Consider the following 56361-nt stretch of genomic DNA (forward strand, 5'->3'; position numbering starts at 1 on the left):
TCCATCTTGCTGAAGCCAATAATAGCGGCTCGATTGTTTGATTCCCTGATCAAGTAAAATCTGATAGTTTTTAAACGGATCCCTGTTCTTATATTCTTTATTGAATTGCAGTTGAAGCTTCTGCAGCCATTCGCGTTGAGCTTCTTCTGCATAGCGCTGCATCCTGGAATCAATCGTTGTATATATTTTCAAGCCGTCCCGATCGAGGTCATAAGGTGTGCCATCGGCTTTGGTTCTTGAATTATCTGCAAATATCTTTTTTAATTCCTCTTTTAGAGTTGCACGGAAATAAGGAGCTAATCCTTCACCGTAACTTACCGGATTAAAAGATAGAACTAAAGGCTTCTGTTTGGTTTCTTCCGCTTCTTGTTCACTTAAGAAGCCTGCTTTTCTCATATTTTCAAGAACGGTATTCCTTCTGTTAAATGAGTTTTTTGGATTGCTTATTGGAGAATAAAGCCATGTACCCTTGAGCATACCTACCAAAACGGCTGCTTGCTCTGGCGTAAGCTCTGCAGGAGTAGTACTGAAATAAGTTTTAGCAGCAGATTTTATACCGTATGTATTATAAGCACCAAAATCAACGGTGTTAAAATACATGGTAATAATTTCCTCTTTTGTATAGTTCCTTTCTAATCTGACAGCAGTAATCAATTCCTGGAACTTTTGGATAATTCGCTTTACGGTGTTGCGCGCCCTTCCTTCTGAGAATAGATTTAAGGCCAATTGCTGAGTAATTGTACTTGCACCTTGTTTCTTTCCTACAAGGTTGTACAGAATAATGGAAAATGTCCTTTTAAAATCTATACCTGAATGCGAATAAAATCGGATGTCTTCAGTAGAAATAAGTGCGTTAATTAAAGCAGGAGATAATTCTTCATAGGTAACATTGGATCTGTTTTGGGAGAAATAGGTCCCCAAAACCTTTCCGTCTGCTGAAATTACCTCACTAGCCAAGTTGTTCTTTGGATTTTCAAGATCCTTAAAAGAAGGCAAAGGGCCAAATAGACCCAATCTGATAGAAAGAATAAACAGGAATCCTAATACCAGAAGTCCGATAAGAACTTTCCAGAAATTACGAGTATACCTATTAATGTCTTCGGTGGTTAATTGATTTTTCTTAGTTTGTCGCTGCATTTAAATATTAGCGTTTATATCTTGTTAATCTTTATAGCGATTTTCGTGCCTGATTTTTTCGCCTGATTTTCGTGCCAAAGATACGGTCTTTTATTTTTCTTTGAAACTTATATAACAATAGCCCCTTTTTACATCAAACTTCAATGGACCAGATACGGCCCTTGTATAGACCTTGTAATAGATACTAGAAACATTACTGAAAGATTTATGTGGTATAACTACGGTAATTTGACCCTTTAAGCGTAGACATAGCGCTATGATTTTGCAGTAACACTGCTGAAATGTATTACATGGTATTAACTAGTCCCGATTATGCTCTATATTTGCAGTAATAGTGAAATGTTTGAAATTTAGACTATTTTAAGAAATATGGCATTGTTTAGAAAAGGTCCCGGTCGTAATGAAGATGAGAATAGCTTAAGTAAATATGCTTATTATTCTGGTTTAGGTTTTCAGATGATCGCTATTATTGGAGTGTTTACGTTTATTGGATATAAGGTTGATCAGAATTCGGATAATGAGAAGCCTGTCTTTACTGCTATATTAAGTCTGGTAGGGGTTTGTATCAGTTTGTATTCTGTCATCAAGTCTGTTAGAAAGCAATAATTTAATATCCATCGATGACTATCTTAAAGTTTCTTCTTTTATTTTCAGCCTTTGCAGTAATCGTGATTATACTGCCATATGGAGTTGAAAATTATTTTTCAGTTTCTCTTTTAAGTAAACAGTTTTTACTCATCGGTTTTTTTCTTTTTTTTCTTACAATTATCGTCTATATAGTTTCATATTTGGGGATAGAAAAAGGAGGGCAAAATTCTGTTTTGAGTGTGCTGGGAGGGTTAACAGTTAAGATGATATTCAGCTTAGCAATGATCTTGTTATTATTTCTTAAAACTGCTGAAAATCAAAAGGTTTTAGCGGGAAACTTTTTTTACGTATATTTCTTATTTACTCTCTTTGAAGTTATCTGTTTGTTGCGTAACTTGCGCGACCAAAATAAAATGTAAAAAACACGGAATAGATGGAATTCAGCCATATTTTTAATTCAAGGGGAGCCAAAATTGTTGCGTTTTTCGCGCTTCTTTTCACTTTTTCTACTTCTATTGCACAAAATGACATTGCTTCAACAAGCTCTGCCGAAGCCGAATCTTTTGAAGAATTAGAGAAAGAAACCGACCTTGATATCAATACTTTTATTCTTCATCACATTGCTGATGCGCATGAATTTCATTTTTTTGGTGAAGGTGCTGATTGGAAAGGTATTTATTTGCCGATTATTCTGTTTACTGATCATGGCTTGGTAGCATTCTCATCCAAGGAGTTTCAACTGGATAATGATGGGGCTGTTGTGGTTGAAAAGAAGGGTCAGCAATTTGTAAGATATCATAATAAAATCTATTATGCTTCTGCAGAAGCTGAGCATGGTTCTTTCTTAAGTATGACTACTAACGAGAAGGGCGAACATGTGGTATCAAATGCAAAACCATGGGATTTCTCTATCACTAAGATTTCATTTACCATTCTATTCTCGGTTGCTGTATTGTGTCTTATATTTATAAGCGTTGCTAATGCTTATAAAAAACGTCAGGGTAAAGCTCCTAAAGGTTTGCAATCTTTCATTGAGCCCATCATTATTTTTGTTCGCGATGATATTGCAAAACCTAACCTAGGTTATAAATATGAAAGATATATGCCTTATTTATTAACGGTATTCTTCTTTATCTGGTTTAATAATATGTTTGGACTGGTTCCATTCTTTCCGGGAGGAGCTAACGTTACAGGGAATATCGCGGTGACCATGGTATTGGCAATGATTACCCTATTAATTACACTGTTTAGTGGTAATAAGGCTTACTGGGGGCATATCTTCAGACCTAACGTGCCTTGGTGGTTATATCCATTAATGATTCCTGTTGAAATAATAGGAGTTTTTACAAAACCGATTGCCTTGATGATTCGTTTGTTTGCAAACATTACGGCGGGTCATATTTTAGTACTTGCCCTTATATCGTTGATATTTGTTTTTGAATCAGTAGCTGTTGCCCCTGCATCTGTATTATTCGTTTTGTTTATAAGTCTAATAGAGTTGCTGGTAGCATTTATTCAAGCTTTTATCTTCACAATACTTTCTGCTTTATTCATTGGAATGGCCATTGAAGAGCATCATTAATCGAACATTATTGTTAAACTAAATATATAAATTAAATTAAAATGACTGGAACATTAGCTGCAATTGGAGCCGGATTAGCCGCAATCGGCGCCGGAATTGGTATCGGTAGAATTGGTGGTTCTGCAATGGAAAGTATTGCCCGCCAGCCCGAAGCTGCTTCAAAAATTCAAACTGCAATGCTTATTGCTGCTGCCCTAATTGAGGCTGTTGCACTATTCGCAGTAGTTGTTGCCTTCTTAGGTAACTAAGAAATAAAGCACTTGTTGATGGGATTGCCATCAACAAGTCTTTTTATATTTAGTAATAATAAAGATATAATTAAAAGATAATGGAATTAGTTACCCCAGCGATTGGCTTAATATTTTGGCAAACCATCGGTTTTGTGATTTTGTTGTTTGTTCTGACAAAGTTTGCATGGAAACCTGTAATGAAGTCGATCAGTGAACGTGAGCGCTCAATTGAGGAAGCTTTAGAATCTGCTGAAAAGGCAAAACAAGAAATGGCTCGTTTGACAAATGAAAATGAGCATTTATTGATTCAGGCACGTGCTGAACGCGATGCGATCTTGAAAGAAGCGAAACAATTGAAAGATCAGATTGTGTCGAGCGCAAAAACTTCTGCTGAAGCAGAAGGTGCAAAAATGATTGAAAAAGCTCGTCTTGAAATAGAACATCAAAAAACATTGGCATTGGCTGAAGTTAAGAATGAGGTATCTACATTGGCATTGGATATTGCACGTAAAGTTTTACATAAGAACTTTCAAGAGCAGAGCAACCAGGATCAATTGGTTAATGAATTATTGAAAGACATTAAGTTAAATTAAATCCTATGTCGGAATTTAGAGTAGCTTCAAGATATGCTAAGTCGCTTATTGATTTAGCGCGTGAGCAAAATGCCTTAGATGCTATATATGCAGATATGCTTCAAGTAATTGAAGTTATAAAGTCGAATTCACAACTTCAGGCTGTTCTTAAAAATCCAATCATTAAGTTGGATAAGAAGGAGAGTATACTTAGTAATATTTTTGGAAAGAGCGCACATCCGGTGTTGTTATCATTTTTCAAATTATTGGTAGAAAAGGGAAGAGCTGGAGTATTGTTTGCTACCGCAAAGGAATTTATAGTTGAATTTAATCAAGAAAGAGGCATTGTAGAAGCCTCTGTACTTTCGGCAGTACCTTTATCTTCAGAACAGAAGGAGCAAATTATTTCCATAGTTAAAGAGGAATACGGTAGTGAGGTTATTCTTGTAAATGAAATTGATGCTGAATTAATTGGCGGTTTTATTCTAACAGTTGGAGACAGACAGGTTGATGCGAGTATTGCCGGTAAATTAAACAGACTGGAACAACATTTTTTAAAATAGTAATATAAACAGATAGCATTAAGCTAGAAAGAGTTTAAAAATATACATCAAAATAAAGTTATGGTAAATGTAAGACCAGATGAAGTATCTGCAATCCTCAGAGAGCAATTGTCAAACTTCAAATCAGAGGCCGAACTAGAAGAGGTTGGTACCGTATTGCAAATAGGTGATGGTATCGCCCGTATTTACGGATTAACAAAAGTTCAATCAGGTGAGCTTGTTGAATTTGAGAACGGACTTAAGGGTATCGTATTAAATTTAGAAGAAGATAATGTTGGGGTTGTGTTGTTAGGTGCTTCTGATGAAATTAAAGAGGGTGATACAATCAAACGTACTAATAGAATTGCTTCCATAGCAGTTGGTGAAGGTATGTTGGGCCGCGTGGTGAATACATTAGGCCAGCCAGTTGATGGTAAAGGTCCTATAACCGGTAAAACATATGAAATGCCTATTGAGCGTAAAGCTCCGGGTGTTATATTCCGTGAACCGGTAACTGAGCCTTTACAAACAGGAGTTAAAGCAATTGATGCGATGATTCCGGTAGGTAGAGGACAGCGTGAGTTGGTTATTGGTGACCGTCAGACTGGAAAGACTGCTGTTTGTATTGATACAATTATTAATCAAAAAGAATTTTACGAAGCTGGCGAGCCTGTTTTCTGTATTTACGTAGCCATCGGTCAGAAAAATTCTACCGTAGCTAATATAGTTCGTACACTAGAAGAGAATGGTGCTTTACCTTATACAGTTGTTGTAGTTGCTTCTGCAGCAGAACCTGCACCTATGCAGTTTTATGCTCCAATGGCAGGTGCTGCAATTGGTGAGTTCTTTAGAGATTCTGGACGTCCGGCATTGATCGTTTACGATGATTTATCGAAACAAGCTGTTGCTTACCGTGAAGTTTCTCTATTACTTCGTCGTCCACCGGGCCGTGAAGCCTATCCTGGAGACGTTTTCTATCTTCACAGTCGTCTATTAGAACGTGCTGCGAAGATTACATCGGATGATGCTATTGCAAAAACGATGAATGATCTTCCTGAATCGATGAGAGAGATTGTAAAAGGAGGAGGTTCTTTAACAGCACTTCCAATTATTGAAACTCAGGCTGGAGACGTATCGGCTTATATTCCGACAAACGTGATATCGATCACTGATGGTCAGATATTCTTAGAATCTAATTTATTTAATGCAGGTGTTCGTCCGGCTATTAACGTAGGTATTTCTGTATCTCGTGTAGGTGGTAACGCTCAGATTAAATCCATGAAAAAGGTTGCAGGAACTCTTAAGCTTGATCAGGCTCAATATCGTGAACTTGAGGCTTTCTCTAAATTCGGATCTGATTTAGATGCTGCAACCAGAGCGGTATTAGATAAAGGTGTTCGTAACGTTGAAATTCTTAAACAAGCGCAATTCTCTCCTGTTTCTGTTGAAAAACAAGTAGCAATTGTATATGCCGGAGTAAAAGGATTATTTAGAACGGTACCTGTTGATAAGGTTAGAGATTTTGAAAAGGAATACCTTCAACAGCTTGAAATACGTTACCCTGAAGTGTTAAAAGAACTGAAAGCAGGTAAATTCACTACTGAATTAACTGATGTTCTAGATAAGGTTGCTAAAGAATTAGCATCAAAATATTAAAAGATAAAAGCTTTTATTCAATACAAAAATGGCTAATTTAAAAGAAGTAAGAAATCGAATTACATCGGTATCATCAACTCAGCAGATTACTAATGCTATGAAAATGGTATCGGCTGCTAAGTTGAAACGTGCTACCAATGCTATCGTTGACTTACGACCTTATGCTAGTAAGCTAAAAGATATATTATCCAATCTTTCAGCGAGTATGGAAGAAAATGCATCCCCATATTTGGAAGCACGCAGTCCTGAAAAAGTATTATTGGTAGTTGTTACTTCTAATAGAGGATTGGCCGGTGCTTTTAATGCAAACGTGATAAAGGCAACTAACTTGCTTATTTCGCAGAAGTATGCTGCTCAACATTCTAAAGGAAATGTTAGTATTCTGGCAATCGGTAAGCGTGGTCATGATTATTTTTTTAGACAGAACTATAATTTAATCGGAAACCATACTGAATTGTTCTCTCACTTGAACTTTGAAAATACATCTGTAATAACAGATGTGATTATGAAAGGCTTTGTGAATGGTGATTACGATCGGGTTGAAATTGTTTACAATCAGTTTAAAAATGCGGCTATTCAACTTATTTCTACTGAGCAACTATTGCCGATAGAGCCAGCAGAGAAAGATAATAATCAGGATTCTGCAACAGAAGTTGATTATATACTTGAACCTTCAAAGGAAAAAATAACTGAAGAATTAATTCCAAAGTCTATTAAGATACAGCTTTACAAAGCAGTATTAGACTCTCATGCTTCAGAGCATGGCGCACGTATGACTGCTATGGATAAAGCTACAGAGAATGCTGGCGATTTATTGAAGGCTCTAAAACTATCGTATAATCAAGCTCGACAAGCGGCAATTACTACCGAACTTACAGAAATTGTAAGTGGTGCAGCTGCATTATCCAATGGTTAATAATAAATAGATTTTCAATCATTCAAATATTTTGTATTTTTGCCTCAAACCAAATACTATGAACTCATCAGAATTAGAAAGAAAACCACATGTACATGTGAAGACTGATAATAATGCTAATCAGACTCATTATTATATATCTTTAGTAATTGCTATTGTGGTTGGTTTAACCGGAGTATTTGTGAGGTTTATTGACTATAATTCTTTTTGGCTTAACACCGTCGCAGATATTTTATTGGTTATTGCTGTTATTTATGCAGTTAAAACTGTTTTGCAGATAATGAAATAGATTTTTACTATAGCTGTTAATCAGCATTTGTACCCGTCATTGAATTAAATGACGGGTATTTTTGTTTATAGACGTCTTGGGTGAAATTAAAGTCTTTAACATGCGAGATTAGGCTTGGAATAATCTCTTCAAATGTTTACTTTAGAATTAAGATATAACTCATGAATCAAAATAAAGGAACTTACTCAAGAAGAACTGCACTTAAGATGGCTGCAGCAACTTCAATAGCAACGGTTGGTAGTAGTTTGTTTAATCGTGTCTCTGCTTCAGAAGCACTGCTAGAAGACCATTTGAAAGGAAAGGTGAATCATTCGGTATGCCGATGGTGCTTTAATTCCATAGCACTCGATGATTTGTGCATCGCAGCGAAAAATATTGGAATTTCTGGAATTGACTTGGTTGGGCCAGAAGAATGGCCGACGCTACAGAAACACGGATTAACAGCATCTCTTACACAAGGGGCTGGTAAAGGAATCAGCGAAGGATTCAATAACTTAAGTCTCCACGATGAGCTTGTTGCGAGCTACGAAGAAATAATTCCTAAAGTTGCCGCAGCTGGATACAGCCAAATCATCTGCTTCTCGGGAAATCGAAACGGTTTAGACGATGAACAAGGAATCAAAAATTGTGCTATTGGAATACGACGACTGATGGATATAGCCGAGAAAAACAAGGTTACTATGGTCATGGAGCTTCTAAATAGCAAAGTTGATCATCATGATTACCAATGTGATCATACTGAATGGGGCGTCGCGTTATGTAAGGAAGTAGGGTCGGACTATTTTAAATTACTTTATGATATCTACCATATGCAAATTATGGAAGGAGATGTGATCGCTACCATTAAAAAACACCACAAATATATTTCTCATTATCATACTGCTGGTGTACCAGGCAGGAATGAAATTGATGAAACTCAGGAATTAAACTATCCGGCAATTATAAAAGCTATTCTTGAAACGGGCTTCACAGGTTATCTTGCCCAAGAATTTATTCCTAAAAAATCTGATAAGCTGGGATCTTTAAAAGAAGCTGTTCAAATTTGTGATGTTGGATAATTAAACCTTTTTTATTTTGAATTGTTAAAAGTGCATGAGGTACTTAGTAATTTTCTTCTTATGCGCTTTTATGGCAGGAACTGCTTCCGCTCAAACTGATTCTGTTCAGCATATTCAGCGTTTGGAGATAAAAAAGAAAAAGCGGATTACAATTTCAAAGGGTGATTCAAGTATAAAAGTAATTATTGATACGCTGATTATGCATGATCGTGCGTATCTGGAATTCTTTGGTAAGAAGGATGTTGACTTACAGATCAAAAATGCTTTCATTCCTAAGCGGGCATATATCGCCGGGACGGATGGCAAGAATAATGCATCTGATATGACGATTACCGCGCGTTTTAAAGAACTTGGATCCTTATATGTATATGCTTCAGGACGAGATGCTTTTAATGGAACTAAAACATTTCCAAATGGTAATGGGGGTACAGTTGTGTTTAATTATTTAAATGATGGCATTGCTCCCCAACAAGAAAGCAGTAAAGAAGACCACTACTTAGAGATTGCCACAAAAGGAGGAGGCTTAGTGGGCAATGCCAAAGCTGATATCGATAATATTTTTAGTAGAATTGGTAGTGGAGGTCGTCCGCTAGGTCAATTGCCACAAGGCCAGATATATTCAGGCTCTCCGGGTAAGAATGGTAAGAGCGAGATAAAAGAAGTTAATGGATTTTAAGAAATTAAGTCTAAAAGAGGTAAATTAGCCAAGTAATATTTGATTACTCAATGCTTAATCCATTTTTGAGATGATGAATCCCAACCAAGTCAGAACAAAGTTTCTATTGATTCTTTTAATATCTTTTTTTTCTGTTGGCTTATTAAAAGCACAGGATTATTATGAATCAAAATATTCTCAAAAACCTGTAAGTTTAGGCATAACATTTTCTCCAAACCTTAGCTGGTTGCGCTATGGCAATCGGGCTGATGTTGAACGAAAGCCTAAAGTTGGTTATGGCTATGGCTTATTGGCTGATTTTGCTCTCTCTGAAAACTATTATTTCTCTTCAGGATTTATTATCAATAATTTAAAATCTGAAGCCACTGTTGGTGCAGAGCAGATTCCGACTACATATGATTTGCAATATATGGAAATACCTTTTGGCTTGAAACTGAAAAGTACTCAACGGTATTATCGTAGCTATTATGGGCAATTTGGTTTCACTGGAGGAATAAAATTAAGTGGTGATAAAACCGAAGGACAGGAAGAAAAGGAAGACCTGGGATCTGCTGCTGATATTTTTAGATTGGGGCTCCAGGTAGGGGGGGGAGTAGAGTGGCAATTGGACCATAATTTAAAAATGATGACAGGCTTGTCTTTTAACAATGGTTTTATGAAAGTATTAGATGAAGGGAAACCTAAAAGTACTTATGTTGCTTTTAACTTTGCAATCTTCTTTTAAGGTTGATAAATCATCTTCCAACATAGTATAACTTGTTCGTTTACACTAATGCTTTATCGTTTTTTTAATTTAAAAAGAATGATACCTAAAAAGATAATGCTGGCTATGGATCCTAAATAAGCCAGGTAATCTCCTTTATTTGTATAGAAGGTAATTTCCTCGTTAAGGTTAATTTCCTGTTTTAAAGCAGTAGGTTCCCACCATTTAGTTTGTTGTACAATGTCTCCACGTTGATTAATAAAAGCAGATATACCTGTGTTTGCAGAGCGAACAACCCATCTCCTTGTTTCTATAGCTCTTAATTTTGCATAATCCAAATGCTGATCTTTTCCTGATGTATTTCCCCACCATCCGTCATTGGTGATGACGGCAATAAACTGTGCACCTTCTTTTACGTATTTACTTACATAATCTCCCCAAATGGATTCATAGCAGATTACCGGCGCAGCGCCAATTCCACTTTGACTGTAGAAAACAGATGGTTCTTTTTGTCTTCCATATCCACCGGTTGTACCGCCAAAGGCAGCAAAAAGAGGTTTCATAAAAGCTAGAGAGCTAGCAAAGGGTAATTGCTCTACACCGGGTACAAGTTTTGATTTGTGATAGAATTGTACTTTTCCAGCATTTTCAAACATGACAGCAGCATTAAAGTAGTCGACAAACTCGCCACTTTCGAGGGGTCTTGCAGTTGTAGTTTTAGCAGAGTCATACAAAAAATAGCTTTCTATTCCGGATAGAAGGTTGCCATTTTTATATTTATTTAGAAAATCTTGTAAGCGGTAATAAATAGGTGAGCTGTAAATATCCTCTTCATTGGTCATTTCTGGAATAGCAGTTTCGGGCCAGATAAAGAATTCGGTATTAGGCGCTGCAACTGAGTCAGATAGCCGTATCAGATTCTCGATTTGGGTCTCAACCGGCATACTTCCATACTTAGCATATGGATCAACATTGGGTTGTACAACCACTATCTCACTGGGATTTAAGTGTTCTTCGTATTGGTTGTAGATTGTTAATGATAGGGAAATGGGAATTATTATGAATGCTCCCCAGCCTATAACAGGAACTAATATTTTTGTTGGTTTGTTAAATCGGTAATTGTATATAATTTGAAATAGGAAAAGGTTGCTTAGCCATACCCAAAGCGTTCCTCCATATACTCCGGTATATTCATACCATTGTATGATTTGATGCATACTTGCAAAACCATTGCCTAAAGTCATCCAAGGGAAGGACAGATCCCAACTTTGATGTAAAAACTCGTAGCTTATCCAAAAGGAAATAAGGCCGCCTGCGGAAATGATAAAGTTATTTCTCTTTCGGAGTTGATAGTATAAACGAAAAGCTAATGTCATTAACAGGGCGCCTAAGCCGAAAGGGATAAGAGAAATTAGCATCGCAATCACAGTTGGCATTACTGCATTCATTGCATTAAATACCCAATAGATGCTGGCAGTGTTCCATGCCAGACAAGTCAGCCCGGCTGTAAGAAAAATCTTCTGTCCCTTTTTTGAATAATTGTTGCGCATGATATCTTCGAGCGCAAAAAGTAAAGGGATAAATGCAATAAAGAGGAGTGGGGCAGTAAAAGAGAAAGGTGGCCATGCAAGCCAGAGAAGAAATGCACTTAAAAGTGCTAATAAATAATTCTTTTTCACGGTTAAAGCTGACTTAATAGTTCAAGTTTTTTGCTTTCATATTCATCTTTAGTAATGAGCTGTTTGTCAAAAAGAGTCTTAAGCTTTTTAAGTTTCATGGTCAGCTCATCCTCTTCTTCTACTTTGATTGGTTCCTCTTTTATAACAGGTTCTTCTTCGGGTTGTAATTTAAAGCTTTGATAGTCGTTAGACTCTCGATCTTCACTAAGCGACGATGTTTTGTCATTTATTTGACTTTGTTGCTTTTCCATAGCCTCTTTTGCCAGCTGATATAGTTTTCTAGCTTGAACTTTTGGGATATAATCAACTGTTAAATTTTCATTATCTGTAGGTACAATGGTGAATTTAGCACCAAAGAATTCCTCTTTGAATGTAATGGTTTTTAAATCAGACCAATGAAAGATTTCGAAATTTGTACTCAGACCAAGATTGGTTGCTTCACATAGAAAAATTCGTTTGTTGGTGAGGACAATACAATCCGGAAGTAAAGTTACAGCTGGTTTCTTTTGAACAGCGATATAGGTAACCAGTTCACCTGAGTCAAGCATATCTTGTAGTTTACCCAATATCTTTTCGACTGTTTTTGGGTCTTGCTCTTCATTAATGTATCGATCTATGTTCATTGCTTTAAAGAATTAATCTTTACTAATATACTTATTTTGATTTGAATCTGTGGATGGGATATACCCATGCACACATATAACAAACTCTCCTTTAGTAATGTTATTTTCAAAATGATGATGAACTTCTTTTAGCGTACCGCGAACGGTTTCTTCATAAAGTTTTGTTATCTCTCTAGACACGGATGCTTGCCGATCTTCTCCAAAGAAGTCGCTAAACTCCTTTAAGGTTTTAACGATGCGGTGTGGAGATTCATAAAATATCAGGGTTCTTTCTTCCTGAAGGAGAGACTTTAAACGCGTTTGTCGACCTTTTTTTACGGGTAAGAAACCTTCAAAAGAGAAGCGATCGCATGGTAATCCAGAATTTACCAAAGCAGGTACAAAAGCTGTTGCGCCCGGCAGGCAATTTACCTCGATGTCGTTTTTAATTGCTTCTCTTACCAAAAGATATCCGGGGTCAGAGATTGCCGGTGTTCCTGCATCGGATATTAATGCAATGGTTTGTCCCTCTTTTAGAAAGCGAATCAACTCATTTAGAGCCTTATGTTCATTGTGCTGATGATGAGCAAATACTCGTTTATCAATTCCAAAATGTTTCAATAAAGGGCCGCTTGTACGGGTGTCTTCTGCTAAAATAATATCTGCCTCCTTTAGAATCCGAACTGCACGATAGGTGATATCTTCTAAGTTTCCAATAGGGGTAGGCACGAGGTACAGCATTTTGCAGTTTTTTAATAAGTTTATTTATTAACTATTATATTTGCCACTAAACACAAAGATATGTTGCAGATTAGTTATATCCGAGAAAACAAAGAAAAAGTTATTGAGGCACTCAAGAAACGGGGCTTTAAAGAGGTCGAAAAAATAGAAGAACTATTACTTTTAGATGAAAGCAAACGTTCCATTCAATCTCAATCGGATATTGTTGCATCTCAGGCTAATGCTGCTGCAAAACAGGTTGGCGAATTAATGCGTGCAGGTAAACGCGAAGAGGCAGAAGTAATTAAAACAAGCTCTTCTGATTATAAGGAGCAAATTAAAGCCTTTGCAGAAGAGATTACTAAACTTGATCTTCAAATCCATGAGATATTGGTAGTTATACCGAATACTCCTCATGAGTCAGTTCCTGCAGGTTTAACAGCTGATGATAATGAAATTGTTTTTCAATATGGGGAAGACCCTGATTTAAGCCAAGAGGCCTTGCCGCATTGGGAGCTTACTTCTAAATATGATATTATTGACTTTGAGTTAGGGACAAAAATTGCAGGGGCAGGTTTTCCGGTATATAAGGGTAAGGGTGCAAAGCTTCAAAGAGCGCTTATTAACTTCTTTTTAGATGAAGCTGAGAAGGCTGGCTACGTAGAAGTACAGCCTCCTGTTGTTATTAACGAAGCTTCTGGTTTCGGTACCGGACAACTTCCAGATAAAGAAGGTCAGATGTACTTTATCGGACAAGATAATTTGTTTTTGATACCGACTGCTGAAGTGCCGGTAACTAATATTTATAGGGATACCATTGTAAAAGAAGCTGATTTCCCAATTAAACATTGTGCTTATACACCTTGCTTTAGACGAGAGGCTGGTTCATACGGTTCACATGTACGTGGACTCAACCGTCTCCATCAGTTTGATAAGGTAGAATTGGTACAGATTACACATCCTGATCAATCTTATCAAACTTTAGAGGGAATGAGTTCTTATGTACAATCCCTTCTTAAAAAATTAGGACTTAAATATCGCGTTCTAAGGTTATGCGGTGGAGATATGGGTTTCACTTCTGCTCTTACCTATGATATGGAAGTTTGGAGTGCTGCTCAGAAACGATGGTTAGAAGTTTCTTCAGTGTCTAATTTTGAGACTTTTCAGAGTAATCGTTTAAAAGTACGTTTTAAAGATGAGAGTGGAAAAATGAAATTAGCTCATACTTTAAATGGAAGTGCATTGGCATTACCGAGAATTGTGGCTGCTATTCTGGAGAATTTTCAAACCGAGCAAGGAATACGTATTCCTGAAGCCTTGCAGGCATATACTCGCTTTGAATTTATCGACTAAGTATCTCAAAGCTTAATAAAAATGCCCCAAAGAGCAAAGAAACTCTTGGGGCATTTTTATTTTTGAGTATATCTTTATTAATGCCCTTTCTTTAAGTGGCTTCTTAATACATATTGAAGGATACCTCCATGTTTAAAGTACTCGACATCTATCTCAGAGTCTAGTCTGGCTTTTGCCTCAAATTCGACTCTTTCACCATTCTCCTTAAGAGCACTCACCTTAATCTTTTTGAATGGGGTAAGATTCTCACTAATACCGGTAATCGTAAACTCTTCTTTTCCTGATAAACCAAGTGATTCTGCACTTTCACCTTCTGGGAATTCAAGAGGCAATACACCCATACCAACAAGGTTGCTTCGGTGTATTCTTTCAAAACTTTCAGCGATTACAGCCTTTATGCCTAATAGGCTAGGACCTTTGGCTGCCCAGTCGCGAGATGAACCACTTCCATAATCTTTACCGGCTAAAACAACAAGCGGAGTGTCGGTTTCTTTATATTTCATTGCCGTATCAAATACGGTTAAAGTTTCATTACTTGGGAAATATGTAGAGTATCCTCCTTCACGATCGGTAATTTTATTTTTTATCCGAACATTCGCAAAGGTGCCTCGCATCATCACTTCATGATTTCCCCGGCGGGAGCCATATGAATTGAAATCTTTCTTCTCAACTCCTTTACTCAATAGATATTGGCCTGCAGCACTGTGTTCATTGAAGGAACCTGCCGGAGAAATATGATCCGTCGTAACAGAATCTCCTAAGAATAGCAGAACACGGGCATTGTGAATATCTTGTAGGGCTAAAGGATCAACACTGATATCTTGGAAGAATGGAACTTCACGGATATAAGTAGAGACATTATCCCAGGTGTATTCCTTTCCTTGTGGGGCAGGAAGTTTTTTCCATTCTTCTTCTCCGTCAAATATTACATCATATACTTCTTTGAAATCTTCCTTCCGCATGGCTTCACGAATTGTCTGATTTATTTCTTCCTGTGAAGGCCAGATGTCTTTTAGATAAACAGGTTCCCCATTGGGATCATGAGATATAGGATCTTCTAACAAATTAACATCTACCCGTCCAACGAGGGCATAGGCTACTACCAACATGGGAGACATCAGAAAGTTCATCTTTACTTGCGAGTGTACCCTTGCTTCGAAGTTTCTGTTGCCGGATAATACCGAAGCAACGACCATTTCACTGGCATCTACAGCTTCTGCAATATGTGGCGGTAGTGGCCCACTGTTACCAATACAGGAAGTGCAACCATAGCCTACAGTATGGAATCGAAGAGCCTCTAAGTCGGTAGATAAGCCAGAACGGTCGAGGTAACGAGTAACCACTTTTGATCCGGGAGCTAAACTGGTTTTTACCCATGAGCGGGTTCTTAAACCTCGCTCAACAGCCTTTTTAGCTACCAGTCCGGCACCAACCATTACAGTAGGGTTGGAGGTGTTAGTACAGCTTGTAATTGCAGCAATAACAATGCTGCCGTCACTAAGTCGATATTCACCATTCTTTAATTTTATTTTGACAGATCTCAAACCATTTTTGGGTTCAATTTCAAGAGTAGAGTTAAATTTGTCATGGTCTTTTTGTGTGTATTGTGTGCCCGATCCTCCTTCATTAAGCCATACGTGCTCTCTTCTATTATCAAATGGGATATAATCTCTTGAAAAATCTTTTGATAAAATACTAGTGAAAGCTTTATCAAGATTTTTAACTAATATTTTATCTTGTGGTCGTTTAGGGCCGGATACAGTTGGCTCCAATGTGTTTAAATCTAGCTCTACAATTCTGGAATATTCAATTTCTTCCTTACCCGTGCGCCAAAGCATGTTTTCCTGGCAATAGTCTCTAACCAGTTCTATCTGTTCTTTAGTCCGGTTTGTCCGATCCATATAATCAAGTGTTTGATCATCGATAGGAAAATAGGTAACTGTACAGCCAAATTCAGGCGACATATTAGATATTGTCGCTCTATCGGTAACTGTTAGCTTGTTCAATCCATCACCGAACACTTCGACAAATTTGCCCACCACACCAGTATCTCTTAATAATTTAGTAATAGTCAATACCATATCTGTTGCAGTACACCCTTGTGGAATCTCTCCTGATAGTTTCAATCCAACTACTTGCGGACAGGTAAAATAGATAGGCTGCCCTAGCATTGCAGCTTCCGCTTCTATTCCACCCACTCCCCAACCTAAAACTCCGATTCCGTTTACCATTGGTGTATGTGAATCAGTTCCAACTAAAGTATCTGGAAATGCCCAGCCATCTCTTTCGACTACACCTTTAGCAAGGTATTCGAGATTAACCTGGTGACAAATACCCATTCCCGGAGGTACTACCGTTAAATTAGTTAAACCCTGCTGTGCCCACTTTAATAATTGATAACGTTCAGCATTTCGTTCATATTCCAGTTCTACGTTTTTCTGATAGGCATAATCTGTTCCGAAAAAATCGACTTGAACAGAATGGTCAATTACCAAGTCAACTGGTATTGCAGGATTTATTTTTGAGCCATCTCCACCTTTTCTAACAACTTCTGCTCGTATTGAAGTGATATCTACAACAGCCGGAACACCCGTGAAGTCTTGCATTAAAACACGAGCCGGTTTGAATGGGATATCTTTATCCGTCCCTTCTGCTTTCCAATTTATTAATGTATCCAAATGCTCATCCGTGATGGCAAAGCCATCATGATTACGAAGAACATTTTCTAATAGTATACGAATGGAAAATGGAAGACGATGAATATTCTTACCCTCTTCCTGAAGTTTTTTAAGGGAGGCGATTTTATAATTCATGATTATGGATTTTGTTGTACAACAATAATGCTCAATTTAAGCAAATTGTTTTTAATTAGCGATAACAGAGGCTTGCTTTTTCCATAAAAGAAAATTGCATCTAATCTTTTGGAATAGATGCAATACAATAAAATTCAGACTGTTGAAATAGTGGGATTATTCTTCTACTATTTCACTATTTATATGAGAGGTTTCAGGGACCTCTTCTTTGAAATATCGTTTTTGACCTATTAAGATTAAAATTACTCCGATAGAAATAGCTGTATCTGCCAGATTAAAAACAGGACGGAAGAAAGTAAAGTCCTGCCCCCCCCAAATAGGTAACCAGAGAGGAAGATTTCCACTAATAAGTGGGAAATAGAACATATCAACTACTTTTCCATGTAAGAAACTTGAATATCCTCCTTCAGGAGGGAATAAATGCGCTCTTTCATACCAGGTACTTTCGCTAAATATTACACCATAAAAAGCTGAGTCAATAATATTACCCATTGCTCCAGCGAATATGAGAGATACATTTAGAATTAAACCGCGATGAAATTTATTGCGAATCATATAAAACAATCCATAAGCAATTCCCAGGATTGCTATAATTCTGAATAAGGATAGAATAAGCTTACCGGTTTCACCGCCCAACTCCAAACCAAAAGCCATCCCATTATTTTCCGTGAAATGGATTATTGCACGATCTTTAATCAGATGAAACTCCTGACCCAGTGTCATGTTTAGTTTAATCCAGAATTTAAGGATTTGGTCCAAAAATAAGGTGACAAAGATTAATATTAGAGGTTTGGTAAAGCCTTTCATTTTGTGTTCAGGAACGTTCTTAATTACGTTGATTTAACTTTGCTTCCATGCTTAATGTTGCATGTGGAACTGCGCGTAATCGTTCTTTTTGAATAAGCTTCCCGGTAACTCTACAGATTCCATATGTTTTATTTTCGATACGAACCAATGCTGCCTCTAAGCCTTCAATAAACTTCTTCTGACGCGCAGCCAATTGATTGATTTGCTCTTTCTCAAGTGTTGCTGATCCATCTTCTAAAGTCTTAAAAGTTCCTGCAGTATCATCTGTTCCGTTACTATTTGGACTGCTTAATGATTGAGTCAATGACGATAGCTCTTCTCTTGCAACACGAATCTTTTCTGTAATAAGGTCTTTGAATTCTTGCAATTCGGTGTCACTGTAACGTGTCTTTTCTGTATTTGCCATAATATCTATTTCTTTTGAATATTAACTTTTATCTTCCAGTCTGCTATACTAACTTCTTCGCCAATATTAAGGTCATTTTTGTAAGATAACTCTTCTGCCAAAATCTCGTTGCGAATATAACTTAAATTGTTTTCAACTGCTTCACAAATTTCAGTTTGGTAACCAATATTAACAATTATTTTATCAGTCACTTCCAAACCTAAAGTCTTTCTTAAATTCTGAATACGGTTTACAAGTTCTCTTGCAATTCCTTCTTGTTTTAGCTCAGGTGAAATATGAACATCCAGAGCTACTGTCAATTTACCCAGATTAGCAACTTGCCATCCCTCAACATCCTCTGCCACTATTTCAACATCTTCTAAACCAATTGTATAATCCAATGCAGCTAGGTTGAATGTCTGATTTTCTTCAAGCTCTTGAATCTGAAGTGCATCTAATTCTAAAATAGCTGAACCGACGGCTTTCATATTCTTTCCAACTTTTGGGCCAAGAATCTTAAAGTTGGGTTTAATTTTTTTCCGGATAATGCCAGCCGCATCTTTAATATACTCAATGTTTTTGATATTAGTCTCAGAAAGGATTAAATCCTTAACTTTTTCAGTTTTCTCTATAAAAGATGCGTCTAAAACAGGGAGTAATATCCTATTAAGAGGTTGGCGTACATTAATTCCTGTCTTTTTGCGAAGAGAAAGCACAAGTGAAGATATATTCTGGGCTAAGGCCATTCTTTCTTCAAGGTCCTTATCTATTAAAAGTGTATCCCCTTCTGGATAGTTTGAAAGATGTACTGATTCAACTTCATCTTTTCCAGTAACCGTATTCAAATCAAGGAATAGGCGATCGCTAAAGAATGGCGCAATTGGCGACATTAGTTTTGAAATTGTAATCAAACAAGTATAAAGCGTTTGATATGCGGAAATTTTATCAGCGGTATAGTCTCCCTTCCAAAAACGACGACGAGATAGTCGAACATACCAATTACTTAGATTTTCGTCTACGAAACTCTGGATGGCCCGAGCTGCCTTTGTAGGTTCAAATTCAGTGTAATATTGATCTACTTCTAAGCATAAACTATTTAGAAGAGATATAATCCATTGGTCAATTTCTGGTCTCTCTTGGATAGGAATATCCTTTTCCGAGTAGTTGAATTTATCAATGTTAGCATATAGAACAAAGAATGCATAGGTGTTATAAAGCGTCCCAAAAAATTTACGACGAACCTCATCTAAACCATCTTCATTAAACTTTAAATTGTCCCATGGAGATGCGTTGCTAATCATATACCAGCGAGTTGCATCTGCACCATATTTCTCAATAGTTAGAAAAGGATCAGCCGCATTTCCCAAGCGCTTAGACATCTTATTGCCATTCTTATCGAGAACTAAGCCATTAGAAACTACGTTTTTAAAAGCTATCGAGCCATTCAACATGGTTGAAATGGCATGCAAGGTGAAGAACCAACCACGGGTTTGATCAACACCTTCTGCAATGAAATCTGCAGGGTAAGCAGTTTTAAAGCCTTCCTTAAATGGATTTTTATCACCGGCAGCTAGCTTTTCCTGATCCAAACCCCACTGAGCATAAGGCATTGCTCCTGAATCAAACCAAACGTCAATTAAGTCAGGTTCCCGAATAAGTTTTTGTCCATTTTCTGATACTAACACCAGGTTGTCGACATAGGGTCTATGGAGATCAAAGTTTTTCTGATCAATATTTTGAAGATATCCTTGTAAGTAATCTTTTTCATCTGTTGATAATACATCAGAGTTCAGACTTCTCTGGATATGTTCTTTTAGTTCTGCAATAGAACCAATGCAGATTTCTTCGTTTTCATCTTCACTTCTCCAGATCGGCAACGGTGTACCCCAAAAACGGGAGCGCGATAAATTCCAATCTACTAAGTTTTCAAGCCAATTTCCAAAACGTCCGGATCCTGTAGCTTCCGGTTTCCAGTTAATGGTATTATTAAGAGCAACCATCTTTTCCTTAACAGCTGTTGTTTTAATAAACCAACTATCCAAAGGATAATAAAGTATCGGTTTATCAGTACGCCAGCAATGTGGATAGCTGTGCTCATATTTTTTTACATCAAAAGCTTTATTCTCTTCTTTCAGCTGAATAGCAATACGTACATCTGTTGCTCTAAAATCTTCCTGCTTTCGTTCCTCAGCTGAATAATATTCTTCTTTTACAAAGTCACCTGCATAGTCAGTGATTTCTTTTACGAATCTACCTTGGCGATCTACAATTGGAACCTCCTTACCGTTCTCGTCTTTTACTAAAATGCCGGGAACGTTGTTTTCTTTAGAAACACGAAAGTCATCTGCACCAAAAGTAGGCGCAGCGTGCACGATACCTGTTCCATCTTCTGTACTTACAAAATCACCATGAATAACTCGAAAAGCATTTTCTTCAAGTTCTTCAGAACTTACATAAGGCATTAATTGATGATAGCGAAGATTTAATAGATCTTCCCCTTTAAATTCAGCGGCAATTTCCCAGGGAATTAGTTTGTCGCCTGCCTGATAAGTTTTGAAATCAGCCTCAAAAGCTTCTTTCTTAAAGAAGTTTCCGATTAATGATTTAGCCAAAATTACACTTACCGGTACATGAGTGTAGGCATTAAAGGTACGAACCTTTACATAGTCAATGTTCTTTCCAACTATTAAGGCAGAGTTTGCAGGCAGAGTCCACGGAGTCGTAGTCCATGCAATAAAGGCTGTATCTTCCTCCTCGTATTCAAATAAAGTGCTCAATAAGGGATGTACCTGATCCTTGCGAATGCGGAATTCTGCTACAATGGTTGTGTCCTTAAGCATCTGATAGGTGCCTGGCTGATTAAGCTCATGTGAACTAAGGCCTGTACCGGCAGCAGGGGAATAAGGTTGGATAGTGTATCCTTTGTAGAGTAAACCCTTTTTATAGAAATCTTTTAATATCCACCATAAAGTTTCGACATATTCGTTTTCATAGGTAATATAAGGGTTCTTTAAGTCTACCCAATATCCCATTTTCTCAGTCAGATCGTTCCATACGTCCGTATATTTCATTACCTCTTTGCGGCAATAATCATTATACTCTTCAACGGTTATGGTCTTTCCAATATCTTCTTTTGTAATTCCTAGTGTTTTTTCAACAGCTAATTCAATCGGTAAGCCATGCGTATCCCAGCCACCTTTACGTTTAACTTGGAAACCCTTCAGTGTTTTATACCTGCAAAAAATATCTTTTATAGAACGAGCCATAACGTGGTGGATACCAGGCATCCCATTGGCTGAGGGCGGTCCTTCATAGAAAGTATATGGTTTGGAAGAAGGTCTGTTTTGGATACTCTTTTCAAAAATCCCATTCTGCTTCCAGTTAGTCAGAACTTCTTTTCCTATTTCAGATAAGTTTAAGTGTTTATATTCTTTGTACATCAGGTGTTTGCAGCTAAAATTGAGGATGCAAAGTTAAGAATAAATGCTTAAATTAGAAATGGATAAGAAAAGAACAAATGGCATTCGCTTAATAAAGATATTAAAATGCTTGCCTACTTTTGCAAATAAAAAATTAGGATATGATGAGAATGAATAAGTTTTTGAGTAGGGGTCTCATAACAACAGCCTTAGGAATATTAATAGGGATACTTGGTAGTTTTTTACAAAGAGAGGAGTATGGTATATATAAATGGGTACTCACGTTGTCAGTAGTTGTATTCGGTATAGGTTTCCTCACTATTATTTACAGTTTGATTCGTAAAATTGAACGTAAGAGCATTCTTGAAGAACGCAGCGAACATCAAAACGATACAGATGAAACCACCTAAATCATCTCTATACCAGGGTTTTTCTTATGCTATTTCGGGTATTGTTAGCACCATAAAGAGTGAACTGCACTTTAAGATTCATGTCCTAGCGGCTTTATTAGCTGTTTCTGCCGGGATATTTCTTCAAATTGAAACTCACGAATGGTTATGGATTACTTTATCCATTGCCATAGTTATGGTTGCGGAATTGTTAAATACCAGTATTGAATCATTATCTAATATAGTATCGCCAGACTATCATCCTTTAATTAAAAAAACAAAGGATGCCGCTGCAGGTGCTGTGCTCATTGCAGCATTATTTGCCTTGATATGTGGATTGATTATCTTTATTCCCCATTTGACCGAAGTTTTTTAACATGCTACATAAAACCCGAGGAATAGTACTAAGAACGATTAATCATGGTGAAACGAGTGTAATTTGTCAAATATTTACCGAAAGCTTTGGACTGCAATCCTATATTATCAATGGTGTTAAAAAGAACAGAGCGAAAATACATATCAACATTTTACAACCCCTCCATCTATTAGATTTGGTAGTTTATCATAAAAACTCAGGCGGGATTCAGCGTGTTTCTGAAGCGCGGCAATTACCCCTTTTTCAGAGCATCCCTTACGATGATAAAAAGCGATCGCTTGCTATTTTTATCACAGAAGTTCTTCAAAAGTGTTTAAAGCAACAAAGTGCCGATGAACCACTTTTTGAATATATCTATTATGCTGTTTCGTGGTTAGACAGTACTTCAGAAGCGTCTCCTAATTTTCATCTATATTTTTTAATTAGGTTAAGTAAATTTATGGGCTTCTATCCGGTATTGCCGGATAAGGCAGACCCTGTCCATTTTGATTTAAAAGATGGGGTGTTCTGCAACTTTCCACCCTATCATCAATTTTATTTAACACATAAAGAAACTCAACACTGGATAAACCTGATGTTGAGTTCCTTTACTGATATTTACTCCTTACAGATATCTTTGCAAGATAGAAGAATCCTTTTAAATCATATTCTGGATTACTATGCCTTGCATATCGAAAACTTTGGTAATATAAAATCACATTATATTTTAGAAGAAGTGTTTGGCTAATAACTATTATAGTTATACTAACTACAATACTTTCCTCTCCATTGCTTTAATAACAGGTTCAAAGAAGTCTACATCATTTAACCTTCCTGCATTTCCTAAACCACCCGGACTAAATACATTCACTTCCATTAACTTATCACCCACAATGTCTAAGCCTGTTAGAAACATGCCATCTTTTATAAGTTTGGGTGCAACCTCTTCTACAATTTCATAGCATCGTTTTGTAAGCTTGGCAACTTTAGCTACACCACCTTGATGCACATTGCTTCGAATATCATTTTCTGCTTGTGTACGATGTAAGGCAGCAGTTTTACCATTAACGACGATAGGTTGTCCATCCAAAAGAAACAATCGAATATCTCCCTTTTTAGCTTCTGGAAGATATTCTTGTGCCACCACAAATCCATCACGAGAAATAGCGTCTACAATTTGTTTTAAATTCTTAATATCATTCTTAATCATAAATACATTTTTACCACCTGAGCCTTGTAGTGGTTTCAAAATAATATGCTTATTGCGATCTCTATAAAATGCTTTTATATCTTCAATATTCCTGGTAATGATAGTTTCAGGCCTTACAGTTTTTGGAAAATATTGGAAATACATTTTATTTAAGGCATTCGCCAATGTATTAGGGTCGTTAAGAACAACAACACCGTGTCTTTGTGCTAATTGACCAAATACAATACCCGCATTTTGGGCCCAAGGCCGATGGTCGAAATCTACTGACGGGTCGTTTCTAAGCATTAAGATATCCAATTCTTTCGCAGTGACAGGTTCTTTTGGAGTCTTCTTAATTGCTTCAAGGAAGTTCTCGTTGGTACGAAATTGTTTTTCCGGACCTTTACGTGCATGTGCACCCATCTGTTCATCTTTCATATAGGTGAGGTCGCCGACACCAATATAATAAATTTCATGGCCCATCTTGCTAGCTTGCATTGCCAACCCTGTTGTTGTATACGCGGGTATTTCCTTAGGGGTTTGATTTACTACAAATCCTATTTTCATTGTTTTTTCTTTAAATGTTGATGATTGATTAATGTCTGATCAAATTGAAAACATTCCCTCCTGATCGAATGTTTTCGATTTTGGATTCATATTTTTCATCTAAATAACGCGGCTTTATGGGAATCTTTGATAGTATTTGTCTGTGGATTAATTCTTGTACTACAAGGATATAATCTTGTCTTATTTTACCGATTAATAAGGGCTCAATGCTTTTTCCTTTTTTAATGTACGATATAATATTGAGTAATCCTTTTAAATAAACAGCATCTTTAGTTAGGCCACCACCCCGATACACTCGCATTGTGATGGTAAAAGCTGCTTTGTTGCTAAAGTGATATTTATCTACTAATACATAAAAGGTATCTATAAAAGAACTACCAGAAACCATAAGCTGAACCGCAATAACACGTGCTGCAATGGTCCGTAAACGGTTAGGTGTTAATCCATCAGTTATATACTCCGAAAAAACAGCCAATCCTTCCTGCAGTTCCTCATATCCCGGAACACCAATGTAAAATAATTTAAGAGGTTGTGCCTTCCCATTATAATAAGTTACCACATGCGTCCCTATCTCATGTTGTAAAAGAGAAAATGCTCTGCCTTCAGAAACCTGAAAGTTCTTGTTGATATTCAATATTCCTCTGTTTACAAGAATACCGTCAATATCATCCCGAATTCTAACAACAGTTGAGATATTTGGGTCTTGTAATTTCAACCATTCTAATTCTTTTTCTGCCATCCTTGCAAATTCCGGTGCCCTTATCATTTTCTTTTCAGGAGGCTCATCGGGTATATCAATAGCTACCAGCAATGCCTTTGCAGTTTCCAGCAGCTTCTCATCAATCGGCCCGAATAGCTGCATGCTGGTCAATAAGAAATCAGGTTTTTCACGTTCCATCATCATGTCCAGCATTCTATCAACCTCTTTTCGTTTATCCCGAAAAAGGAAAGCCAATGTTGGATCAGAAATATCTTCAATAGGTAAATTATAAAGTCTCCTTTTTATTAGTTCAGGGTCAATAGGCATAGGCCTGTAGTGAAAGATCGGAGGTTTTAAATATTTCGACTTTTTAAATGTCAGCCAGGCATCGTCTACATTAATGGGCGTAATCAATAAAAGGAAATCAAAAAGATTGCTGCAATTACCCAGTTCCTCATCTATATCGAATACGTTCTTCTCCAAACTAGTGGTACCCAACATCTGAAAATTACTAGCATTATAAGAGGTATGCATTCTTACAAACTCAAAAAAGCTTTTGCGTATGGCTTTACTGAATTTTGAACGTAAATCTCTTAAAAAGAGCGGGTAAGCTCTCCCGGTAGCAACATTCATGTAAATGGGTGCAATTTCCAGTCCTATTAATGTAATCCCAGATTTATTGGCATCCCTGTCATTAATTAAAGGTGTATAATAAGGAGGGGCAACTACATTTTTTCCTTTATTTATTTCCGTTCGCATAGAACTTCCAAGAATGTTGATCTTGCCAAGTTCATCTTTTAGTTTTTGTGCTACTTCGAGCCCACTTTTTTGGCTAACATGTACCGTGAACGGAATTGTTTCTTCTTTTTCAGAAAGCCAGACCTCAAACAGTAAAAATCCTTTAAATCGATCGGATAAATGAGTTGCAATATTTTTCACAATCTCGCTGAATTCCGGAGAATCTTCAGCATATAAATAGGAAGATTCTGTTTTTCCTAATTTCGAGGTAAAGCCATCTTTTCCATTCGGTGGAATCCTATAGACAACCATAAAAGGGACAGGTTTCTCCATATTCACCAAGCCGTTGCCCGGAATATTGATATGAACAGCCTCTTTCTTTTTAATCTTATCCAGAATCCGATTAATTATTTTCTTCTCGGGAGTAGTTATCATGACTGCTTGTTTCTAAAGGCATTCAATTGATGTTTCAAAATAGGGATTGCACCTAGTAAAGCTCCTCTTATATCTTGAATATGATTGATAAAAGCTCGACCTGTCCATTCGTCCATAAAAGTTTTTTTAAATTCAACAGAAATAACACAGCCATCTTCACTAAAATTCTGATTAACCCATTGTGAGAAACCACCACCTTTAAATACAATATTTTCTCTTACATCCGGATTCTTCCCATTAATTGAGCATGCAGAAAGATATTGCATAAAATGATGAATAAGAGGTTGCCACTTCGGATGGTTATGTGCGGTGCCGATATTTATTTCCGGATTAGAAATTTCCGGACTAGCTTTATCGGGGCTTTCCCTGCGATGATTATAGGAATGAACATCCAAAATCAGAAAATAGCCAAACTTATGGATGGCAGTCTCGATCAGTTCGTGCATTCTTACATAGAACATCTGATAGTATTCCATTAGGGCACTGCTTAGAATTTCTGGAAAACCATCTTTCCAGACCTGTAAGCCCCAAGCGTCATCGGGAACCATATAAATAGCCTTATCAGGTACCCGATTCAAATCAACCTGAAAGCGCGAGGTATGAACCTTTACTCGGCTTACAGGTAAATCTATCATGTAAGCCGTATATGGATCCTCCTCACGAAAGCGTTCATGTTCTTCGAGGTGTATATGAGGTAAGATTTCGGGTGCTATGAAATGCCCGTCGTGTAATGCAACCGCTATTATGGGCGAATCAATTTCTTCTATTTCGTATGTTGTACTATTCATTCTCAGGCTTTATGCCTATAGAACATTGTTTTAAGATGAATGTTTGGTTATGTTCTTATGAGAAGATAAATTTCTTTTAAAAGGGTACTACTTTCTCCGGAAACCTATCTGCATAATTATAGATTAATTGCATAATATAATTGGTGGCAGGATATTGTTTAATCGACTTTTTGGCTTCTTCAACATTTTTTATGTCTGAGTAGTGTTCAATATATCCGAAGCCATAAGAACATCCGTTCTCCACCCAAATACAACTTTGTTCATCTTCATTTCTGCCTTTATCTAAAATTATAAAAGAATGCATAGTAAGATGCAAATGTTCAATAGCATTTAATACTCTGTCATTATATTCTAGCGGAGGTAATTCCGCAACTTTTATTTCTGGCTCTTGAACTTTGGGTTCGTGTGTAATAGTTGATTTAAATCCACATAAACCTGGATGTAATTCAAAGTCGCGAATCATTTTGAATAGTAGATTAAGCGCTTCAGTTTTTAAATTAAACGTATGTATATTATCTAAACCTTTTTTATGATTACCGACTTCAAGGTGTAGGTAACCATTTTGATCTTCATAAGAATAAAGAGCAAATTTGGGTTCTTGCCGTTTAATAGCTTTATTAAACACAGGCCATAAACGTTTTATCTCTACTGCTTCAAGCAGGAGAGCTATTAATTCAGTACCGCAGATTTCATAATGAATAGAATAGATGCTTCTCAGAAAATGTTGACGTTGCGGTTTTGGATTGTGCCCTGTAAAATGAGAAGAAACTCTTTTACGGATGTTTTTTGCTTTTCCTACATATACAACTTTTCCTGTTTGATCTTTAAAATAATATACTCCCGGACAATGGGGCAGCTGTTCAAAATCTTTGTGAGGCAAATTGGGTGGTAATTGTTGTTCTTTTGACTTTTTGCCCAGCATAATAGTAATATGCCCTTCTGTGTCCCATTCAAGTAAACGAGAGAAAAGAATCGCTGTAGCTTGAGCGTCCCCTTCAGCTCGATGGCGATCTGTTAAAGGTATCTTCAATGCATCGCAGAGTTTTCCCAGACTGTATGATTTCAGTCCCGGTTTTATTTTACGAGTTAAGCGAACTGTGCAAAGCTTTTGTGCATTAAGAGTATAGCCTGCATTTTCAAGATGATGCTTAACGAAAGAGTAGTCAAAGTTTACATTATGAGCTACGAAGACGCGGCCTTCTAAAATCTTATAAACCTGTTCTGCTACTTGTCCAAAGTCAGGACTGTCGCAAACCATATCATCTGTAATTCCGGTCAATGCCTGAATGTAAATTGGTATCGGAACCTGAGGATTAATCAGAGTTTGGTAGCGATCTATAATTGTTTTCCCATTATGAATTAGAATAGCAATTTCCGTTATACCACTTCCCGATGCATAACCGCCTGTTGTTTCTATATCTACAATTGCGTATTCCATTATTTATTCGCTTCGCGGGTCACTTAACAGAGGCATCCGAGCACACTTTAGTACTTCTAGAGATGGACATCCAAAATCAACAGTTACTTTTCCAAGAATCAAATATAAACCATTTCCATTTAAGGGATAGGTCTTTAACGATTGAGGGAAATGTATCGTATCAAAGAAACGACCTTCAACATCCAAGAAGGTGCCAAATTTCATATTACTTACATTCTTGGAGCGAACTTTCTTTTCGGCAATAAAATCACCTACCATGCGCACAGTTTTGCCTTCATAATCGCAAAGGTCTTTCGCCATTACATCTCCTCTAAAGCTGGATTTAGCTAAATCAAACATCGTAGCCGAGATCGGAAATCCAATGAGTTCCATTTCATCGTACATGTCTTCTAGTGGAGAACTTTCTAGTTTAGGCAATGTAGGTGGTTTTGTGTTAAAAGCCCCAAATAATGTTGCCGTACCTACTTTTTGCTGCTTCCCGCTTATTAATAAATGCGCTTGCCACAATAGCTCTTTTTTTCCTGTCCTTGTAAATCGAAAAGCACCGCAACGGATCAGCACTACCAATTGTTCTAACCCTGCTTCTGTTCTTAATATAAAGTTCTCCAAACTCCGATAGTCACCATTCTGTTCCCGCTCATTAATAATTCTGCCTGCTAGTTTTTCTTCTAAGTTCAGCAGACAATCCAATCCTAAATAAATCTTCTTGCCATCAATGCCGGTATTGTATTTACTTTTATTTACGCAGGGCAAACAAATAGTCCCACCACAATTCCGCGCTTCATTTACATATACTTTTCGTTGATAAAAACCACCGTAGTTGTTCAGTACAGCAACCATAAATTCCAATGGAAAATAGGTTTTTAAATATAAACTCTGGTAGCTTTCTACTGCAAAGGAAGCTGAATGCGCTTTATTGAAAGAATAGCCTGCAAAACTTTCCATCTGTCGCCAAACCTCCTGAGAAATATTCTCGGTATAACCCATTTCTTTACAATGATGAAAGAACTTATTTTGAATTTTCTCCAAGAGGTTTTCTTTGTCTTTCTTTCCACTCATTATTCTGCGCAATACATCGGCATCTGCTAAATCCAGGCCTCCAAAATGATGGCCGATTTTCATTACATCTTCCTGATATACCATCACTCCATAAGTTTCCTCAAGCTGTTCCTTAAAAACAGGATGCATATATTTTACCTTCTGCGGATCGTGATGCCTTTCGATGTAGGTTTTCATCATTCCGCTGGAGGCTACACCTGGCCGGATTATAGACGAAGCAGCAACCAGCACCGGGTATTTATCACATTTTAATTTAGTTAGCAACTGACGCATAGCAGGACTTTCGATATAGAAACAGCCGATGGTATTGGCAGATTTTAATTGCCGCGCGATCTTCTCATCTTTAAAGAAACGTTTAGGTTCGCTTGTTTCAATACGGATACCTTGATTTTGGAGAACAATCTCTCTGCAATCCTTGATATGGCCAATACCTCGCTGGGAAAGGATATCAAACTTTTCAAATTTGATATCCTCAGCAACATACATATCAAATTGTACAGTAGGGCGGCCTTTAGGAGGAAAATCCAAGGCAGAATAATAAGTTATAGGTTTTTCTGAAATCAATATACCCGAAGCATGAATGGTTCGTTGGTTTGGAAAATCAGCCATCTGGTCATAAACACTCAAGATCATATTTGTAATCTCATTCTTATTGAGCATATGCTGCGGTTCATGCACCAGCCTGTTAATATCACCTCGGGGCAATCCATATACTTTTCCCAGTTCTCGAATAATGGATCGCGAACGGAAAGTACTCATGGCGCCCATCAATGCTACATTGCCTTTTTCATATTTCTTAAAGATATAATCGTATATTTCATCCCGGTCATTCCAGCTGAAATCTACATCAAAATCAGGGGAGGTTTTCCGTTTGGGGTTCAGAAAGCGTTCAAAATAAAGGTCCAGTTCAATGGGGCAAACATCGGTAATGCCCAAACAATAGGCTACTACAGAATTAGCGCCACTTCCTCTTCCCACATAATGGAAATTACGTTTACGCGCATAACGACAAATATCATCTGTAATCAAAAAATAGGAAGCGAATTTCAAGTTTTTGATAATCTCCAATTCTTTCAAAACCCGAGCCATGGCAATTTTATTACTCTTCCCATAACGTCGAAGAAATCCATCCATCGCATAGGTGTAGAGTAATTGATTATCTTCATAACTCCCCTTAAAGTCCCTTTTATTCCTTTTCTCTTTAAAATCGAAATCGAAGGAGCATTCCTGCAGTAACTTTTCTGTGTTCTGTATTAACTGCGGAAAATCCTTATAAAGCTGTAATAAGGATGTTTTGGGTATAAATACTTCGTTTGCAGCAGCAATTTGTGTAGGTTTTAATTGAGAGATCAGCAGATTATGATCAATTGCCCGTAATTGTCGGTGCAGTAAATGCGACTGCTCATCACCGAAACTAAGTGGCTTTAATATTACATAGCGTTGATATGCAGATTGACTTTCAAGCGCTATTCGGTTTAATTGATCTGGACGAACACCGATGTACTCATAATCACGCAGACTTCGAGGTGGTTTTTTCCCAAACGGATAGACTATAAAAGCATGATTAAATTCAGGAGCTGCCAAAGGTAGGAGCGAGCCCTTTTGATTAGCCACAGTCATTAACTCATTGAGTTCTCTAAAACCTTCCTCATTTTTTGCAATGCCGATAAACAGAAGCTCGTCAGCATTGCGGAACTCCATTCCCACTAATCCGTTTAAGCCATTCTCTCTGCATTCTTTGATAAAATTAAATGCTGCAGAACTATTATTGATATCTGTTAAAACAGCTGTGTCGTAGCCATTTAAGATCAGGCCTTTTACAAGCTGCTCAATATTTAGTGTGCCATAACGCAAGCTATAATAGCTGTGTACATTTAATAACATCTCTTCTCCTTCTTATCTGGATCCTTGTCTTTTAAACTTACGGCCCGCATAATTTTATCCGTACCAAAGTGTATTCTGATATAATCCATGGCTATACCCAAATTCAGCTCTTTGATCCCGTCATCAAATAAATCTACCTGATGACTTCCGGTAATTAAATTACTTAGTTTGATTCCAACAAGCCGTATTAACATCCGGCGGCTATATAATTTGTCGAATAATTCCAATACGCGTTCTGTCAATACCCGCTCTGAATTCGTATAAGTAATTTTCATTTGCTTGGTATGTGTATCAAAATTGCTATAGCGTATTTTTAAAGTAACGCATGCAGTTAATTTCCCCTCTTTGCGAAGACCGAAAGCAAGCTCATCAATCATGGTGATTAGAATCTTTCGCAACAGGGACATATCAATGGTATCTATTTCAAAAGTATGCTCATTGCTCATCGATTTCTGCTCTGAAAAGGGAATTACAGGTGCATTGTCCAAGGCATTGGCTTTTTTCCAAATGCTTATGCCGTTTTGTCCCATTACACGCTGCATCGTCTGCACTTCCATTTCTTGTAAAGTTTTGATTTTAGAAATCCCCATATTCCGAAGCAGGGTATAGGTCTTTGCACCTACCAGAGGTATTTTTTTAATAGAAAGAGGAGCTAAGAAATCTTTTTCGGTTCCATATAAAACTTGCCGTGCACCACAGGGTTTAGCAGTTCCGGTAGCGATTTTACTTACTGTCTTATTAGTGGAAAGTCCGAAAGATATGGGTAAGCCGGTTTCTTTAATGATGCGTTGTCTGAGTTCCTGTGTCCATTTCCAACAGCCAAAAAACTTATCCATTCCTGAAAGATCAAGATAGTGTTCATCAATGCTGGCCTTTTCGACAATAGGTGCATTCTCGGAAATAATTTCAGTTACCATAGCCGAATATTTGCTATATTGATCCATGTCTCCCTTTACCAGAATAGCTTGTGGACAAAGTTGTCTGGCTAAACGCATAGGCATAGCACTATGCACACCGTATTTCCTTGCTTCATAGCTGCAAGATGCTACCACACCGCGATCTGAACTTCCGCCAATTAATATAGGCTTTTCTCTCAGTTCGGCATTTCGGAGTCTTTCAACCGATACAAAGAAGGTATCCAGATCACAGTGTACAATATGTTTTTCCATAAATATTAGCAAATTTACAAATCGTAAAGTTGTTTAGCTAATATTTATAGTAAAATAATAGATAGGCTTATTATATCTTGTCGCTTTTAAAAGTCATATCCGACTTTAAAGGTCAGGTCAAAAACAGGACCTGAAACATTCATATCCACACCAAATATTTCTGAACGGCCAAACCCATAACCAAAGCCGGTCTTAAACTCATAATTGAAATTATTTAAAAAATTCCTTCTGAATCCATAGGTTGGAATAAAGTTTATTTGATCTGGCAGGTTCATATTTTTATGGTTAGAAAATACCCATCCCGGCATATACCGGATTTGCAAACCAAGATAGTTTGCTGCGTTATTTTTGATGTTTTTATCTTTTTTAACTCTTCTATTTATGTTATAATAATACTTTGGAGTTAACGTAAAGGCCGGGTAAAGTGCAAAACCGGATTGGTTATCATAAAGTTCTCCGCCCCAGATTGCAGGAAAAAGAAGGACATCTGTTCGTAAAGAAGCTTTATTGGCAATTCGGATTTCATGGTAAGCATCAAGCTCAAAAAGGCCGATTTGCACACCGGTTACATTCTTTTTAAGAATTGGACTCTGAGCCTGAGCAAAAGATACCATCAATAAAAAGCAGACAGGAAGTATTCTTTTTATCATAAATTAAAATAATGATTTAGGTATTCAGATAATAGTTAAATCACAAACGAAAAAACCCTGTAAAGAGCTACAGGGTTTTTTCGTTCTGAGAGAGAAAGTTTTTAAGCAAATTTCTTCAATAGGCTGTGCCAGCCCGTTGTTTTTTGAAGAATACCATTTATATCATCTAATTTTACACGTTCCTGTTCCATGCTGTCGCGGTGGCGAAGGGTAACTGTATTATCTTCCAGTGTCTGATGATCGATCGTAATACAGATCGGAGTACCAATCGCATCTTGTCTGCGGTAGCGTTTTCCGATAGAATCTTTTTCATCGTATTGGATATTAAAGTCAAGCTTTAATTCATCCATAAGTTCCCTGGCTTTTTCCGGCAAGCCGTCTTTCTTTGTTAAAGGCAGAATTGCTGCTTTAACAGGAGCCAATGCCGGGTGTATATGTAATACGGTACGGCTGTCTTTTTTATCTTCTGTACTTAAATCCTGCTCTTCAAAAGCATTGCACAATACAGTAAGGAACATCCTGTCTAAACCAATCGAAGTTTCGATTACATAAGGAATGTAACTTTGATTGATTTCCGGATCGAAGAACTGCATCTTCTTACCCGAAAATTCTTGGTGTTGTTTTAAATCGAAATCTGTTCTTGAGTGGATTCCTTCAACCTCTTTAAAGCCAAAAGGAAAATCGAATTCAATATCAACTGCAGCATTTGCATAATGCGCCGGCTTAACATGATCGTGGAAACGATATCTGTCAGCATTAGACCCTAGAGCCAAATGCCATTTTAAACGGGCAGCTTTCCATTTTTCATACCATTCCATTTCTGTTCCCGGACGTACGAAGAATTGTAATTCCATTTGCTCGAATTCTCTCATCCGCATAATGAACTGACGGGCGATCACTTCATTTCTGAAAGCTTTCCCGATCTGTGCAATTCCAAAAGGAATTCTCATTCTCCCGCTTTTCTGAACATTTAAAAAGTTAACAAAAATACCCTGAGCCGTTTCCGGACGCAGATACACATCTTCAGCACCTTCTGCTGTAGCACCCATCTTTGTAGAGAACATCAAATTGAACTGACGAACGTCTGTCCAGTTTTTTGTTCCTGAAATAGGGCATACAATCCCATGCTCTTCGATGATGCCTTTTAAACGTGCTAAATCATCGTCTTTAATTGCTTGATCAAGGTCATTTTGCAATTGCGCTGCTTTATCCGTTTTGCCATCTTTTTCATAGCGTGTTATTTTATCCTCGATCAATTGATCTGCACGATAGCGTTTCTTAGAATCTTTATTATCAATCATCGGATCGTTAAAGCCATCGACGTGCCCGGAAGCCTTCCAGATTTTCGGGTGCATAAAGATTGCTGAGTCTATCCCGACAATATTTTCATTTAGTTGTACCATTGATTTCCACCAATAGGTCTTAATATTATTCTTTAATTCGGAACCCAATTGCCCGTAGTCGTAAACTGCACTTAAGCCGTCATAAATTTCGCTTGATGGAAATACAAAGCCGTATTCCTTAGCATGCGATACAACATTTTTTAAAATATCATCAGTTTTGCTCATAATGCGACAAATATAATCTGATTTATGCATATTCATAATAAATCACCCTACAAAATTATATATCCATGCAGTATGGGATATATATTGTACATACCTTGGTTTACACATCTGCATTGTTTCTGCGTTATTCCTACGTTATATCTACGTTTTTTTGGCTAAAACAACGTAGACTCAATGGAGGAAGTACGATATAAGTTTGAAAGAATCTATAAGGAGGGATATTGCTGATTTATTAAATAATATAGGGGCTATAACGCATGGTTTATTATATTTGTTAAGTTACTCAATTTATCGTTTAAATTCCTTAATAATTGCCTTAATTAATGCTATTAGCCATACTATCCGGTTTCCTAATTGCTATTTGTTTGTTATTCCTCGGAAAGCAACTTAAAGGAAATTTACCATTAATCGTTTCTATTTTACCCATCAGTCTTTTTGTTTACTTCTGTACATTTTTACCAGAGATAAGTGAGGGGCAAACTTTCTTTCAGCACACTACATGGATACCTTCCATGGGAATTAATCTTGATTTCAAATTAGATGGTTTGTCGTTGTTGTTTTCTCTGTTAATTACCGGGATAGGATCGTTGGTGTTCTTATATTCTTCGGCTTATTTAAAAAGACATATTTACATCGGGCGGTTTTATGGATACCTCTGTGTTTTTATGGCGTCTATGCTGGGCGTGGTGCTTTCTGATAACTTATTGTTGCTTTTTGTTTTTTGGGAGCTTACTGCAATAAGCTCATTCTTTCTTATTGGTTTTAATAATGATAATGAAGCTTCAAGAAAAAGTTCACTCCTGGCTTGGGCAATAACAGGGGGAGGTGGGTTTTTTCTGATGGCTGGGTTTATTTTAATAGGAAGTATTTCGGGAACTTATTCGGTACAGGAGATGTTATCTTCGAGCGAGTTGTTGAAAAATCATTCTTTATATGCACTGATGCTTTTTCTGATTTTTGCAGGCGCCTTTACAAAATCGGCACAGTTTCCTTTCCATTTTTGGCTTCCCGGTGCTATGAAAGCACCTACACCAGTGTCGGCATATTTGCATTCTGCAACGATGGTAAAAGCTGGTATCTATCTTATTGCCCGGTTTACACCTATTTTAGGAAACCATCCTTATTGGAATAATACGCTATTGGTAGTAGGGGGTGTTACAATGGTTTATGGGGCTTTTCACTCCATATTTCGAGTTGACCTGAAAGGTATTTTAGCCTATTCTACTATTTCTGCTCTGGGTATTCTTGTATTTTTGCTCGGAATTGGCACTCATGATGCATTGCTTGCTGCATCTGTTTTTATACTTGTTCATGCATTTTATAAAGCTGGCTTGTTTTTAATTGCCGGGGTAATTGATCATGAAACAGGAACCCGGGATGTTACTCAGCTGGCGGGTTTACGGAAAGTAATGGCTCCTTTAGCTATAGCTGGTGGTTTAGCTGCACTTTCAAGTGCCGGTATTCCGCTTACATTGAGTTTCGTTAGTAAGGACCTGATTTATGAAGCTACTTTGAGTAGTGGAAACAGTGCCTTGTTGTTTACTTTGATAGCCATTTTAACCAATATATTTTTATCCTATTCGGGATATCTGGCAGGAATAAAGCCTTTCACAGGAGCTTTACCAGATAAGTTTCGTAAGGTTCATTTGCCATCGGGCTTTATGTGGTTTCCTCCTCTTTTTCTTGGTTTGGGAGGACTGTTGTTCGGGCTATTTCCTTCTTTGTTAGATAAGTCTTTGATTCAGCCTGTACTCCATGCTATGGGTTCGAGCGATGTTGTGGTGTCATTAAAACTATGGCATGGTTTGAATACAGTTCTGATGTTAAGTGCTATTACAATTGTATGCGGTATTATTCTGTATTTAATTTTTAAACCCTCATTAAAAGGTTTAATAGCAATCGGAAAATTAGATTCTTTTGCCCCTCAAGCTATTTTTATGTCTCTGGCAAGAGGAATAAAGTTTATCGCTAGGCGATATACAAAGTTTATGCATGATGGTTTTTTAAGATCCTACCTCACCAAGATCATTTTCTTTTTGGTTTGTTTGATAGGCTATTACCTTGTAAAGAATGTAGATATTCAATGGTATACAGATAAGCATACCCCAATTAGTATTTACGAAGCTATTGTGTTTTCAATAATGATACTGGCAATTTTTACGATTGTATTTTCCGCCTCCCGGTTTATTGCTATCATTTCACTTAGCGTGATGGGTTTTTGCATGTGTTTGTTTTTTGTTTACTATGGTGCTCCCGATTTGGCGATGACTCAATTTTCGATTGATACTTTAACGACTGTGTTATTTGTTCTGGTATTGCTCAAGCTACCACCATATCTTAAAATAAAGGATAAAGCAGCACAGATAAGAGACGGATTTCTCGCAGGATCATTCGGTGTATTGATATCTATCATTGCGTTGCAGGTATTAAATGAGCCTACTAATAAGAATATCAGTAGGTTTTATGCAGATAATGCCTATCTATTGGGTAAAGGGAAAAACGTAGTGAATGTTATTTTGGTTGATTTTAGAGGATACGATACTCTTGTTGAAATTACTGTACTTACTATTGCCGCTATTGGTGTTTATAGTATGCTTAAGATTCAATCATCAGAAATAGAATAGATATGAAGATTATATTATTGAAAACTGCCGCAAATTACTTATTACCTCTATTGTTGCTTTTTTCTGTATTTATATTGTTAAGAGGGCATTATGAACCGGGTGGTGGTTTTGTGGGTGGTCTGATAGCTTCGATTGCCTTTATACTGCATTCATTGGCTAATGGTTTGGACCGTACCAAAGCTCTTTTAAAATATTCTCCATTTTATTTTATTCCGTTTGGACTTAGTATTGCAATTCTAAGCGGACTTGCTCCTATGCTTATTGGCGATCCGTTTATGACCGTATTGTGGTTTGAGAATCCGATGCCTGTTATAGGTTTAATAGGTTCGGCTTTGTTTTTTGATATAGGTGTTTATCTGGTCGTAATTGGAGTTACATTAACGATCTTATTTACAATCTCTGAAAGTGTTTAGATAAATTATGGAATTATTGTTTGTTATATTAATCGGGATACTATATAGTGCAGGTATTTACCTAATGCTTCGGCGAAGTATGGTAAAGTTATTAGTCGGTTTGCTTTTGTTAGGCAACGGGGCGAATTTGCTTATTTTTTTATTGGGCGACCTTATAAAAGGTAACCCGCCTGTTATTCCTCCAGATTCAAGTGTTTTTACTGCAGTCTATGCAGATCCAATTCCTCAGTCTCTGATTTTAACGGCCATTGTTATTAGCTTTGGATTACAGTCTTTTGCTATTATTTTATTGAAGAAGGTTCATCTGGCAACGGGCTCAGATAATTTAGATGATCTTAATACACACGATTTAGATATATGACGAGTAATTTTATTATTCTACCCTTGTTATTACATATGGCAACAGCCATTGTATTAATGTTTTTATGGAAGAGAATAACTGCCCAGCGAATTATTAGCGTCGTATCAAATGTAATAATCCTGATTGTTGGTGTTCTGTTATTTACTCAAACCTGGAAAACGGGAATTATTACCATGCAAGCTGGAAACTGGCCTGCTCCTTTTGGGATTACTTTTGTAGCCGATGTATTTAGTAGTACCATGGTTTTGTTTACTGCTATTTCTGCATTGGCGGTAAGCATATATTCTACTGTAGGGATTAATCGCGCAAGAATGAAATACGGTTACTTCCCGATTTTTCATTTTCTGTTCATGGGATTGAATGGGGCTTTTTTGACGGGCGACGTCTTTAATCTGTATGTATGGTTCGAAATTGTAATCATTTCGTCGTTTGTTTTAATGACTTTGGGTGGTAGGAAGCCACAAATGGAAAGTGCTATAAAATATGTAGCGATGAATATGCTGGCATCGGTTATTTTCTTAACAGCCATCGCAATTCTCTATGGGCTTACAGGAAGTTTGAACATGGCTGATTTATCACTGAAAATTGCCAAAATAGAAAACAGAGCTTTGGTTAATGTTACCGGTTTGTTGTTTTTTATAGGATTTGGTATAAAGTCAGCAGTCTTTCCTTTATACTATTGGCTGCCTTCTTCCTATCATACACCTCCTTCTGCAATTGCTGCCATTTTTGGAGGTTTGCTTACCAAGGTTGGTATTTATGCCTTATTCCGGTTTTTTACATTGATTTTTATTCCAAATGAATTTATTACAACTGCGTTTTCGTTGATAGCTGTGGCTACACTGATAACAGGTGCTTTGGGATGCTTGATAAAGCGCGATATGCGAAGAATGTTTTCTTATTTGATTGTCTGTCATATCGGATTTATGATAGCGGGGCTGGGATTGTTTACGGAGGTAGCGTTAGCAGGGGCTTTATTTTATCTTTTTCATGATATTATCGTTAAAACGAATTTGTTTTTAGTGAGCGGTATTATTTATCGGATTAAAGGAACGATGGATATGCCTAAATTGGGCGGCTTGTATGCTGAATACCCAAGATTAAGCCTTATGATGGCTATTGTCTTTTTCTCTTTGGTAGGTATTCCACCTTTGTCGGGCTTCTGGCCTAAAATAAATTTATTTCAGGCTGGTTTTTTTGCGGGCGATTATCTTTTAATAGCTGCTTTGATTATAGCAAGTTTTGTGACTCTATATGTGATTGCGAAAATGTGGACAGAGGTTTTCTGGAAAACAGAACCTTCTTTAAGTCCGGATGAGAAGGCTTATATTGATGGCTTTACTATTTTAAAGCCTTTTAGTAAATTATTACTGGTATTTCCGGTAATAATGCTCATGCTGGTATCTTTATATATCGGTTTTGGAGCAGAGAACATAATGTCAATCTCTAAACATATTGCTGCACAGATGATGGATACTTCTCCTTATATTAAAGCAGTTTTAGGAAATGAGGCATTAAATATACAGTAAGGCTATGCTAAAACAGTTTTTGATTAACATCTTACTTACCTTCGTTTGGGTTGCGCTTACCGGCGATTTCGAATTGGGTAATTATACTTTTGGGTTTTTGCTGAGTTACTTCATTTTGCGCAGTACTGCAGTTAAAGATGGAGGAGTAAGCTATTTTAATCGGATACCCAAGATAATAGGTTTTCTGTTTTTCTTTTTATATGAGATGCTGAAAGCGAATTTACAGGTTGCCTATGACGTTATTACTCCAAGATTCTTTATGAAGCCCGGAATTGTTAAATTCCCACTTTCGGCCAAAACAGACCTTGAAATTACATTATTGGCAAATTGTATTTCCCTAACTCCGGGAACATTAATTATTGCTGTGAGCGATGATCGTAAAGCAATTTTTGTTCATGTAATGTATTTGGAAGATAGGGATAAGTTTATAGAGGAAGTGAAAAATGGATTGGAAAAAAGGTTACTAGAAGTATTACGATGAGTCTATATGATTTTTTATCTTACGTTATAATGCCTGCATTAAGTATTGCTACTTTATTGGTGTTTTATAGGTTTATTATAGGACCGAATGTAATGGATAGGGTTGTAGCTCTTGAATTGCTTATTTCGATAGGTATCGCATCCATTACCATTTTTAGTATCGTGAGTGATAATGCTACTTTTCTTGATGTAGCAATGATTCTGGCTCTGATAGCTTTTTTGGGTACGGTAGCCTATTCTTATTATATTGAAAAAAAGGAAAAAAATGAATGATGTATTGATAATGATATTTAGTGGCTTAGGTGTATTATTTATTTTAATTGCCTCTATTGGTATTGTAAGAATGCCGGATTTCTTTCTGCGTCTTTCGGTTACCGTAAAAGCAACTACTTTGGGGGTTGGTTTTATTTTGTTAAGTACAGTGATTTATTTTGGAGAGCTATCTGTTACAACCAAGGCTTTGGCAATTGTTCTTTTTCTTTTATTAACCTCGCCGGTTGGAGCTCAATTAATAGGCCGGGTTTCATACTTTACTGGTACAAAGCTTTGGAAGAACTCTGTACTGGATGAACTGAAAGGAAAGTACAATGAGAAAACACATGTTTTGGGCAGTGAGGATGAGGAGAATAAAAATTAAAAATTAATTCCATGAGACTTTTATCAAGATTGACATTGATTTTGTTGGTTATGGGCTCTTGCACCATGACCGGGTCTTTTACGTCCTTATCAACCGATAAAACAAATATTGAACTAAAGACTCTCGATAATTTATATCAATTTCTGACGCACTCAGATAATAGGATTCCATTAATTAGCGCACATCGGGGAGGACCAGAACCAGGCTATCCGGAAAATGCGATCGAAACCTTTGAAAAGTCGGCCCAAAGGCAACCATTAATTATTGAGTGTGATGTTGCCCTTAGTAAAGACTCCGTTTTAGTACTAATGCATGATGACAAGCTGGATCGGACAAGCGATGGTAGAGGTTCTGTTGGAGATTATACCTTTAAGGAGCTTCAGGATTTTAGATTGAAGGATAATGATGGTCAATTGACTTCCTATAAGATTCCAAGTTTGGAAGCAGCTTTGGAATGGGGGGCAGGAAAGGTGGTTTATACTTTAGATATAAAGAGAAATGTTCCTTATGAACTGGTTGTTGATTTAATTCGTAAGAAGAAGGCGGCTCCTTATGCAATTCTTATAACTTATTCGGCTACACAGGCTGCCAAGGTTCATAGGCTGGCTCCGGAGATGATGATATCCGCCTCTATTGCTAAGCCGGAAGACCTGATACGATTAAATGATTACGGTGTGCCTGATAACCGCTTAGTTGCTTTTGTGGGAACAAGTGAAGCTCAACCGGAGACTTATCAGTTTTTACATGAGCACGGCATTCTATGTATTTTGGGAACAATGGGTAATTTGGATGCTCAGGCAGAAGCGAGAGGAGATGTGCTCTATTTTGATATGATAGATCGGGGTGCAGATATTTTATCAACTGATCGGCCGGTGGAAGCGGGGATTCAACTTCAGAAATACCGTGTAGATAATCGTTTAAGTTCTGAATTTATTAAGTGATACTTGTTTATTGGAAGGGCTTTTTTTAAAATCCTTTCTTAAATAATCGCAATTTTGCTTATCATTGTGCTATAAATATTTTCTATGAGATTCATCGTATCTACCTCAGTTTTATTAAAGCAGTTACAGGCCGTTAATGGTGCATCAAGCAGTAGTACAGTGTTGCCTATTCTTGAGAATTTCCTGTTTGAGATCAAAGATGGTATCCTGACGATCTCTGCAACAGACTTGCAAACAAGTATGGTTACTTTCTTACAGGTTGAATCTAAGGAAGAAGGTAAAATTGCGGTTCCGTCTAAAATACTTTTGGATACATTAAAGACTCTACCTGACCAGCCGATTGCTTTTACGGTAGATCCGGCGACTTCGGCTATTGAAATTAGCGCAGGCGATGGTAAGTATAAATTGACAGGAGAGAGTGCGGATGATTTTCCGAAGATACCGGTAGTTGAGAATGCTTCTTCCGTATCAATAGCAGCTTCTGTTTTAGCTGAATCAATTAATAAAACAATATTTGCGGTAAGTAATGATGAATTAAGACCTGCAATGACAGGCGTTTATTGTCATCTGACGCCCAAAAGTACAACCTTTGTAGGCACTGATGCTCATAAATTAGTTAGGTATCGGAGAACGGATGTGCGTTCTGAGACAGAAGCTTCTTTGATCTTACCGAAAAAGGCTTTGTCTTTATTAAAGGCTTCTCTTCCTTCAGAAGATGTTACGGTTTCTATTGAGTATAATGCTACCAGTGCTTTCTTTAAGTTCGGCAATATTAATTTGATCTGCCGTTTAATTGATGAACGTTACCCAGATTATGAAGCCGTTATTCCAACATTAAATCCAAATAAATTATCTATTGATCGTGTATTATTTTTAAACTCATTACGCAGAGTGGTGATTTATGCTAATAAGACAACTCATCAGGTACGATTAAAAATTGCTGGTAGCGAATTGAATATTTCATCGGAAGATCTGGATTTCTCGAACGAGGCTCATGAACGTTTAAGCTGTCAGTTTGAAGGAGAAGATATGGAGATTGGGTTTAATGCTAAATTTCTGATTGAAATGCTTAACAATTTAGATTGTGAGGAAGTGCAGTTGGAAATGAGTACATCAAATCGTGCTGGTCTGCTAACACCTTCCGTTTCAGAGGAGAACGAAGATGTATTGATGTTGGTTATGCCGGTTATGCTAAATAACCAGGGTTAATAGAAGACCTTCTAGTACGTTCTTTCTTATATCTTATATAAAGTGGAAATAATTCAAACGCTTATAGATTTTGTTCTTCATATTGATGAACATCTTGTTGATATTGTAAACTCCTATCAAACCTGGACTTACCTTATTCTTTTTTTGATTGTTTTTGCTGAAACGGGATTTGTGGTGACTCCCTTTTTGCCAGGCGATTCTTTGTTGTTTGCAACTGGTGCAATCATTGCAAAACCGGAGACTGATTTGAATATTTTTGTGATGTGGGCTATTTTTGTCAGTGCAGGCTTTTTAGGCGACTGGTTGAATTATCATATCGGAGAATATTTCGGTCCGAAGGCCTTTAGTGGTAAAATTAAATTCCTGAAAAAGGAGTATTTAGATAAGACTCAGGCCTTCTATGATAAGCACGGTGGGAAAACGATAATCTATGCTCGTTTTATTCCTATAGTACGCACTTTTGCGCCTTTCGTTGCCGGTGTAGGAACGATGAGTTATGCCAGGTTTGCTTCTTATAATATAATAGGTGCCTTGTTGTGGGTAACAAGCTTTTTGTTTTTAGGTTATTTCTTTGGTGGCCTGCCTATTATCAAAGATAATTTCACGGTCGTTATTTTCGCTATTATTATTCTTTCTATTATTCCCCCTATTATTGAGGTTTTTCGAAACAGGAAGAAAGACCATAAATAATCTCTCAAAATAGCTGAAAAATTTTCTCTAAGTATTTGATACTTATTGTAATTTTTCTATCTTTGCCGTCCCTTAGGGAATTACTATGTCTTGAGCGAAGCCCTACTGCTTCGATGGACACAAACAGAAATTAAAAGAAAAATGTCAGGAATTATTGGAAAAAAAGTAGGAATGACCAGCATTTTCGACGAACAAGGACGGAATATTCCTTGTACGGTTATCGAAGCTGGCCCGTGCGTGGTAACGCAGATACGCACGGAAGAAAAAGATGGCTATGCTGCTGTTCAAATTGCTTTCGACGAAAAGAAAGAAAAGAACACAACGGCCTCTTTGAAAGGGCACTTTGCTAAAGCAAATACAACGCCTAAGCGTAAATTAGTTGAATTTGGAACGTTCCCCGATGAGAAAGCTTTGGGTGATGTTGTTACTGTATCAATTTTCTCAGAAGGAGATTTTATTGATGTAGTTGGAACATCAAAAGGAAAAGGTTTCCAAGGTGTTGTTAAACGCCATGGATTTGCCGGTTCTGCTCAAACTCATGGTCAGAAAAGCCGTTTACGTGCTCCAGGGTCAGTAGGTGCTGCATCTTGGCCTTCGCGTGTATTTAAAGGTATGAGAATGGCTGGTCGTATGGGTGGTGATCGTGTTAAGGTTCAGAACTTACAAATACTTAAGGTTTATGAAGACAAAAACCTTATTGTAGTTAGTGGTTCTATTCCGGGAGCGAAAGGTTCTTACGTAATCGTAGATAAATAAGAAGATGGAAGTTAAAGTTTTAAACATATCAGGTAAAGAAACAGGTGCCAAGGTGCAACTTCCTGAAGCAATATTTGGTGTTGAGCCTAACGATCATGCTATTTATTTAGATGTTAAGCAATATCTTGCGAATCAAAGACAAGGTACTCATAAGTCTAAACAACGTAATGAAATAGCTGGTTCAACCCGTAAATTACACAAACAAAAAGGTACTGGTGGTGCTCGTGCTGGTAGTATTAAATCACCTTTATTTAATGGTGGAGGTCGTATCTTCGGTCCGCAACCACGTGATTACAGCTTCAAACTTAACAAGAAATTGAAAGTTGTAGCTCGTAAATCTGCATTAAGCTATAAGGCTAAGGATAGTAATATTTTAATTTTGGACGAAGTTGCTTTCGACTCAGTTAAAACTAAGAACTATGCTAAAATGATTGCTGACTTAAACGTTTCTAACGAAAAAACCTTAATGGTTTTACCGGCAATTAATAACAACGTTTATTTATCCAGCAGAAACCTTAAAAAAGTAAAAGTTATTACTGCCGCTGAATTGAACACATATGATGTTCTTAATGCAGGTAAATTATTACTTACGTTGGATTCTGTTAAAATTTTGGAGGAGGCATTGGCCAAGTAAGATGGAAATATTAAAGAAACCAATACTAACAGAGAAAGCATCTACTTTAACAGAAAAGTTAAATCGTTACGCTTTTCAAGTAGATCATAGAGCAAACAAGTTGCAAATTAAAGCCGCTGTTGAAAAAATGTTTGGCGTTCAGGTTAAATCGGTAAACACTTCGGTTGTTACTGGTAAGATGAAATCTCGTCAAACAAAAACAGGGATTGCATCTGGCCGCGTTGCAAAATATAAAAAGGCTATCATCACTTTAAATGATGGCGATATTATTGACTTTTACAGTACTATACAATAAAACATGGCAGTTAAAAGATTCAAACCGGTAACACCTGGTACTCGCTTTAGAGTGGGCGCTGACTATTCTGGAGTTACAACAAATGTTCCTGAAAAATCATTAGTTGTGAAAATCAAGAAGTCAGGTGGAAGAAATAATTCCGGTAAAATGACTATGCGTAATCTCGGTGGGGGACATAAAAGATCATACCGATTGATAGATTTTAAACGCGATAAAAAAGATATCCCCGCTACAGTTGCTACAATAGAATATGATCCAAACCGTTCTGCACGTATTGCATTATTGCATTATGCAGATGGTGAGAAGCGTTACATTATCGCTCCTGAAGGATTAGCTGTAGGACAAGTTATTATCTCTGGCGATGAAGTTGCTCCTGAAATAGGAAATACTTTACCTTTGAAGAAGATTCCTTTAGGTTCTATTATTCATAACATTGAATTGAACCCTGGACAAGGTGGTACGATAGCACGTAGTGCTGGTACTTATGCACAATTATCTGCTCGTGATGGTAAATATGCAATTATCAAATTGCCTTCAGGAGAAACGAGAATGATTTTAGCTACTTGCTTAGCTACTTTAGGTTCGGTATCGAATCATGAGAGAGCAAATCAGGTTATGGGTAAAGCTGGTGCTAAACGTTGGTTAGGCCGTCGTCCTCGCGTTCGTGGTGTTGCTATGAACCCTGTGGATCACCCTATGGGAGGTGGTGAAGGAAGGACATCTGGAGGTCACCCACGTTCAAGAAACGGTATATTAGCTAAAGGCTTTAAAACACGTGATAAGAAAAAAGTATCGAATCGTTACATCATTGAGAGAAGGAAGAAATAATGGCACGTTCAATTAAAAAAGGTCCTTATATAGACCATAACTTAGAGAGAAAAGTTCTTTCTATGAATGAAACCAGCAAGAAATCAGTAGTTAAGACTTGGTCGCGCAGATCAATGATTTCACCAGATTTTGTTGGCCATACCTTCGCGGTACATAACGGTAATAAATTTATTCCGGTTTACGTTACGGAAAACATGGTTGGCCATAAATTAGGAGAATTTGCCCCAACCAGAACATTTAGGGGTCACTCTGAAAAGAAAAGATAAGCAATGGAAGCAGTAGCAAAATTAAATAATTGCCCTACGTCGCCACGCAAAATGCGTTTAGTAGTAGATTTAATCCGTGGTCAGCGCGTGGAGAAGGCACTATACATTTTAAAGTATACGAATAAAGAAGCCGCAATTCGAGTTGAGAAACTTTTATTATCGGCTATTAAGAACTGGGAGTCGAAAAATGAAGGTCAACGTCCTGAAGAAAGTGAATTGTTTGTAAAAACAATCTCTGTTGATGGAGGCCGTCAATTGAAAAGATTGAGACCAGCACCACAAGGTCGTGGTTACCGTATTCGTAAACGTTCAAACCACGTTACAGTAGTTGTAGATAGTAGTAAGAACTTGGTAGAAGCACAAACTAATTAAGGAAATGGGACAAAAAGCACATCCAATAGGTAACAGATTAGGAATCATCAAAGGTTGGGATTCTAACTGGTTCGGTGGCAACAACTACTCCGATAAATTAGTTGAAGATGAAAAAATAAGAAAGTATCTTTCTGTTCGTATTGCTAAAGGTGGCGTTTCGAAAATTGTTATCGAACGTACATTGAAACGCATTACCGTTACAATTCATACTGCTCGTCCGGGTATTGTGATTGGTAAAGGTGGACAAGAGGTTGATAAGATTAAAGAAGAATTAAAGAAGATCACTAAGAAAGACGTTCAAATCAATATTTTTGAAATTAAACGTCCTGAATTAGATGCTCAACTTGTTGCAGAAGGTGTAGCGAAACAGCTTGAGGCTCGTATTTCTTTCCGTAGAGCTATGAAAACTTCAATCGCCTCTACCATGAGAATGGGTGCAGAAGGTATTAAAATTATGTGTTCTGGTCGTTTAGGCGGTGCTGAAATGGCGCGTACAGAACAATATAAAGAAGGTAGAATTCCTTTGCATACTTTCCGTGCTGATATTGATTATGCTTTAGCAGAAGCTCATACTACCTATGGAAAAATAGGAGTTAAAGTTTGGATCTGTAAAGGTGAAGTATACGGTAAACGTGATCTATCTCCTAACATCGGTCAAACAAGCGGTCCTAAAGGTCGTGCTCCTGAAGGTGGTAGCGGAAATGCTGATCGTCGTCGTGGTGGAAATGATCGTCGTGGTGGTGGACATGGTGGACAAAACCGTGGTGGTGCAGGTAGAGGAAGAAATTAATTTTTAACAATATTCTCCGTTTAATACGGAATTAAATAATACGAACATGTTACAGCCAAAAAGAACAAAGTTCAGAAAAATGCAGAAGGGACGTATGAAAGGTAATGCAGGCCGTGGTGCTGAGTTAGCTTTTGGTTCATTCGGTATTAAATCTTTAGAACCTGCTTGGATTACCAGCCGTCAAATAGAGGCTGCACGTATTGCCGTTACACGTTTTATGAAACGTGAAGGACAAGTATGGATTCGTGTATTCCCTGATAAACCAGTTACCAAAAAACCTGCAGAGGTTCGTATGGGTAAGGGTAAGGGTGCACCAGAATACTGGGTTGCTGTTGTACGCCCAGGCCGTATGTTATTTGAAGCTGAAGGTGTTTCTTTAGAAGTTGCTAAAGAAGCTTTACGCCTTGCTGCTCAAAAGCTACCGGTTCAAACTAAGTTTGTTATACGTAGAGATTACGTTGAAGCATAAACATTGGCAGGTTTTTTTGTTTAAATTGCCTAGCCGTTACCGGGCAATTGTATCTAAAACAAAAAATGAGCTGAGATTAACTGAAATATAAAATGAAAAATTCAGAAATTTTAAATCTGACAACTGAAGAGATTGTAGATCAAATCACAGAAGAGAGAACTACACTCAGCAAATTAAAATTTGCTCATGCTGTTTCTGCTATTGAGAATCCTAACCGGATTAAATATGCACGTAAAGCAATTGCACGTTTACAAACAGAATTAACAAATCGTAAATTGGCAGGTGCTTCTACAGAAGGTGAAACAGCCACTGAAGCTCAATAATTTAAAATCCAAATGGAAAGAAAGTTAAGAAAAACAAGAATTGGTTTGGTGGTAAGTGACAAGATGGACAAGTCTATTGTTGTGGCTGTTGAACGTAAAGTAAAACACCCAATGTATGGTAAGTTCGTTAAGACTACTACTAAATTCAAAGCTCATGATGAGTCTAATACCTGCGGTATCGGCGACAAGGTATTAATTATGGAAACACGTCCTTTGAGTAAAACAAAGAACTGGAGATTGGTAGAAATTTTAGAAAAGGCTAAATAATGGTACAACAGGAATCAAGATTAAATGTTGCCGACAATAGCGGAGCTAAAGAAGTTTTAGTGATCCGTGTATTAGGAGGTACCGGTAAGCGTTATGCGTCTATTGGCGATAAAATTGTTGTGAGCGTTAAGAGTGCAATCCCTTCTGGTAATATAAAGAAAGGTACAGTTTCTAAAGCTGTCGTAGTTAGAACGAAAAAAGAAATTCGTCGTAAGGATGGTTCTTATATCCGTTTTGATGATAATGCTGCAGTATTGTTAAACAATCAAAATGAACCACGTGGAACGCGTATATTTGGCCCTGTTGCCAGAGAATTACGTGAAAAGCAGTTCATGAAAATTATTTCATTAGCACCGGAGGTATTATAAAATGGGAAAGATACAAATAGCACAACCAAAATTGAAGATCCGCAAAGGTGATTTGGTACAAGTTATCGCTGGTAATTCAAAAGGGATACAAGGTAAAGTTCTAGAAGTAAATGTAAAAACCAGCCGCGTTACAGTGGAAGGTGCGAGCATTGTTTCTAAACATACAAAACCTAATGCCACAAACCCAAACGGTGGAATTGTTAAACAAGAAGCTCCAATACACATCTCTAACGTTGCGTTTGTAGATCCTAAATCAGGAAAACCTACACGCATTGGACGGGTGAGAAATAGCGAAGATAAACTCGTTCGTGTAGCTAAAAAATCAGGGGAGGAAATTAAGTAATGAGTAACGTACCTCGGTTAAAAACCAAATATAACGAAGAGATTCGTACAGCACTGAAAGAGAAATTTCAGTATAAAAGTGTAATGCAAGTTCCTAAATTGGAAAAGATTTCAATTAATCAAGGTGTCGGTGGTGCTACTACTGATAAGAAATTAATTGAAAGTGCTATCAATGAAATGACAACCATTACAGGTCAGCAAGCAGTTTCAACCAGATCTAAGAAAGACGTTTCTAACTTTAAGTTACGTAAAGGAATGCCAGTTGGTGTTCGTGTTACGCTTCGTGATGCTAAAATGTATGAGTTTTTAGATCGTTTAATTGCAGTTGCACTACCTCGTATTCGTGATTTTAGAGGAATTAATGATAAAGGATTTGATGGTCATGGTAATTATACCTTGGGTGTTACTGAGCAAATCATTTTTCCTGAAATAAACATTGATAAAATCAATAAAATTACGGGTATGGATATTACTTTTGTAACTACAGCTAAAAACGATGTTGAAGCTTTGGAGTTATTAAAGCAATTTGGATTACCTTTCAAAAATCAAAATCAAAATACTAATGGCTAAAGAAGGAATTAAAGCTCGTGGTGTAAAACGTGAGAAATTAGTCGCCAAATTCGCTGAGAAGCGTGCTGCATTAAAAGCAGCAGGTGATTATGAGGCTTTAGATAAATTACCTAAAAATGCTTCACCTGTTCGTTTACACAATCGTTGTAAATTAACTGGACGTCCTAAAGGATATATGCGCCAATTTGGTATTTCACGGGTTACTTTCCGTGAGATGGCCTTAGCTGGTAAGATCCCGGGAGTGAGAAAGGCAAGCTGGTAGGTTTAATACCAATAAGCAAATAAATTTAACCGATAAAAGGTCTGAGACTATGTTGGTCCGGAAACCATTATCATAATTATATAAAATGAATACAGATCCAATAGCAGATTACCTTACACGAGTAAGGAATGCCATGAAGGCCAACCACAGGGTTGTAGAAATTCCTGCATCAAACCTTAAAAAAGAAATAACGAAGGTTCTTTTTGATAAGGGTTACATTACGAACTATAAGTTTGAAGACGAAACAGCTCAAGGAACAATTAAGATTGCCTTGAAGTATCATCCGATTACTAAAGTTCCTGCTATTCGCACGCTGAGCCGTGTGAGTAAACCTGGTTTAAGAAAATATGCAGGTGTAGATAATATTCCACGTGTTTTGAACGGCTTGGGCATCGCAATTTTGTCAACTTCTAAAGGAGTGATGACAGATAAAGAAGCTCGTCTGCAAAATATCGGTGGAGAAGTTTTATGTTACGTATATTAATCAGGAGAAAACACGATGTCAAGAATTGGAAAAGCGCCAATCGCTATCCCAGCCGGAGTAACCATAACTATTTCTGATAAGAACTTAGTTACAGTTAAGGGGCCAAAGGGAGAATTAAGTCAACAAGTTGATTCTGCTATAACTTTCTCTCAAGAAAATGATGAGTTAATAGTTAAGCGTGCAACTGAACAAAAATCACATAAATCTCTTCACGGTTTATACCGTTCTTTAGTTGCCAATATGGTAACAGGAGTTACAGAAGGATTTAAAACAACACAGGAACTAGTGGGTGTTGGTTACCGTGCTTCAAATCAAGGAAATACTTTGGATTTAGTATTGGGTTTCTCACATCATATTGTGTTTGTTTTACCGAAAGAAGTTAAAGTTACTACTGCTTCTGAAAAAGGTAAAAACCCAATAATTACATTAGAATCTATCGACAAACAACTTATCGGACAAGTAGCAGCGAAAATCCGTGAACTACGTGCTCCTGAGCCTTACAAAGGAAAAGGTATTAAGTTTGTGGGTGAAGAGTTAAGAAGAAAAGCAGGTAAATCAGCAGCTAAAAAATAATCATCATGGCAGGAAAAAAATTATCTCGCAGAGAGCGAATCAAAAGAGGGATTAGAAAACGCCTATCAGGTTCAACCGAACGTCCTCGTCTGTCTGTTTATAGAAGCAATAAAGGCATCTATGCACAGGTCATCGATGATATTAATGGTAAAACACTGGTTGCAGCATCCTCTTTATCTAAAGATTTCAGTGGATCAGGCAATAAAATAGAGCAATCTAAAGCGATTGGAAAAATTATCGCAGAGAAGGCTATCGCCGCTGGAATTAATAATGTAGTTTTTGATCGTAACGGATATCTATATCATGGCAGAGTTAAGTCTTTGGCTGAAGGTGCTCGTGAAGGCGGTCTGAATTTTTAATAAGAAGAGAGATGTCAACAAGTAGTATAAAGAGAGTAAAATCAAGCGATATTGAATTAAAGGATCGCTTAGTAAGTATTCAACGCGTTGCCAAGGTAACCAAAGGTGGACGTACATTTAGCTTTTCAGCAATTGTTGTTGTAGGTGATGAAAATGGCGTTGTTGGTTTTGGTTTAGGTAAGGCTAAAGAAGTTACTGAAGCTATCGCAAAAGGTATCGATGATGCAAAAAAGAATTTAATTAAAGTTCCTATTATTAAGGGAACTGTACCACATAGCCAGAATGGTAAATATTCTGGAGGTAGAGTTTTAATTAAACCTGCTGTTAGTGGTACGGGTGTTCTTGCAGGTGGTGCTATGCGTGCTGTTTTAGAGAGCGCTGGTATTACTGATGTATTAGCAAAGTCAACAGGATCTTCTAATCCACATAACGTGGTTAAAGCAACGATTGATGCTTTAGTTAAAATGCGTGATGCTTTTACAGTAGCGCAACAACGTGGTGTTGAATTAAGTAAGGTTTTTAACGGATAATCATCATGGCAAAAATTAAAATCACACAGATTAAGAGCATAATTGATAGAAGTGAGCGTCAAAAAAGAACAATGCAGGCATTAGGTTTGAGAAAGATCAACCATTCTGTTGAAGTTGAAGCTACACCTTCTATAATTGGAATGGTTAGAAAAGTTAACCATTTAGTAGCTCTAGAGAGTTTATAATATTGTAGGGTTTTCTGAATAGGATAACCCTGCATTTTACGTTAATCTTTATGCCTGTACAGTGAAAGCGAAGGCATAAACAACAAAGTTATTACAATGGATTTAAGTAACTTAAAACCTGCAGTAGGTTCAATTAAAGCTAAAAAACGTATTGGTCGTGGTACCGGTTCTGGTCGTGGTGGTACATCTACCCGCGGTCATAAAGGAGCTCAATCTCGTTCTGGTCACAGTAGTAAGGTTGGTTTCGAAGGTGGACAGATGCCACTTCAACGTCGTGTACCTAAATTTGGTTTCAAGAATATCAATCGTGTTGAATACGCAAGTGTTAACTTAGATGTTATTCAAGCTTTAGCAGATAAATTTAATTTGACTGCAATTGATTTTGATATCTTGAAAGAACATGGTCTTGTTTCAAAGAATGATCTTGTAAAGGTACTTGGTCGTGGTGAGGTAAGCTCAAAATTAGAAATTAAAGCTCATGCTTTTTCTGCTTCGGCTCAGAAAGCTATTGAATCCGCTGGTGGATCGATCGTTAAACTTTAGTAAATGAAGAAGCTGATCTCAACATTAACGAATATTTGGAAGATTGAAGATTTAAGGACGCGTATTTTGAATACGCTTCTTTTTCTTTTAATTTATCGTATTGGTTCGCATATTGTATTGCCTGGTGTTAATCCCGCCGCTTTGGATCAAGAAGCGAAAGAAGGTTTACTAGGTTTGTTAAACATGTTTGCTGGAGGCTCTTTTTCACGTTCTGCAATTTTTGCATTAGGGGTTATGCCCTATATTTCTGCCTCGATTGTTATTCAATTGCTAGGTATCGCTGTTCCATATTTCCAAAAATTACAGAAAGAAGGGGAGAGCGGAACCAAGAAAATGACGCAAATTACGCGTTATTTGACCTTAGTAATTACTCTGCTTCAATCAGTAGCATATATTCGCTCTCAGATTAGCCCAGAGGCTATCATGATGGCTGAACCATTATTTACTGTTCTTTCTACTATCATTCTAACTTCAGGAACGATGTTCGTAATGTGGTTAGGCGAGAAAATTACGGATAAAGGTATCGGTAACGGTATCTCACTAATTATTATGGTGGGTATTATTGCTCAATTGCCAGGTGGGTTGATTCAGGAGTGGGCTTCTCGCATGGGAGGAAACGGTGGTCCGATTCCATTTATCTTGGAAATGGTTGCTTTGTTTGCAGTTGTGGTATTTACCATTTTAATTGTACAAGGTGTTCGTAAAATTCCTGTTCAATATGCGAAGAGAATTGTTGGTAATAAACAATATGGTGGTGTTCGTCAATATATTCCTTTAAAAGTGAATACATCTGGTGTTATGCCTATCATCTTTGCTCAGGCAATTATGTTTGTTCCAATGACGATCCCTCAATTTTTCCCCAATCTTCAATCAAGTTTTATTACCTCGTTAAGTGATTATACTTCGGTTGCTTATAATGTTACGTTTGCATTCCTAATTATAGGATTCACGTTCTTTTACACAGCTATCATGGTCAATCCTCAACAAATGGCTGATGATATGAAAAAGAATGGTGGTTTTATACCAGGTATTAAACCAGGGATTGCAACCAGCGGATATATTGATGGAGTGTTATCGAAGATCACATTGCCAGGATCGGTGTTCTTAGCAATTATTGCTATCTTTCCTGCTATTGCTACCCTATTGGGTGTAAATAGCCAATTTGCACATTTCTATGGTGGAACATCGTTACTTATTTTGGTAGGGGTTGTTTTGGATACATTGCAGCAAATTGAAAGTCACTTATTGATGCGTCATTATGATGGACTGATGAAAACAGGCCGCATGAAAGGACGTACTGCAGTAAGTAGCAGTACTGCAAGTTCGCCTATATAATCATTATGTCAAAGGTAATCTTTAAGACCAAAGAGCAGATTGAACTGATTCGACAAAGTTGTGACTTGTTATCGAGGACGCTAGGTGAATTGGCAAAAGAAATAAAGCCTGGTGTACGTACAATTGATCTAGATAAATTAGCATTTGAATTTATCCAGGATCATGGAGGTACACCAGCATTTTTGAATTACAGTGGCTTTCCTTATTCCTTATGTATTTCAATGAACGATCAAATTGTTCATGGTTTTCCAAGTGATTATGTTCTTAAAGATGGTGATATTATATCAGTAGACGGTGGAGTTACCTTAAATGGATATATTAGTGATTCTGCCTATACATTTGCAGTTGGTGAGGTAAGTGAAGAGATTAAGAATTTGCTGAATGTAACAAAAGAATCTTTAAGATTAGGGATTGAGCAAGCGGTATCAGGAAAACGTGTGGGCGATATTTCTTTTGCAATACAGAATTATATTGATCAATATGGTTATGGCATAGTAAAGGAATTAGTTGGACATGGAGTAGGGGTAGAATTGCATGAAAAGCCAGAGGTTCCGAATTATGGAAGACGCGGCATGGGTCCAAAACTGGTGGAAGGTATGGTAATTGCAATTGAGCCAATGGTCAACTTGGGAAAATCTGGTGTTAAATTCTGGGATGATGGTTGGACGGTTAGTACCATTGATGGTAAAATTTCTGCCCATTATGAGCATACAGTGGCTATTTCAAAGGGAAAACCTGATATTTTAACAAGTTTTTCTTATATCGAAGATATTTTAAATGAAAAGCATTGATATTAAATTATTTTATTAGTATTTTTGCAACCCTGTTTGTATTGGGTATTAACAGATAATAATCAGTATTATATGGCTAAACAAGCCTCGATTGAACAAGACGGAATTATTAGAGAAGCATTATCAAATGCTATGTTTCGTGTTGAGTTAGAAAATGGACATGAAATCGTTGCCCATATTTCTGGCAAAATGCGGATGCATTATATTAAAATTTTACCGGGTGACCGCGTGAAATTGGAAATGTCTCCTTATGATTTGACAAAAGGTAGAATAACCTATAGGTATAAATAAAAAAATCAATTTAAGATGAAAGTTAGAGCATCCATAAAAAAACGTAGCGCCGATTGCAAAATCATTCGTCGTAATGGTAAATTGTATGTAATCAATAAAAAGAACCCTAGATTTAAACAAAGACAGGGATAATAATATTAAATTAATATATGGCAAGGATAGCAGGTATAGATTTACCGAAAAACAAAAGAGGAGAAATCGGACTAACTTACATTTATGGTATTGGTCGTTCAACTGCACAACGTATTTTGAATGAAGCTGGTATTAGCTATGATGTGAAAGTTGAAGAATGGACCGATGATCAATTAGCGACTATACGTACGCTTATTAATGATGAAATTAAAGTTGAGGGAGCTCTACGTTCAGAAGTTCAGTTGAACATAAAGCGCTTAATGGATATTGGCTGTTACCGTGGCCTTCGTCATCGTAAAGGTTTGCCAGTTCGTGGACAACGTACTAAGAATAACTCACGTACACGTAAAGGAAAACGTAAGACTGTTGCAAACAAGAAAAAAGCTACTAAATAATAATTGACAAGATATAATGGCTAAGAGTAAAAAAGTAACCAAAAAGCGTCTTGTAACAATTGAGCCTGTAGGTCAGGCACATATAAGCGCTACATTTAATAATATCATTGTTACTTTAACTAACAATCAAGGTCAACCTATTTCCTGGTCATCATCAGGTAAGATGGGTTTCAGAGGTTCTAAAAAGAACACACCTTATGCAGCTGGACAAGCAGCAGCAGATTGTGGTAAAGTTGCGTATGATTTAGGTTTACGTAAAGTTGAAGTATTTGTAAAGGGTCCAGGTTCAGGTCGTGAATCTGCAATCCGTACTTTACAAATTGCAGGGATTGAAGTAACGTCTATTCGTGACATTACACCACTTCCACACAATGGATGTCGTCCTCCTAAAAGAAGAAGAGTTTAATTAAATTATTTTAAAGCTAAGATTCTCTCGCTTAAGGCGAGAAGATACTTTAAAAACAACAACATGGCTAGATACATCGGACCAAAGTCCAAAATTGCACGTCGTTTCAGAGAACCTATTTTTGGTCCTGATAAGGTTTTAGATCGTAAGAATTACCCACCAGGGCAACACGGTAACGCCAGACGTCGGGGTAAACAATCTGAGTACGCAACTCAATTGTTAGAAAAACAAAAAGCAAAATATACTTACGGTGTA

General features: G+C 37.2%; 69 protein-coding genes (2 of these 69 running past the window's edge). 53 read left to right on the forward strand and 16 right to left on the reverse strand.

From position 1 onward, the window contains the following. Positions 1-1137, reverse strand: partial view of a penicillin-binding protein 1A gene (locus tag VL047_RS00920; RefSeq protein WP_325357578.1) — the 5' portion only. The gene continues 1101 nt to the left of window position 1, outside the view; only the first 1137 of its 2238 coding nucleotides appear in the window; it begins with the start codon at positions 1135-1137; its stop codon lies off the left edge, out of view. A 369-nt stretch (positions 1138-1506) separates the two neighbouring features. On the opposite strand from VL047_RS00920, the gene VL047_RS00925 reads away from it, so the two are divergent. The 12 genes from VL047_RS00925 to VL047_RS00980 all read left to right on the forward strand — a co-directional run bounded on the left by VL047_RS00925 (position 1507) and on the right by VL047_RS00980 (position 9970). Beyond that, entirely contained in the window at positions 1507-1743 is a 237-nt protein-coding gene (locus tag VL047_RS00925) for an AtpZ/AtpI family protein (RefSeq protein ID WP_325357580.1), read from the forward strand. 14 nt (positions 1744-1757) lie between these two features. Further along, the gene (locus VL047_RS00930) at positions 1758-2144 is read left to right on the forward strand and encodes a hypothetical protein (RefSeq protein ID WP_325357582.1); all 387 of its coding nucleotides are present in this window, start codon (positions 1758-1760) and stop codon (positions 2142-2144) included. A gap of 14 nt (positions 2145-2158) precedes the next feature. Continuing rightward, on the forward strand, positions 2159-3307 hold the full coding sequence (gene atpB, locus VL047_RS00935; RefSeq protein ID WP_325357584.1) for a F0F1 ATP synthase subunit A: 1149 nt from the start codon (positions 2159-2161) through the stop codon (positions 3305-3307). A gap of 41 nt (positions 3308-3348) precedes the next feature. Next, positions 3349-3555: an ATP synthase F0 subunit C gene (gene atpE, locus VL047_RS00940; RefSeq protein WP_118193253.1), complete on the forward strand. Its 207-nt coding sequence runs from the start codon at positions 3349-3351 to the stop codon at positions 3553-3555. 80 nt (positions 3556-3635) lie between these two features. Further along, positions 3636-4130, forward strand: coding sequence for a F0F1 ATP synthase subunit B (gene atpF / locus VL047_RS00945; protein ID WP_325357587.1), 495 nt, complete (start codon positions 3636-3638; stop codon positions 4128-4130). A gap of 5 nt (positions 4131-4135) precedes the next feature. Then, positions 4136-4672, forward strand: a complete 537-nt coding sequence (gene atpH / locus VL047_RS00950; RefSeq protein ID WP_325357589.1) for an ATP synthase F1 subunit delta — start codon at positions 4136-4138, stop codon at positions 4670-4672. A gap of 60 nt (positions 4673-4732) precedes the next feature. Next, on the forward strand, positions 4733-6307 hold the full coding sequence (atpA, locus tag VL047_RS00955; protein WP_325357591.1) for a F0F1 ATP synthase subunit alpha: 1575 nt from the start codon (positions 4733-4735) through the stop codon (positions 6305-6307). 28 nt (positions 6308-6335) lie between these two features. Next, positions 6336-7223: an ATP synthase F1 subunit gamma gene (gene atpG, locus VL047_RS00960; RefSeq protein ID WP_325357593.1), complete on the forward strand. Its 888-nt coding sequence runs from the start codon at positions 6336-6338 to the stop codon at positions 7221-7223. Positions 7224-7281: 58 nt separating this feature from the next. Further along, a complete protein-coding gene (locus tag VL047_RS00965) occupies positions 7282-7512 on the forward strand; it encodes a hypothetical protein (protein ID WP_325357595.1) in 231 nt (76 codons plus the stop codon). Between the two features lie 161 nt (positions 7513-7673). Beyond that, positions 7674-8570, forward strand: coding sequence for a hydroxypyruvate isomerase family protein (locus VL047_RS00970; RefSeq protein WP_325357597.1), 897 nt, complete (start codon positions 7674-7676; stop codon positions 8568-8570). Positions 8571-8604: 34 nt separating this feature from the next. Then, a complete protein-coding gene (locus VL047_RS00975; RefSeq protein ID WP_325357599.1) occupies positions 8605-9246 on the forward strand; it encodes a hypothetical protein in 642 nt (213 codons plus the stop codon). A 70-nt stretch (positions 9247-9316) separates the two neighbouring features. Then, on the forward strand, positions 9317-9970 hold the full coding sequence (locus VL047_RS00980) for a PorT family protein (RefSeq protein WP_325357601.1): 654 nt from the start codon (positions 9317-9319) through the stop codon (positions 9968-9970). Between the two features lie 53 nt (positions 9971-10023). On the opposite strand, the gene lnt is transcribed toward VL047_RS00980, so the two are convergent. Genes lnt through rsmI form a run of 3 tightly spaced genes read right to left on the reverse strand, consistent with a single transcriptional unit; the run spans position 10024 to position 12971 of the window. Beyond that, positions 10024-11628, reverse strand: coding sequence for an apolipoprotein N-acyltransferase (lnt, locus tag VL047_RS00985; protein ID WP_325357603.1), 1605 nt, complete (start codon positions 11626-11628; stop codon positions 10024-10026). Between the two features lie 2 nt (positions 11629-11630). Continuing rightward, positions 11631-12251 (reverse strand): PH domain-containing protein, encoded by a 621-nt coding sequence (locus VL047_RS00990; RefSeq protein ID WP_325357605.1) that lies wholly within the window; start codon positions 12249-12251, stop codon positions 11631-11633. A 12-nt stretch (positions 12252-12263) separates the two neighbouring features. Continuing rightward, a complete protein-coding gene (gene rsmI / locus VL047_RS00995; protein WP_325357607.1) occupies positions 12264-12971 on the reverse strand; it encodes a 16S rRNA (cytidine(1402)-2'-O)-methyltransferase in 708 nt (235 codons plus the stop codon). Between the two features lie 60 nt (positions 12972-13031). On the opposite strand from rsmI, the gene serS reads away from it, so the two are divergent. Next, positions 13032-14303: a serine--tRNA ligase gene (gene serS / locus VL047_RS01000; protein ID WP_325357609.1), complete on the forward strand. Its 1272-nt coding sequence runs from the start codon at positions 13032-13034 to the stop codon at positions 14301-14303. Between the two features lie 77 nt (positions 14304-14380). Here serS and acnA read toward each other — a convergent pair whose 3' ends face one another. The 4 genes from acnA to ileS form a co-directional block, all read right to left on the reverse strand. Next, on the reverse strand, positions 14381-17116 hold the full coding sequence (acnA, locus tag VL047_RS01005) for an aconitate hydratase AcnA (RefSeq protein WP_325357611.1): 2736 nt from the start codon (positions 17114-17116) through the stop codon (positions 14381-14383). Positions 17117-17272: 156 nt separating this feature from the next. Further along, the gene (locus VL047_RS01010) at positions 17273-17923 is read right to left on the reverse strand and encodes a lipoprotein signal peptidase (RefSeq protein ID WP_325357613.1); all 651 of its coding nucleotides are present in this window, start codon (positions 17921-17923) and stop codon (positions 17273-17275) included. A 19-nt stretch (positions 17924-17942) separates the two neighbouring features. After that, complete coding sequence (locus VL047_RS01015; RefSeq protein WP_325357616.1) at positions 17943-18329, reverse strand: TraR/DksA family transcriptional regulator; 387 nt, start codon at positions 18327-18329, stop codon at positions 17943-17945. Between the two features lie 5 nt (positions 18330-18334). Continuing rightward, a complete protein-coding gene (gene ileS, locus VL047_RS01020; protein WP_325357618.1) occupies positions 18335-21748 on the reverse strand; it encodes an isoleucine--tRNA ligase in 3414 nt (1137 codons plus the stop codon). A 140-nt stretch (positions 21749-21888) separates the two neighbouring features. Between ileS and VL047_RS01025 the strand changes: the two genes are divergently transcribed. The 3 genes from VL047_RS01025 to recO are packed head-to-tail and all read left to right on the forward strand — an operon-like array spanning position 21889 to position 23219. After that, on the forward strand, positions 21889-22137 hold the full coding sequence (locus VL047_RS01025) for a signal peptidase (RefSeq protein WP_325357620.1): 249 nt from the start codon (positions 21889-21891) through the stop codon (positions 22135-22137). Then, the gene (locus VL047_RS01030) at positions 22124-22492 is read left to right on the forward strand and encodes a diacylglycerol kinase family protein (protein ID WP_325357622.1); all 369 of its coding nucleotides are present in this window, start codon (positions 22124-22126) and stop codon (positions 22490-22492) included. Before VL047_RS01025 ends, VL047_RS01030 begins: the two co-directional genes overlap by 14 nt. Before the next feature lies 1 nt (position 22493). Beyond that, positions 22494-23219, forward strand: a complete 726-nt coding sequence (recO, locus tag VL047_RS01035) for a DNA repair protein RecO (RefSeq protein WP_325357624.1) — start codon at positions 22494-22496, stop codon at positions 23217-23219. A 21-nt stretch (positions 23220-23240) separates the two neighbouring features. Here recO and VL047_RS01040 read toward each other — a convergent pair whose 3' ends face one another. The 8 genes from VL047_RS01040 to VL047_RS01075 all read right to left on the reverse strand — a co-directional run bounded on the left by VL047_RS01040 (position 23241) and on the right by VL047_RS01075 (position 34656). Further along, complete coding sequence (locus tag VL047_RS01040; protein ID WP_325357626.1) at positions 23241-24227, reverse strand: glutathione synthetase; 987 nt, start codon at positions 24225-24227, stop codon at positions 23241-23243. A 28-nt stretch (positions 24228-24255) separates the two neighbouring features. Next, the gene (locus tag VL047_RS01045; protein WP_325357628.1) at positions 24256-26100 is read right to left on the reverse strand and encodes a flavohemoglobin expression-modulating QEGLA motif protein; all 1845 of its coding nucleotides are present in this window, start codon (positions 26098-26100) and stop codon (positions 24256-24258) included. Next, positions 26097-26888: an N-formylglutamate amidohydrolase gene (locus tag VL047_RS01050; RefSeq protein WP_325357630.1), complete on the reverse strand. Its 792-nt coding sequence runs from the start codon at positions 26886-26888 to the stop codon at positions 26097-26099. The genes VL047_RS01045 and VL047_RS01050 overlap by 4 nt, the downstream gene beginning before the upstream one ends. A gap of 76 nt (positions 26889-26964) precedes the next feature. Next, positions 26965-28326: an exonuclease domain-containing protein gene (locus tag VL047_RS01055; protein WP_325357632.1), complete on the reverse strand. Its 1362-nt coding sequence runs from the start codon at positions 28324-28326 to the stop codon at positions 26965-26967. 3 nt (positions 28327-28329) lie between these two features. Further along, positions 28330-31269 (reverse strand): DNA polymerase III subunit alpha, encoded by a 2940-nt coding sequence (locus tag VL047_RS01060; RefSeq protein ID WP_325357634.1) that lies wholly within the window; start codon positions 31267-31269, stop codon positions 28330-28332. Continuing rightward, positions 31260-32438 carry a DNA polymerase IV gene (dinB, locus tag VL047_RS01065; protein WP_325357636.1) on the reverse strand — a complete coding sequence of 393 codons (1179 nt, stop codon included), beginning with the start codon at positions 32436-32438 and terminating at the stop codon, positions 31260-31262. The genes VL047_RS01060 and dinB overlap by 10 nt, the downstream gene beginning before the upstream one ends. Before the next feature lie 86 nt (positions 32439-32524). Continuing rightward, the gene (locus tag VL047_RS01070; RefSeq protein WP_325357638.1) at positions 32525-33088 is read right to left on the reverse strand and encodes a hypothetical protein; all 564 of its coding nucleotides are present in this window, start codon (positions 33086-33088) and stop codon (positions 32525-32527) included. 101 nt (positions 33089-33189) lie between these two features. After that, positions 33190-34656, reverse strand: coding sequence for a glycine--tRNA ligase (locus VL047_RS01075; RefSeq protein ID WP_325357640.1), 1467 nt, complete (start codon positions 34654-34656; stop codon positions 33190-33192). 323 nt (positions 34657-34979) lie between these two features. Between VL047_RS01075 and VL047_RS01080 the strand changes: the two genes are divergently transcribed. The 37 genes from VL047_RS01080 to rpsD all read left to right on the forward strand — a co-directional run. Continuing rightward, positions 34980-37280, forward strand: coding sequence for a putative monovalent cation/H+ antiporter subunit A (locus VL047_RS01080; protein WP_325357642.1), 2301 nt, complete (start codon positions 34980-34982; stop codon positions 37278-37280). 2 nt (positions 37281-37282) lie between these two features. Further along, positions 37283-37693 (forward strand): Na+/H+ antiporter subunit B, encoded by a 411-nt coding sequence (locus tag VL047_RS01085; protein ID WP_325357644.1) that lies wholly within the window; start codon positions 37283-37285, stop codon positions 37691-37693. A 7-nt stretch (positions 37694-37700) separates the two neighbouring features. After that, positions 37701-38054, forward strand: a complete 354-nt coding sequence (locus VL047_RS01090) for a Na+/H+ antiporter subunit C (protein WP_325357646.1) — start codon at positions 37701-37703, stop codon at positions 38052-38054. Between the two features lie 35 nt (positions 38055-38089). After that, positions 38090-39583, forward strand: a complete 1494-nt coding sequence (locus tag VL047_RS01095; RefSeq protein WP_325357648.1) for a proton-conducting transporter membrane subunit — start codon at positions 38090-38092, stop codon at positions 39581-39583. A gap of 4 nt (positions 39584-39587) precedes the next feature. Then, the gene (locus tag VL047_RS01100; protein ID WP_325357650.1) at positions 39588-40064 is read left to right on the forward strand and encodes a Na+/H+ antiporter subunit E; all 477 of its coding nucleotides are present in this window, start codon (positions 39588-39590) and stop codon (positions 40062-40064) included. Beyond that, positions 40061-40336: a monovalent cation/H+ antiporter complex subunit F gene (locus VL047_RS01105; protein WP_325357652.1), complete on the forward strand. Its 276-nt coding sequence runs from the start codon at positions 40061-40063 to the stop codon at positions 40334-40336. The genes VL047_RS01100 and VL047_RS01105 overlap by 4 nt, the downstream gene beginning before the upstream one ends. Beyond that, positions 40329-40700: a monovalent cation/H(+) antiporter subunit G gene (gene mnhG / locus VL047_RS01110; RefSeq protein ID WP_325357654.1), complete on the forward strand. Its 372-nt coding sequence runs from the start codon at positions 40329-40331 to the stop codon at positions 40698-40700. The genes VL047_RS01105 and mnhG overlap by 8 nt, the downstream gene beginning before the upstream one ends. Before the next feature lie 11 nt (positions 40701-40711). Next, positions 40712-41641: a glycerophosphodiester phosphodiesterase family protein gene (locus tag VL047_RS01115; protein WP_325357656.1), complete on the forward strand. Its 930-nt coding sequence runs from the start codon at positions 40712-40714 to the stop codon at positions 41639-41641. Positions 41642-41725: 84 nt separating this feature from the next. Next, positions 41726-42850, forward strand: a complete 1125-nt coding sequence (gene dnaN, locus VL047_RS01120; RefSeq protein ID WP_325357658.1) for a DNA polymerase III subunit beta — start codon at positions 41726-41728, stop codon at positions 42848-42850. A gap of 42 nt (positions 42851-42892) precedes the next feature. Next, positions 42893-43540, forward strand: coding sequence for a DedA family protein (locus VL047_RS01125; RefSeq protein WP_325357660.1), 648 nt, complete (start codon positions 42893-42895; stop codon positions 43538-43540). A gap of 141 nt (positions 43541-43681) precedes the next feature. Continuing rightward, on the forward strand, positions 43682-44296 hold the full coding sequence (rplC, locus tag VL047_RS01130; protein WP_325358000.1) for a 50S ribosomal protein L3: 615 nt from the start codon (positions 43682-43684) through the stop codon (positions 44294-44296). 4 nt (positions 44297-44300) lie between these two features. Then, a complete protein-coding gene (gene rplD, locus VL047_RS01135) occupies positions 44301-44930 on the forward strand; it encodes a 50S ribosomal protein L4 (protein WP_325357662.1) in 630 nt (209 codons plus the stop codon). A 1-nt stretch (position 44931) separates the two neighbouring features. Then, positions 44932-45225: a 50S ribosomal protein L23 gene (gene rplW, locus VL047_RS01140; protein WP_325357664.1), complete on the forward strand. Its 294-nt coding sequence runs from the start codon at positions 44932-44934 to the stop codon at positions 45223-45225. 3 nt (positions 45226-45228) lie between these two features. After that, complete coding sequence (gene rplB, locus VL047_RS01145; protein WP_325357666.1) at positions 45229-46053, forward strand: 50S ribosomal protein L2; 825 nt, start codon at positions 45229-45231, stop codon at positions 46051-46053. Continuing rightward, positions 46053-46319 (forward strand): 30S ribosomal protein S19, encoded by a 267-nt coding sequence (gene rpsS / locus VL047_RS01150; protein WP_132224434.1) that lies wholly within the window; start codon positions 46053-46055, stop codon positions 46317-46319. Before rplB ends, rpsS begins: the two co-directional genes overlap by 1 nt. A gap of 3 nt (positions 46320-46322) precedes the next feature. Further along, complete coding sequence (gene rplV, locus VL047_RS01155) at positions 46323-46691, forward strand: 50S ribosomal protein L22 (protein ID WP_325357671.1); 369 nt, start codon at positions 46323-46325, stop codon at positions 46689-46691. 4 nt (positions 46692-46695) lie between these two features. After that, complete coding sequence (gene rpsC / locus VL047_RS01160; RefSeq protein ID WP_325357673.1) at positions 46696-47481, forward strand: 30S ribosomal protein S3; 786 nt, start codon at positions 46696-46698, stop codon at positions 47479-47481. 46 nt (positions 47482-47527) lie between these two features. Next, positions 47528-47950, forward strand: coding sequence for a 50S ribosomal protein L16 (rplP, locus tag VL047_RS01165; RefSeq protein WP_132224440.1), 423 nt, complete (start codon positions 47528-47530; stop codon positions 47948-47950). A gap of 92 nt (positions 47951-48042) precedes the next feature. Further along, positions 48043-48273: a 50S ribosomal protein L29 gene (rpmC, locus tag VL047_RS01170; protein WP_325357676.1), complete on the forward strand. Its 231-nt coding sequence runs from the start codon at positions 48043-48045 to the stop codon at positions 48271-48273. Positions 48274-48285: 12 nt separating this feature from the next. Continuing rightward, complete coding sequence (gene rpsQ, locus VL047_RS01175) at positions 48286-48540, forward strand: 30S ribosomal protein S17 (RefSeq protein ID WP_325357678.1); 255 nt, start codon at positions 48286-48288, stop codon at positions 48538-48540. Then, positions 48540-48908: a 50S ribosomal protein L14 gene (gene rplN, locus VL047_RS01180; RefSeq protein WP_132224446.1), complete on the forward strand. Its 369-nt coding sequence runs from the start codon at positions 48540-48542 to the stop codon at positions 48906-48908. The genes rpsQ and rplN overlap by 1 nt, the downstream gene beginning before the upstream one ends. A gap of 1 nt (position 48909) precedes the next feature. Further along, positions 48910-49251 carry a 50S ribosomal protein L24 gene (gene rplX, locus VL047_RS01185; protein ID WP_325357680.1) on the forward strand — a complete coding sequence of 114 codons (342 nt, stop codon included), beginning with the start codon at positions 48910-48912 and terminating at the stop codon, positions 49249-49251. After that, positions 49251-49820 carry a 50S ribosomal protein L5 gene (rplE, locus tag VL047_RS01190; protein ID WP_325357682.1) on the forward strand — a complete coding sequence of 190 codons (570 nt, stop codon included), beginning with the start codon at positions 49251-49253 and terminating at the stop codon, positions 49818-49820. The genes rplX and rplE overlap by 1 nt, the downstream gene beginning before the upstream one ends. Beyond that, positions 49813-50082, forward strand: coding sequence for a 30S ribosomal protein S14 (gene rpsN / locus VL047_RS01195; protein ID WP_325357684.1), 270 nt, complete (start codon positions 49813-49815; stop codon positions 50080-50082). Before rplE ends, rpsN begins: the two co-directional genes overlap by 8 nt. Before the next feature lie 85 nt (positions 50083-50167). Further along, entirely contained in the window at positions 50168-50566 is a 399-nt protein-coding gene (gene rpsH / locus VL047_RS01200) for a 30S ribosomal protein S8 (RefSeq protein WP_325357686.1), read from the forward strand. 15 nt (positions 50567-50581) lie between these two features. After that, entirely contained in the window at positions 50582-51139 is a 558-nt protein-coding gene (gene rplF / locus VL047_RS01205) for a 50S ribosomal protein L6 (RefSeq protein WP_325357688.1), read from the forward strand. Next, complete coding sequence (rplR, locus tag VL047_RS01210) at positions 51136-51498, forward strand: 50S ribosomal protein L18 (protein ID WP_422652919.1); 363 nt, start codon at positions 51136-51138, stop codon at positions 51496-51498. Before rplF ends, rplR begins: the two co-directional genes overlap by 4 nt. 26 nt (positions 51499-51524) lie before the next feature. Further along, complete coding sequence (gene rpsE / locus VL047_RS01215; RefSeq protein WP_325358002.1) at positions 51525-52028, forward strand: 30S ribosomal protein S5; 504 nt, start codon at positions 51525-51527, stop codon at positions 52026-52028. Between the two features lie 5 nt (positions 52029-52033). Next, on the forward strand, positions 52034-52213 hold the full coding sequence (rpmD, locus tag VL047_RS01220) for a 50S ribosomal protein L30 (RefSeq protein WP_325357692.1): 180 nt from the start codon (positions 52034-52036) through the stop codon (positions 52211-52213). A gap of 96 nt (positions 52214-52309) precedes the next feature. Further along, positions 52310-52756, forward strand: coding sequence for a 50S ribosomal protein L15 (rplO, locus tag VL047_RS01225; RefSeq protein WP_325357694.1), 447 nt, complete (start codon positions 52310-52312; stop codon positions 52754-52756). Positions 52757-52759: 3 nt separating this feature from the next. Further along, positions 52760-54091 carry a preprotein translocase subunit SecY gene (gene secY, locus VL047_RS01230; protein ID WP_325357696.1) on the forward strand — a complete coding sequence of 444 codons (1332 nt, stop codon included), beginning with the start codon at positions 52760-52762 and terminating at the stop codon, positions 54089-54091. 5 nt (positions 54092-54096) lie between these two features. Continuing rightward, the gene (map, locus tag VL047_RS01235) at positions 54097-54882 is read left to right on the forward strand and encodes a type I methionyl aminopeptidase (RefSeq protein WP_325357698.1); all 786 of its coding nucleotides are present in this window, start codon (positions 54097-54099) and stop codon (positions 54880-54882) included. 72 nt (positions 54883-54954) lie between these two features. Further along, entirely contained in the window at positions 54955-55173 is a 219-nt protein-coding gene (gene infA / locus VL047_RS01240; RefSeq protein WP_132224470.1) for a translation initiation factor IF-1, read from the forward strand. 15 nt (positions 55174-55188) lie between these two features. Further along, positions 55189-55305 (forward strand): type B 50S ribosomal protein L36, encoded by a 117-nt coding sequence (gene ykgO, locus VL047_RS01245; RefSeq protein ID WP_132224472.1) that lies wholly within the window; start codon positions 55189-55191, stop codon positions 55303-55305. A 17-nt stretch (positions 55306-55322) separates the two neighbouring features. Further along, the gene (gene rpsM, locus VL047_RS01250; protein ID WP_132224474.1) at positions 55323-55700 is read left to right on the forward strand and encodes a 30S ribosomal protein S13; all 378 of its coding nucleotides are present in this window, start codon (positions 55323-55325) and stop codon (positions 55698-55700) included. 16 nt (positions 55701-55716) lie between these two features. Continuing rightward, a complete protein-coding gene (rpsK, locus tag VL047_RS01255; protein WP_132224476.1) occupies positions 55717-56106 on the forward strand; it encodes a 30S ribosomal protein S11 in 390 nt (129 codons plus the stop codon). 63 nt (positions 56107-56169) lie between these two features. Continuing rightward, positions 56170-56361 carry the 5' portion of a 30S ribosomal protein S4 gene (gene rpsD, locus VL047_RS01260; protein ID WP_325357703.1) on the forward strand. The gene runs 417 nt beyond the window's last position, so the window shows 192 of its 609 coding nt (coding positions 1-192); the start codon lies at positions 56170-56172; its stop codon lies beyond the right edge, outside the window.

The sequence above is a fragment of the Albibacterium sp. genome (assembly GCF_035514885.1).
GTDB lineage: Bacteria > Bacteroidota > Bacteroidia > Sphingobacteriales > Sphingobacteriaceae > Albibacterium.

What these genes read in the sequence shown, in the direction of transcription:
- VL047_RS01090 (WP_325357646.1), top strand. Translation starts at nt 37,701, where the DNA reads ATGGAATTATTGTTTGTTATATTAATCGGGATACTATATAGTGCAGGT.
- VL047_RS00970 (WP_325357597.1), top strand. Translation starts at nt 7,674, where the DNA reads ATGAATCAAAATAAAGGAACTTACTCAAGAAGAACTGCACTTAAGATG.
- atpE (WP_118193253.1), top strand. Translation starts at nt 3,349, where the DNA reads ATGACTGGAACATTAGCTGCAATTGGAGCCGGATTAGCCGCAATCGGC.
- atpB (WP_325357584.1), top strand. Translation starts at nt 2,159, where the DNA reads ATGGAATTCAGCCATATTTTTAATTCAAGGGGAGCCAAAATTGTTGCG.
- VL047_RS00975 (WP_325357599.1), top strand. Translation starts at nt 8,605, where the DNA reads ATGAGGTACTTAGTAATTTTCTTCTTATGCGCTTTTATGGCAGGAACT.
- dinB (WP_325357636.1), bottom strand. Translation starts at nt 32,438, where the DNA reads ATGGAAAAACATATTGTACACTGTGATCTGGATACCTTCTTTGTATCG.
- rplD (WP_325357662.1), top strand. Translation starts at nt 44,301, where the DNA reads ATGGAAGTTAAAGTTTTAAACATATCAGGTAAAGAAACAGGTGCCAAG.
- rpsQ (WP_325357678.1), top strand. Translation starts at nt 48,286, where the DNA reads ATGGAAAGAAAGTTAAGAAAAACAAGAATTGGTTTGGTGGTAAGTGAC.
- VL047_RS01030 (WP_325357622.1), top strand. Translation starts at nt 22,124, where the DNA reads ATGAAACCACCTAAATCATCTCTATACCAGGGTTTTTCTTATGCTATT.
- rpsM (WP_132224474.1), top strand. Translation starts at nt 55,323, where the DNA reads ATGGCAAGGATAGCAGGTATAGATTTACCGAAAAACAAAAGAGGAGAA.
- rplN (WP_132224446.1), top strand. Translation starts at nt 48,540, where the DNA reads ATGGTACAACAGGAATCAAGATTAAATGTTGCCGACAATAGCGGAGCT.
- VL047_RS00930 (WP_325357582.1), top strand. Translation starts at nt 1,758, where the DNA reads ATGACTATCTTAAAGTTTCTTCTTTTATTTTCAGCCTTTGCAGTAATC.
- rplF (WP_325357688.1), top strand. Translation starts at nt 50,582, where the DNA reads ATGTCAAGAATTGGAAAAGCGCCAATCGCTATCCCAGCCGGAGTAACC.
- VL047_RS01080 (WP_325357642.1), top strand. Translation starts at nt 34,980, where the DNA reads ATGCTATTAGCCATACTATCCGGTTTCCTAATTGCTATTTGTTTGTTA.
- rpsC (WP_325357673.1), top strand. Translation starts at nt 46,696, where the DNA reads ATGGGACAAAAAGCACATCCAATAGGTAACAGATTAGGAATCATCAAA.
- ykgO (WP_132224472.1), top strand. Translation starts at nt 55,189, where the DNA reads ATGAAAGTTAGAGCATCCATAAAAAAACGTAGCGCCGATTGCAAAATC.
- VL047_RS00965 (WP_325357595.1), top strand. Translation starts at nt 7,282, where the DNA reads ATGAACTCATCAGAATTAGAAAGAAAACCACATGTACATGTGAAGACT.
- VL047_RS01085 (WP_325357644.1), top strand. Translation starts at nt 37,283, where the DNA reads ATGAAGATTATATTATTGAAAACTGCCGCAAATTACTTATTACCTCTA.
- atpA (WP_325357591.1), top strand. Translation starts at nt 4,733, where the DNA reads ATGGTAAATGTAAGACCAGATGAAGTATCTGCAATCCTCAGAGAGCAA.
- infA (WP_132224470.1), top strand. Translation starts at nt 54,955, where the DNA reads ATGGCTAAACAAGCCTCGATTGAACAAGACGGAATTATTAGAGAAGCA.
- VL047_RS01015 (WP_325357616.1), bottom strand. Translation starts at nt 18,329, where the DNA reads ATGGCAAATACAGAAAAGACACGTTACAGTGACACCGAATTGCAAGAA.
- rpsS (WP_132224434.1), top strand. Translation starts at nt 46,053, where the DNA reads ATGGCACGTTCAATTAAAAAAGGTCCTTATATAGACCATAACTTAGAG.
- VL047_RS01055 (WP_325357632.1), bottom strand. Translation starts at nt 28,326, where the DNA reads ATGGAATACGCAATTGTAGATATAGAAACAACAGGCGGTTATGCATCG.
- atpG (WP_325357593.1), top strand. Translation starts at nt 6,336, where the DNA reads ATGGCTAATTTAAAAGAAGTAAGAAATCGAATTACATCGGTATCATCA.
- atpF (WP_325357587.1), top strand. Translation starts at nt 3,636, where the DNA reads ATGGAATTAGTTACCCCAGCGATTGGCTTAATATTTTGGCAAACCATC.
- rsmI (WP_325357607.1), bottom strand. Translation starts at nt 12,971, where the DNA reads ATGCTGTACCTCGTGCCTACCCCTATTGGAAACTTAGAAGATATCACC.
- rplB (WP_325357666.1), top strand. Translation starts at nt 45,229, where the DNA reads ATGGCAGTTAAAAGATTCAAACCGGTAACACCTGGTACTCGCTTTAGA.
- VL047_RS01010 (WP_325357613.1), bottom strand. Translation starts at nt 17,923, where the DNA reads ATGAAAGGCTTTACCAAACCTCTAATATTAATCTTTGTCACCTTATTT.
- mnhG (WP_325357654.1), top strand. Translation starts at nt 40,329, where the DNA reads ATGAATGATGTATTGATAATGATATTTAGTGGCTTAGGTGTATTATTT.
- rplW (WP_325357664.1), top strand. Translation starts at nt 44,932, where the DNA reads ATGGAAATATTAAAGAAACCAATACTAACAGAGAAAGCATCTACTTTA.
- recO (WP_325357624.1), top strand. Translation starts at nt 22,494, where the DNA reads ATGCTACATAAAACCCGAGGAATAGTACTAAGAACGATTAATCATGGT.
- VL047_RS01115 (WP_325357656.1), top strand. Translation starts at nt 40,712, where the DNA reads ATGAGACTTTTATCAAGATTGACATTGATTTTGTTGGTTATGGGCTCT.
- acnA (WP_325357611.1), bottom strand. Translation starts at nt 17,116, where the DNA reads ATGAATTATAAAATCGCCTCCCTTAAAAAACTTCAGGAAGAGGGTAAG.
- rplC (WP_325358000.1), top strand. Translation starts at nt 43,682, where the DNA reads ATGTCAGGAATTATTGGAAAAAAAGTAGGAATGACCAGCATTTTCGAC.
- VL047_RS01060 (WP_325357634.1), bottom strand. Translation starts at nt 31,269, where the DNA reads ATGTTATTAAATGTACACAGCTATTATAGCTTGCGTTATGGCACACTA.
- VL047_RS01070 (WP_325357638.1), bottom strand. Translation starts at nt 33,088, where the DNA reads ATGATAAAAAGAATACTTCCTGTCTGCTTTTTATTGATGGTATCTTTT.
- VL047_RS01040 (WP_325357626.1), bottom strand. Translation starts at nt 24,227, where the DNA reads ATGAAAATAGGATTTGTAGTAAATCAAACCCCTAAGGAAATACCCGCG.
- VL047_RS00925 (WP_325357580.1), top strand. Translation starts at nt 1,507, where the DNA reads ATGGCATTGTTTAGAAAAGGTCCCGGTCGTAATGAAGATGAGAATAGC.
- map (WP_325357698.1), top strand. Translation starts at nt 54,097, where the DNA reads ATGTCAAAGGTAATCTTTAAGACCAAAGAGCAGATTGAACTGATTCGA.
- VL047_RS01050 (WP_325357630.1), bottom strand. Translation starts at nt 26,888, where the DNA reads ATGAATAGTACAACATACGAAATAGAAGAAATTGATTCGCCCATAATA.
- VL047_RS01075 (WP_325357640.1), bottom strand. Translation starts at nt 34,656, where the DNA reads ATGAGCAAAACTGATGATATTTTAAAAAATGTTGTATCGCATGCTAAG.
- rpmD (WP_325357692.1), top strand. Translation starts at nt 52,034, where the DNA reads ATGGCAAAAATTAAAATCACACAGATTAAGAGCATAATTGATAGAAGT.
- VL047_RS01105 (WP_325357652.1), top strand. Translation starts at nt 40,061, where the DNA reads ATGAGTCTATATGATTTTTTATCTTACGTTATAATGCCTGCATTAAGT.
- rplX (WP_325357680.1), top strand. Translation starts at nt 48,910, where the DNA reads ATGGGAAAGATACAAATAGCACAACCAAAATTGAAGATCCGCAAAGGT.
- VL047_RS01025 (WP_325357620.1), top strand. Translation starts at nt 21,889, where the DNA reads ATGATGAGAATGAATAAGTTTTTGAGTAGGGGTCTCATAACAACAGCC.
- VL047_RS01045 (WP_325357628.1), bottom strand. Translation starts at nt 26,100, where the DNA reads ATGATAACTACTCCCGAGAAGAAAATAATTAATCGGATTCTGGATAAG.
- rplE (WP_325357682.1), top strand. Translation starts at nt 49,251, where the DNA reads ATGAGTAACGTACCTCGGTTAAAAACCAAATATAACGAAGAGATTCGT.
- rpsK (WP_132224476.1), top strand. Translation starts at nt 55,717, where the DNA reads ATGGCTAAGAGTAAAAAAGTAACCAAAAAGCGTCTTGTAACAATTGAG.
- VL047_RS00980 (WP_325357601.1), top strand. Translation starts at nt 9,317, where the DNA reads ATGATGAATCCCAACCAAGTCAGAACAAAGTTTCTATTGATTCTTTTA.
- ileS (WP_325357618.1), bottom strand. Translation starts at nt 21,748, where the DNA reads ATGTACAAAGAATATAAACACTTAAACTTATCTGAAATAGGAAAAGAA.
- serS (WP_325357609.1), top strand. Translation starts at nt 13,032, where the DNA reads ATGTTGCAGATTAGTTATATCCGAGAAAACAAAGAAAAAGTTATTGAG.
- atpH (WP_325357589.1), top strand. Translation starts at nt 4,136, where the DNA reads ATGTCGGAATTTAGAGTAGCTTCAAGATATGCTAAGTCGCTTATTGAT.
- VL047_RS00990 (WP_325357605.1), bottom strand. Translation starts at nt 12,251, where the DNA reads ATGAACATAGATCGATACATTAATGAAGAGCAAGACCCAAAAACAGTC.
- rpsH (WP_325357686.1), top strand. Translation starts at nt 50,168, where the DNA reads ATGAATACAGATCCAATAGCAGATTACCTTACACGAGTAAGGAATGCC.
- rplP (WP_132224440.1), top strand. Translation starts at nt 47,528, where the DNA reads ATGTTACAGCCAAAAAGAACAAAGTTCAGAAAAATGCAGAAGGGACGT.
- rplO (WP_325357694.1), top strand. Translation starts at nt 52,310, where the DNA reads ATGGATTTAAGTAACTTAAAACCTGCAGTAGGTTCAATTAAAGCTAAA.
- rplV (WP_325357671.1), top strand. Translation starts at nt 46,323, where the DNA reads ATGGAAGCAGTAGCAAAATTAAATAATTGCCCTACGTCGCCACGCAAA.
- VL047_RS01095 (WP_325357648.1), top strand. Translation starts at nt 38,090, where the DNA reads ATGGCAACAGCCATTGTATTAATGTTTTTATGGAAGAGAATAACTGCC.
- rpmC (WP_325357676.1), top strand. Translation starts at nt 48,043, where the DNA reads ATGAAAAATTCAGAAATTTTAAATCTGACAACTGAAGAGATTGTAGAT.
- dnaN (WP_325357658.1), top strand. Translation starts at nt 41,726, where the DNA reads ATGAGATTCATCGTATCTACCTCAGTTTTATTAAAGCAGTTACAGGCC.
- rpsN (WP_325357684.1), top strand. Translation starts at nt 49,813, where the DNA reads ATGGCTAAAGAAGGAATTAAAGCTCGTGGTGTAAAACGTGAGAAATTA.
- secY (WP_325357696.1), top strand. Translation starts at nt 52,760, where the DNA reads ATGAAGAAGCTGATCTCAACATTAACGAATATTTGGAAGATTGAAGAT.
- VL047_RS01100 (WP_325357650.1), top strand. Translation starts at nt 39,588, where the DNA reads ATGCTAAAACAGTTTTTGATTAACATCTTACTTACCTTCGTTTGGGTT.